Source organism: Methylobacterium sp. 37f, from assembly GCF_023093475.1.
In the GTDB taxonomy this organism is placed as follows: Bacteria; Pseudomonadota; Alphaproteobacteria; order Rhizobiales; family Beijerinckiaceae; genus Methylobacterium.
On the sequence record NZ_JAGHKN010000036.1, the window covers coordinates 1 to 53,898 of the forward strand.

General features: G+C 66.0%; 56 protein-coding genes and 1 pseudogene. 31 read left to right on the top strand and 26 right to left on the bottom strand.

The features are described from left to right. From J7U37_RS19660 to J7U37_RS19680, 5 genes are all read left to right on the top strand, one after another. Window positions 1-2,249: Ig-like domain-containing protein (locus tag J7U37_RS19660; RefSeq protein ID WP_247636795.1), on the top strand; the 2,249-nt coding region annotated here is incomplete at its 5' end. 201 nt (window positions 2,250-2,450) lie between these two features. Further along, window positions 2,451-2,837 (top strand): hypothetical protein, encoded by a 387-nt coding sequence (locus J7U37_RS19665; RefSeq protein WP_247636796.1) that lies wholly within the window; start codon window positions 2,451-2,453, stop codon window positions 2,835-2,837. A gap of 62 nt (window positions 2,838-2,899) precedes the next feature. Beyond that, the gene (locus tag J7U37_RS19670) at window positions 2,900-3,436 is read left to right on the top strand and encodes a TadE/TadG family type IV pilus assembly protein (protein WP_282104016.1); all 537 of its coding nucleotides are present in this window, start codon (window positions 2,900-2,902) and stop codon (window positions 3,434-3,436) included. Then, on the top strand, window positions 3,436-3,966 hold the full coding sequence (locus J7U37_RS19675; RefSeq protein WP_247636798.1) for a TadE/TadG family type IV pilus assembly protein: 531 nt from the start codon (window positions 3,436-3,438) through the stop codon (window positions 3,964-3,966). The genes J7U37_RS19670 and J7U37_RS19675 overlap by 1 nt, the downstream gene beginning before the upstream one ends. Window positions 3,967-3,976: 10 nt before the next feature. Continuing rightward, complete coding sequence (locus J7U37_RS19680) at window positions 3,977-4,981, top strand: pilus assembly protein TadG-related protein (protein WP_282104018.1); 1,005 nt, start codon at window positions 3,977-3,979, stop codon at window positions 4,979-4,981. 117 nt (window positions 4,982-5,098) lie between these two features. Here the strand turns inward: J7U37_RS19680 and J7U37_RS19685 are convergent, their stop codons facing one another. Continuing rightward, complete coding sequence (locus J7U37_RS19685; protein WP_247636799.1) at window positions 5,099-5,707, bottom strand: PAS domain-containing protein; 609 nt, start codon at window positions 5,705-5,707, stop codon at window positions 5,099-5,101. Window positions 5,708-5,883: 176 nt separating this feature from the next. Between J7U37_RS19685 and J7U37_RS19690 the strand changes: the two genes are divergently transcribed. Then, on the top strand, window positions 5,884-6,234 hold the full coding sequence (locus tag J7U37_RS19690) for a hypothetical protein (protein ID WP_247636800.1): 351 nt from the start codon (window positions 5,884-5,886) through the stop codon (window positions 6,232-6,234). A 55-nt stretch (window positions 6,235-6,289) separates the two neighbouring features. Here the strand turns inward: J7U37_RS19690 and J7U37_RS19695 are convergent, their stop codons facing one another. Both J7U37_RS19695 and J7U37_RS19700 read right to left on the bottom strand, forming a co-directional pair. Beyond that, window positions 6,290-6,493 carry a hypothetical protein gene (locus J7U37_RS19695; protein ID WP_247636801.1) on the bottom strand — a complete coding sequence of 68 codons (204 nt, stop codon included), beginning with the start codon at window positions 6,491-6,493 and terminating at the stop codon, window positions 6,290-6,292. A gap of 186 nt (window positions 6,494-6,679) precedes the next feature. Continuing rightward, window positions 6,680-7,021, bottom strand: coding sequence for a hypothetical protein (locus tag J7U37_RS19700; protein WP_247636802.1), 342 nt, complete (start codon window positions 7,019-7,021; stop codon window positions 6,680-6,682). 190 nt (window positions 7,022-7,211) lie between these two features. Between J7U37_RS19700 and J7U37_RS19705 the strand changes: the two genes are divergently transcribed. After that, the gene (locus J7U37_RS19705) at window positions 7,212-7,790 is read left to right on the top strand and encodes a PAS domain-containing protein (protein WP_247636803.1); all 579 of its coding nucleotides are present in this window, start codon (window positions 7,212-7,214) and stop codon (window positions 7,788-7,790) included. 236 nt (window positions 7,791-8,026) lie between these two features. Here J7U37_RS19705 and J7U37_RS19710 read toward each other — a convergent pair whose 3' ends face one another. After that, window positions 8,027-8,620 carry a PAS domain-containing protein gene (locus tag J7U37_RS19710; protein WP_247636804.1) on the bottom strand — a complete coding sequence of 198 codons (594 nt, stop codon included), beginning with the start codon at window positions 8,618-8,620 and terminating at the stop codon, window positions 8,027-8,029. A gap of 194 nt (window positions 8,621-8,814) precedes the next feature. Between J7U37_RS19710 and J7U37_RS19715 the strand changes: the two genes are divergently transcribed. From J7U37_RS19715 to J7U37_RS19745, 7 genes are all read left to right on the top strand, one after another. Then, window positions 8,815-9,153 (top strand): hypothetical protein, encoded by a 339-nt coding sequence (locus tag J7U37_RS19715; RefSeq protein WP_247636805.1) that lies wholly within the window; start codon window positions 8,815-8,817, stop codon window positions 9,151-9,153. Between the two features lie 348 nt (window positions 9,154-9,501). Further along, window positions 9,502-10,104 carry a TetR/AcrR family transcriptional regulator gene (locus J7U37_RS19720; protein WP_247636806.1) on the top strand — a complete coding sequence of 201 codons (603 nt, stop codon included), beginning with the start codon at window positions 9,502-9,504 and terminating at the stop codon, window positions 10,102-10,104. Window positions 10,105-10,388: 284 nt separating this feature from the next. Next, window positions 10,389-11,072, top strand: coding sequence for a type 1 glutamine amidotransferase domain-containing protein (locus J7U37_RS19725; protein ID WP_247636807.1), 684 nt, complete (start codon window positions 10,389-10,391; stop codon window positions 11,070-11,072). Between the two features lie 576 nt (window positions 11,073-11,648). Continuing rightward, window positions 11,649-13,748, top strand: a complete 2,100-nt coding sequence (locus J7U37_RS19730; RefSeq protein ID WP_247636808.1) for a glycosyltransferase — start codon at window positions 11,649-11,651, stop codon at window positions 13,746-13,748. A 77-nt stretch (window positions 13,749-13,825) separates the two neighbouring features. Then, window positions 13,826-14,872 (top strand): glycosyltransferase, encoded by a 1,047-nt coding sequence (locus tag J7U37_RS19735; RefSeq protein WP_244478409.1) that lies wholly within the window; start codon window positions 13,826-13,828, stop codon window positions 14,870-14,872. Between the two features lie 190 nt (window positions 14,873-15,062). Then, window positions 15,063-16,670, top strand: coding sequence for a GumC family protein (locus J7U37_RS19740; protein WP_247636809.1), 1,608 nt, complete (start codon window positions 15,063-15,065; stop codon window positions 16,668-16,670). A gap of 136 nt (window positions 16,671-16,806) precedes the next feature. Then, a complete protein-coding gene (locus tag J7U37_RS19745; RefSeq protein WP_247636810.1) occupies window positions 16,807-17,655 on the top strand; it encodes a WecB/TagA/CpsF family glycosyltransferase in 849 nt (282 codons plus the stop codon). A gap of 24 nt (window positions 17,656-17,679) precedes the next feature. On the opposite strand, the gene J7U37_RS19750 is transcribed toward J7U37_RS19745, so the two are convergent. The 4 genes from J7U37_RS19750 to J7U37_RS19765 all read right to left on the bottom strand — a co-directional run bounded on the left by J7U37_RS19750 (window position 17,680) and on the right by J7U37_RS19765 (window position 21,222). Then, window positions 17,680-18,264, bottom strand: a complete 585-nt coding sequence (locus J7U37_RS19750; RefSeq protein WP_247636811.1) for an NUDIX hydrolase — start codon at window positions 18,262-18,264, stop codon at window positions 17,680-17,682. Window positions 18,265-18,336: 72 nt separating this feature from the next. Continuing rightward, entirely contained in the window at window positions 18,337-18,600 is a 264-nt protein-coding gene (locus J7U37_RS19755; protein WP_247636835.1) for a sulfurtransferase TusA family protein, read from the bottom strand. Window positions 18,601-18,977: 377 nt separating this feature from the next. Then, on the bottom strand, window positions 18,978-20,345 hold the full coding sequence (locus J7U37_RS19760) for a glutamate--cysteine ligase (protein WP_247636812.1): 1,368 nt from the start codon (window positions 20,343-20,345) through the stop codon (window positions 18,978-18,980). Window positions 20,346-20,469: 124 nt separating this feature from the next. Next, entirely contained in the window at window positions 20,470-21,222 is a 753-nt protein-coding gene (locus J7U37_RS19765) for a 16S rRNA (uracil(1498)-N(3))-methyltransferase (RefSeq protein ID WP_247636813.1), read from the bottom strand. 285 nt (window positions 21,223-21,507) lie between these two features. Here J7U37_RS19765 and J7U37_RS19770 point away from each other — a divergent pair, with 285 nt between their 5' ends. Further along, window positions 21,508-21,969, top strand: coding sequence for a hypothetical protein (locus J7U37_RS19770; protein WP_056185037.1), 462 nt, complete (start codon window positions 21,508-21,510; stop codon window positions 21,967-21,969). A gap of 63 nt (window positions 21,970-22,032) precedes the next feature. Further along, window positions 22,033-22,989, top strand: coding sequence for a 4-hydroxybenzoate octaprenyltransferase (gene ubiA / locus J7U37_RS19775; RefSeq protein WP_247636814.1), 957 nt, complete (start codon window positions 22,033-22,035; stop codon window positions 22,987-22,989). Window positions 22,990-23,013: 24 nt separating this feature from the next. Here ubiA and J7U37_RS19780 read toward each other — a convergent pair whose 3' ends face one another. Then, window positions 23,014-23,493 carry a DUF6101 family protein gene (locus tag J7U37_RS19780; protein WP_247636836.1) on the bottom strand — a complete coding sequence of 160 codons (480 nt, stop codon included), beginning with the start codon at window positions 23,491-23,493 and terminating at the stop codon, window positions 23,014-23,016. 329 nt (window positions 23,494-23,822) lie between these two features. Between J7U37_RS19780 and J7U37_RS19785 the strand changes: the two genes are divergently transcribed. Continuing rightward, complete coding sequence (locus J7U37_RS19785) at window positions 23,823-24,650, top strand: 3'(2'),5'-bisphosphate nucleotidase CysQ (RefSeq protein ID WP_247636815.1); 828 nt, start codon at window positions 23,823-23,825, stop codon at window positions 24,648-24,650. A gap of 137 nt (window positions 24,651-24,787) precedes the next feature. On the opposite strand, the gene J7U37_RS19790 is transcribed toward J7U37_RS19785, so the two are convergent. Both J7U37_RS19790 and J7U37_RS19795 read right to left on the bottom strand, forming a co-directional pair. Then, window positions 24,788-25,018, bottom strand: a complete 231-nt coding sequence (locus J7U37_RS19790; protein WP_082504390.1) for an AsnC family transcriptional regulator — start codon at window positions 25,016-25,018, stop codon at window positions 24,788-24,790. Window positions 25,019-25,239: 221 nt separating this feature from the next. Then, window positions 25,240-25,449, bottom strand: coding sequence for a cold-shock protein (locus tag J7U37_RS19795; RefSeq protein WP_055956856.1), 210 nt, complete (start codon window positions 25,447-25,449; stop codon window positions 25,240-25,242). 289 nt (window positions 25,450-25,738) lie between these two features. On the opposite strand from J7U37_RS19795, the gene J7U37_RS19800 reads away from it, so the two are divergent. Then, window positions 25,739-26,128 carry a hypothetical protein gene (locus J7U37_RS19800; protein ID WP_056488313.1) on the top strand — a complete coding sequence of 130 codons (390 nt, stop codon included), beginning with the start codon at window positions 25,739-25,741 and terminating at the stop codon, window positions 26,126-26,128. A 6-nt stretch (window positions 26,129-26,134) separates the two neighbouring features. On the opposite strand, the gene J7U37_RS19805 is transcribed toward J7U37_RS19800, so the two are convergent. Beyond that, window positions 26,135-26,353 carry a hypothetical protein gene (locus J7U37_RS19805; RefSeq protein ID WP_082504441.1) on the bottom strand — a complete coding sequence of 73 codons (219 nt, stop codon included), beginning with the start codon at window positions 26,351-26,353 and terminating at the stop codon, window positions 26,135-26,137. Window positions 26,354-26,499: 146 nt separating this feature from the next. Here J7U37_RS19805 and J7U37_RS19810 point away from each other — a divergent pair. Continuing rightward, window positions 26,500-27,078: pseudogene (locus tag J7U37_RS19810) on the top strand (DJ-1/PfpI family protein). Window positions 27,079-27,802: 724 nt separating this feature from the next. Here the strand turns inward: J7U37_RS19810 and J7U37_RS19815 are convergent. The 5 genes from J7U37_RS19815 to J7U37_RS19835 all read right to left on the bottom strand — a co-directional run bounded on the left by J7U37_RS19815 (window position 27,803) and on the right by J7U37_RS19835 (window position 33,325). Further along, on the bottom strand, window positions 27,803-28,654 hold the full coding sequence (locus tag J7U37_RS19815) for an NAD(P)-dependent oxidoreductase (protein WP_247636816.1): 852 nt from the start codon (window positions 28,652-28,654) through the stop codon (window positions 27,803-27,805). Window positions 28,655-28,756: 102 nt separating this feature from the next. Further along, entirely contained in the window at window positions 28,757-29,959 is a 1,203-nt protein-coding gene (locus tag J7U37_RS19820; RefSeq protein WP_247636817.1) for a pyridoxal phosphate-dependent aminotransferase, read from the bottom strand. A gap of 228 nt (window positions 29,960-30,187) precedes the next feature. Next, the gene (gene cysN / locus J7U37_RS19825) at window positions 30,188-31,588 is read right to left on the bottom strand and encodes a sulfate adenylyltransferase subunit CysN (protein ID WP_247636818.1); all 1,401 of its coding nucleotides are present in this window, start codon (window positions 31,586-31,588) and stop codon (window positions 30,188-30,190) included. A gap of 1 nt (window position 31,589) precedes the next feature. Further along, window positions 31,590-32,531, bottom strand: a complete 942-nt coding sequence (gene cysD / locus J7U37_RS19830; RefSeq protein WP_247636819.1) for a sulfate adenylyltransferase subunit CysD — start codon at window positions 32,529-32,531, stop codon at window positions 31,590-31,592. Continuing rightward, on the bottom strand, window positions 32,528-33,325 hold the full coding sequence (locus tag J7U37_RS19835) for a phosphoadenylyl-sulfate reductase (RefSeq protein ID WP_247636820.1): 798 nt from the start codon (window positions 33,323-33,325) through the stop codon (window positions 32,528-32,530). The genes cysD and J7U37_RS19835 overlap by 4 nt, the downstream gene beginning before the upstream one ends. A gap of 225 nt (window positions 33,326-33,550) precedes the next feature. Between J7U37_RS19835 and J7U37_RS19840 the strand changes: the two genes are divergently transcribed. The 5 genes from J7U37_RS19840 to J7U37_RS19860 all read left to right on the top strand — a co-directional run bounded on the left by J7U37_RS19840 (window position 33,551) and on the right by J7U37_RS19860 (window position 39,136). Next, window positions 33,551-34,057: an Lrp/AsnC family transcriptional regulator gene (locus J7U37_RS19840; RefSeq protein WP_056185002.1), complete on the top strand. Its 507-nt coding sequence runs from the start codon at window positions 33,551-33,553 to the stop codon at window positions 34,055-34,057. A 109-nt stretch (window positions 34,058-34,166) separates the two neighbouring features. Next, the gene (locus J7U37_RS19845) at window positions 34,167-35,942 is read left to right on the top strand and encodes a flavodoxin domain-containing protein (RefSeq protein ID WP_247636837.1); all 1,776 of its coding nucleotides are present in this window, start codon (window positions 34,167-34,169) and stop codon (window positions 35,940-35,942) included. A gap of 179 nt (window positions 35,943-36,121) precedes the next feature. Further along, a complete protein-coding gene (locus tag J7U37_RS19850) occupies window positions 36,122-37,918 on the top strand; it encodes an NADPH-dependent assimilatory sulfite reductase hemoprotein subunit (protein ID WP_247636821.1) in 1,797 nt (598 codons plus the stop codon). A gap of 215 nt (window positions 37,919-38,133) precedes the next feature. Then, complete coding sequence (locus tag J7U37_RS19855) at window positions 38,134-38,331, top strand: hypothetical protein (protein WP_056184995.1); 198 nt, start codon at window positions 38,134-38,136, stop codon at window positions 38,329-38,331. Between the two features lie 181 nt (window positions 38,332-38,512). Beyond that, on the top strand, window positions 38,513-39,136 hold the full coding sequence (locus J7U37_RS19860; protein WP_247636822.1) for a TetR/AcrR family transcriptional regulator: 624 nt from the start codon (window positions 38,513-38,515) through the stop codon (window positions 39,134-39,136). A gap of 51 nt (window positions 39,137-39,187) precedes the next feature. Here J7U37_RS19860 and J7U37_RS19865 read toward each other — a convergent pair whose 3' ends face one another. Genes J7U37_RS19865 through J7U37_RS19875 form a run of 3 tightly spaced genes read right to left on the bottom strand, consistent with a single transcriptional unit; the run spans window position 39,188 to window position 41,322 of the window. Then, entirely contained in the window at window positions 39,188-40,495 is a 1,308-nt protein-coding gene (locus J7U37_RS19865) for an arsenic transporter (protein ID WP_247636823.1), read from the bottom strand. A 34-nt stretch (window positions 40,496-40,529) separates the two neighbouring features. Beyond that, window positions 40,530-40,967, bottom strand: a complete 438-nt coding sequence (gene arsC / locus J7U37_RS19870) for an arsenate reductase (glutaredoxin) (RefSeq protein ID WP_247636824.1) — start codon at window positions 40,965-40,967, stop codon at window positions 40,530-40,532. Continuing rightward, a complete protein-coding gene (locus tag J7U37_RS19875; RefSeq protein WP_247636825.1) occupies window positions 40,960-41,322 on the bottom strand; it encodes a metalloregulator ArsR/SmtB family transcription factor in 363 nt (120 codons plus the stop codon). The genes arsC and J7U37_RS19875 overlap by 8 nt, the downstream gene beginning before the upstream one ends. 47 nt (window positions 41,323-41,369) lie before the next feature. Here J7U37_RS19875 and arsH point away from each other — a divergent pair, with 47 nt between their 5' ends. From arsH to J7U37_RS19890, 3 genes are all read left to right on the top strand, one after another. Continuing rightward, window positions 41,370-42,116, top strand: a complete 747-nt coding sequence (gene arsH, locus J7U37_RS19880; RefSeq protein WP_247636826.1) for an arsenical resistance protein ArsH — start codon at window positions 41,370-41,372, stop codon at window positions 42,114-42,116. A 141-nt stretch (window positions 42,117-42,257) separates the two neighbouring features. After that, window positions 42,258-43,319, top strand: coding sequence for a zinc ribbon domain-containing protein (locus J7U37_RS19885; RefSeq protein WP_056488341.1), 1,062 nt, complete (start codon window positions 42,258-42,260; stop codon window positions 43,317-43,319). Between the two features lie 219 nt (window positions 43,320-43,538). Next, window positions 43,539-44,591: a helix-turn-helix domain-containing protein gene (locus J7U37_RS19890; protein ID WP_247636827.1), complete on the top strand. Its 1,053-nt coding sequence runs from the start codon at window positions 43,539-43,541 to the stop codon at window positions 44,589-44,591. Window positions 44,592-44,603: 12 nt separating this feature from the next. Here J7U37_RS19890 and pyrF read toward each other — a convergent pair whose 3' ends face one another. The 4 genes from pyrF to J7U37_RS19910 all read right to left on the bottom strand — a co-directional run bounded on the left by pyrF (window position 44,604) and on the right by J7U37_RS19910 (window position 48,817). Further along, window positions 44,604-45,299, bottom strand: a complete 696-nt coding sequence (pyrF, locus tag J7U37_RS19895) for an orotidine-5'-phosphate decarboxylase (RefSeq protein ID WP_247636828.1) — start codon at window positions 45,297-45,299, stop codon at window positions 44,604-44,606. A 48-nt stretch (window positions 45,300-45,347) separates the two neighbouring features. Beyond that, window positions 45,348-46,022, bottom strand: coding sequence for a uracil-DNA glycosylase family protein (locus J7U37_RS19900; protein WP_247636829.1), 675 nt, complete (start codon window positions 46,020-46,022; stop codon window positions 45,348-45,350). A gap of 66 nt (window positions 46,023-46,088) precedes the next feature. Further along, the gene (locus J7U37_RS19905; RefSeq protein WP_247636830.1) at window positions 46,089-48,296 is read right to left on the bottom strand and encodes a xanthine dehydrogenase family protein molybdopterin-binding subunit; all 2,208 of its coding nucleotides are present in this window, start codon (window positions 48,294-48,296) and stop codon (window positions 46,089-46,091) included. A 65-nt stretch (window positions 48,297-48,361) separates the two neighbouring features. Then, window positions 48,362-48,817, bottom strand: coding sequence for a (2Fe-2S)-binding protein (locus J7U37_RS19910; protein WP_056184965.1), 456 nt, complete (start codon window positions 48,815-48,817; stop codon window positions 48,362-48,364). 292 nt (window positions 48,818-49,109) lie between these two features. Between J7U37_RS19910 and J7U37_RS19915 the strand changes: the two genes are divergently transcribed. Next, window positions 49,110-50,645, top strand: a complete 1,536-nt coding sequence (locus tag J7U37_RS19915; RefSeq protein WP_056488426.1) for a HAMP domain-containing sensor histidine kinase — start codon at window positions 49,110-49,112, stop codon at window positions 50,643-50,645. Between the two features lie 56 nt (window positions 50,646-50,701). Here J7U37_RS19915 and cobT read toward each other — a convergent pair whose 3' ends face one another. After that, window positions 50,702-51,727, bottom strand: a complete 1,026-nt coding sequence (cobT, locus tag J7U37_RS19920; RefSeq protein WP_247636831.1) for a nicotinate-nucleotide--dimethylbenzimidazole phosphoribosyltransferase — start codon at window positions 51,725-51,727, stop codon at window positions 50,702-50,704. A gap of 102 nt (window positions 51,728-51,829) precedes the next feature. Here cobT and cobS point away from each other — a divergent pair, with 102 nt between their 5' ends. From cobS to J7U37_RS19935, 3 genes are read left to right on the top strand one after another with little or no spacing between them, the layout of a single operon-like run. Further along, a complete protein-coding gene (cobS, locus tag J7U37_RS19925) occupies window positions 51,830-52,648 on the top strand; it encodes an adenosylcobinamide-GDP ribazoletransferase (RefSeq protein ID WP_056184960.1) in 819 nt (272 codons plus the stop codon). A 49-nt stretch (window positions 52,649-52,697) separates the two neighbouring features. Further along, the gene (locus J7U37_RS19930) at window positions 52,698-52,913 is read left to right on the top strand and encodes a DUF1289 domain-containing protein (protein ID WP_247636832.1); all 216 of its coding nucleotides are present in this window, start codon (window positions 52,698-52,700) and stop codon (window positions 52,911-52,913) included. Continuing rightward, window positions 52,910-53,599, top strand: a complete 690-nt coding sequence (locus J7U37_RS19935; protein WP_247636833.1) for a TIGR02281 family clan AA aspartic protease — start codon at window positions 52,910-52,912, stop codon at window positions 53,597-53,599. Before J7U37_RS19930 ends, J7U37_RS19935 begins: the two co-directional genes overlap by 4 nt. 73 nt (window positions 53,600-53,672) lie before the next feature. Here the strand turns inward: J7U37_RS19935 and J7U37_RS19940 are convergent. Then, a partial coding sequence (locus J7U37_RS19940) for an autotransporter outer membrane beta-barrel domain-containing protein (RefSeq protein ID WP_247636834.1) occupies window positions 53,673-53,898 on the bottom strand: 226 nt, incomplete at its 5' end.

Below are 53,898 nucleotides of genomic sequence, written 5' to 3' on the forward strand. Positions count from 1 at the left end.
GCTCGACCGTGGCCGCTGCCGATGGCAGCTTCAGCCTGACGCCGGCCGCTCTGCCCGAGGGCACGGCCAGCCTCACGGCGGTCGCCGTGGATGCGGCGGGCAACGCCTCGCCCGCCTCCGCAGCGACACCCCTGGTCATCGACCTCACGCCGCCGGGCGCACCGGTGTTCGACGCCCTGGCGCCGACCACCGACACCACCCCGACCATCACGGGTACGGCCGAGGCCGGCACCACCGTCATCATCTCCGACAACGGCACCGTGCTCGGCACTGCGCTGGTCGGGACCGACGGACGCTTCACCTTCACGCCGACCACCCCGCTGGCGGACGGCAACAACGTCCTGACGGGCAATGCCGCCGATGCGGCCGGCAATGTGGGGGCGGGCTCCACCCCGGTCACCCTCGTGGTCACCGCCACGCCGGGCAACGGGGACACCACGCCTCCCATCGCCCCGGTGCTGGATGCCCTGGCGCCCACCAACGACACCACCCCGACCATCACCGGTACGGCCGAGCCGGGGGCGACCGTCATCGTCTCGAACGGCACGACCCAGATCGGCTCGACCGTGGCCGCTGCCGATGGCAGCTTCAGCCTGACGCCGGCCGCTCTGCCCGAAGGCACGGCCAGCCTCACGGCGGTCGCCGTGGATGCGGCGGGCAACGCCTCGCCCGCCTCCGCAGCGACGCCCCTGGTCATCGACCTCACGCCGCCGGGCGCACCGGTGCTGGACGCCTTGACGCCCACCACCGACACCACCCCGACCATCACGGGTACGGCCGAGGCCGGCGCCACCATCACCATCTCGTCTGACGGCACCGTGCTCGGCACGGCGCTGGTCGGGACAGACGGACGCTTCACCTTCACGCCGACCACCCCGCTGGCGGATGGGAACACCGTGTTGACGGCCGACATCATCGATGCGGCTGGCAACGTGGGGCCGAGTACGAGCCGCATCGCTATGACGATCGATGCGACCAGCCCCGGAAATGTCGCCCCGCAGGCGGTGTCGGAGGCAATCTCGACGGTGACGCACGCACCAGCGGTGACCGGCAACGTCCTCGCCAACGACACTGACCCCAATGCTGGCGATGTCCTGCACGTGACGTCAGTGCGCTTTGCAAACGGCGTGACCGCTGAGGTTCCGACGACGGGTACTGCCACGGTCGTGTCCGACCATGGAACTCTCCAGATCTCCGCAGACGGTCACTACAGCTATCAAGCCATCGGAGCCAACAACGTCGGGAACGGCGCGCAAACCAGAACTGAGATCTTCACCTACACGGTCTCGGACGAGCAAGGTCTGTCGAACTCGGCGTCCCTCAGCGTCTCTCTTCAAGGGGTCGCTCCAGCTGCCGCGGCAACGTTTGGCTTCGCCTTCGTCGATGCTCACGTCACCTTGGCTGGCGAGTCTCTCGTCCTGACGGACCCGGAGGGCGTGCATCACGACATCAGTGGTATCGGAACGCTGCACTTCACGGATGGTACGATCCAGGAGAACGACGGCCACTCACTCGTGGATGATGTCTGGTACCTGTCGAACAACCTGGATGTGTGGAGGGCCCACGTCGATGCCGACACCCATTACGAGACGTTTGGCTGGCGCGAGGGACGTGATCCGAACGCCTACTTCCATACGCGCGAGTATTTGGCTGAAAATCCCGACGTGGCGGCAGCCGGCGTCAATCCCCTGGAGCATTACTTCAACTACGGCGAACGGGAAGGCCGGAGTCCGGGTTCGGATTTCGCACCTGAGACGTATCTGTCTCTGAATCCGGACGTGAAGGCGGCGGGTGCCAATGCCCTGGAGCATTACCTTCAGCATGGCCAGCGGGAAGGTCGTAGCGTGTACGAAGGTGAAAGTTCTCCGACTCTTGTGGGAGACTTCGATGTTGAGTTCTACCTGGGACACAATCCCGACGTCGCTGCCGCCGCACGGTCAGCGACGGGCGTTCAGCCGGGGGACTACGCCTTCCAGCACTACCTCGACTTCGGTGCCAAGGAAGGGCGAGCCCCCAACGAGCTGTTCGATCCGGCCGCCTACCTGGCCGCGAACCCCGACGTCGCCGCGAATGGGGCCAATCCCTTGATCCACTACCAGGAGTATGGATGGCACGAGGGCCGCGATCCGGGACCCGGCTTTCACACGAACGCCTACCTCGAAGCCAACCCGGATGTCGCCGCCGCCGGCTGGGATCCCCTGCAACACTTCCTTGAGTTCGGCATGAAGGAAGGCCGCCTCCCGGTCTGAGTTCCCGCAAGAATGGAGCCCGCGAGAATCGTCGCGGGCTCCCCCGGTCATGCTTTGACCGGACGGGATGAACCCAGCGTTCCGTGACGTCACAAGAACACCGCCCGGGGGCCAAGCCTCATCAGGGCAGCCGTACAGCCTGGCGAGCCCCGCTTCACCGGGTTTGAGAGCCGAACAGCAGCAGATCGAGGTCTTGCCCTCATGATCCCCGCCAACGATTTGATCTCCGTGCCGGATGTGGTGCAGTTCCGGCGAACCATCCAGAGAAGCGTAGAGCAGCTGATGGATGCGCAGGACTACATCACTGGACAGGTCGCGGCCTTGAAGGCCATCGAACGTCAGGTGCGAACTCTGGCGTTACGGGAGAGCAGCCGTCTCCTCGAAGCGGAGAGCCAGACGGACGATCTCGACCGTTTGAGTGATATGCAGACGGCCACCAACGCGAATTTCCGCCAGATGCAGGACTCCTATGCGGGCTTGCGCGCGCAGATCCTGACGCTGCTGGGGCAGCACGAGCAGCTCTACAGCTCTACGTTTGCCCCGACGCCGCCCGATCCGGCTCCGGCGCGATTCGCCCATTCCGACTGAACATCGGCCCGCGGATCCCGGTCGGTCGCCGCGACGGGGCTTGTCGAGCTGGGAGAGCGCAGATGGATCGCCCATGCGACGCCCCGTCCCGTCGAACACGCTCCGGATCACATCGGTGGTGCCGGCTATGGGCTGACTTCATCCGCGACACGCGCGCGGCGACAGCCGTCGAGGTCGCGATGATCACGCCGTGCTTCCTGGCGATGGTTCTCGCCTGGATCGAGGTTGGTCTGTGCCTGCTGATGCTCAGTACCCTCGACAACGCGGCGCGTGATGCGAGCCGGCTGCTCCGGATCGGGTCGGTGAACGAGGCGACCTTCAAGGCCGCGATCTGCGCGAAGGCGTCACCCGTTATTCCTTGCGACAAGATCGTCTATTACGTTCAGTCGGGTACGAGCTTTGCTAGCCTCTCGCCCGCGACATCGACCAGCGCGGGGGGATTGAGCAAGACCGGCTTCAATGCCGGCAGCTCCGGATCCGACGTTATTCTCCAGATCGGCTATAGCAAGGCGCCGCTATCCGGGATGTTGAAGGGCGCAGGCTTCGACACGGATGTTCTGCTGTTGACGACCTTGTCGTTTCAGAACGAGCCCTACTGATGCGCGCCTTGGCAAGGCGGTACCGGTCCGACGAAGCCGGCGTCGGCGCCGTCGAGTTCGCCCTGATCGCTCCGTTCATCCTGGTCGCGATGCTCGGGAGTTTCCAGGTCTTCGCACTGGCGCGGGCACGGATGCTCGCCGTTGCTGCCACGCGCAACCTGGCGGATCTCGTTTCGCAGCAGGCGAGCGTCACGGCCTCGGACGTCGCGGATTACTGCAAGGGTGCCAAGCTCTCGCTGCTGCCCCTCGATACCGCGGGCTTTGCGGCATCGGTTGCGAGCGTGAGTTACCTCAACACGGTTCGGAAGGTCGACTGGACGAACACCAGCTGCGGCATCGTCTCGGCGATCGCCAATGCCGCGAGCGATGCCGCGCCCGTCACGACCAGTTCCGGAGACAGCGCGATCGTTGTCAAGGCGAGCTTTCGTTACGCATCACCCCTGACCTTTCCCCTTGCGTTGAACGTGACCTTCTCGGTTTCCGCCCTGGCGCGCCCGCGTTCCGGCACGGCGGTGACATACGGCAGTTGAGAGCATGCGGATGCCGGTCGCTTCCTCGCCACGCGACACGCCTTGCTGTTTCCTGACGGATTGCAGGGGCACGTTTGCGGTCTGGTTCGGGGTCATGCTCGTTCCCGTTCTGCTGATTGCGGGCGGCGGGCTCGACATGATGCGGGCGGTCCAGCTCCGATCCGAGCTTCAGGCGGCGGCCGACAGCGCCGCCTTGGCGGGCGCGTCCGTCTACGTATCGGCCACGACAAGTTCGACCGCTCAGGCGACCGCGACGCGTTTCATGGCCAACGCCATCGCGCGGATGCCCTCCGCAGCGAATGTGACCTTCACCGCAACGCCGAGCGCAGCGAGCGCGGCCGTCTACAGCGTGGCCGTGGCGGCTGAAGCGCGGGTCCCGAATTCCATCCTCTCGATGGTGTCGAGCGAGACTGCCGTCACGGTCCTGTCGGAGGCCCGCAGTGCCGGCTACAAGCTGGCGTTCTCACTGTCGAGCTTCGCCAGCAATTCCGCCGACGCGAACAGTATCTACTGGTACGTCGTGCCAGCCAACAACGGAATTCCAAGCAACAGCGATCTGAACTTACTATTTTCCAACACGGCAGGGAGCAGTTCCAAGGATATTTCCGCCGTCATTGGAACCGGCCAGAAGATCGGGTTCGCTCTGAAGAACGTGACCGGTGGGATCTCGAGCTATGGCCGCAATGGCTATGGCGCCGCTCCGGGGAGCAGCCACATCTTCTATTCGCACCTCGTTCCCCCGTCATCCGCCGCCTATGCGCTGCAGCTGTTCAACTGCAGTCTTCAGACGACGACGCAGGGCGGGTTACTGAGTAACGGCTTCTGCTCGTTGGGCGCCCCAAGCAATGCAACGGTCAACTGCAATCAGACGCCGGGCCGGAAAATCACCTACAAATGGAATGATATGGGCGGGTTGGTCGACGACAAGGACTACAACGATGCCGTGTTCAACGTAACCTGTCCCAGCACCCCATCGGGCGTGGGCGCCACGAACACCGTGGTCTTGACCCGGTGACGTTTGAGGGTCGGCGGAGGACGGCTTACCGTCCCGACATCCTTTTGAAAAAAGGCGACGCATATCAAACGCCGCGGAGGCGCGCGCTGGTCGGGAGATAGCGGCTCGATCCGACGATCAGTTCATGCGCGCGCGGCGCTGATCACGTTCCAGTTTCGAGAGGCGTCGCCCAAGCTCCAGCAGAAGCATGTTGGTCATGTTCTCCAGGAGAGGATCGGCGAGCTTCTGGACGGCCTGACGGGCGGCGAGGCAATGCTCGGCCGCCTCCTCCAACGGATGCTCTGAGAGATCCGGTAACCCGGCGGAACAAGCGGCTTCATCGGCGTGATTTTCAGTCACGTCGATCAGGAAGCCGGAGCCGCGGCGGGGCTGGCCCGTTTCATCCAACTCGATGCGACCGCGTGCCAAAACCCAGCGTAGGGCGCCGTCGGCTGAATGAATGCGATACTCATGCACGTAGGAGCGCCCCGACAGTGCGCTTCTGGCGATGATCTCGGCCGTTTTCACTCGATCTTCAGGATGAACGGCTTTCAGGAACAGACTCAGCGGAGCTCCACCGCGCGCCACCGAAGGGTCGACACTCGAAAGCAGAGCAACGGTCGCATCGGCAAACAACCGGTCATTGGGGATATCCCATTCCCAGCGCCCGATCATATCCGACGCATCCATGGCGTCTTGTAGCGCGATCTGTGGGGTTTCAGCCGCGCATGTATCCCGCCGCGCCATCAGATGATCCTGGCCTCGTGAATCTCCGACATAACTTGGCACCGAAACTGAAAAACAAAATATTAACATATGAAATCAGGTTCACACCTCGTACTGGTCTTTTTGCACCATCGCGTTCGAGCGTCCGGTCAGCTAAATCGACGATGCCAAATTTTGTATGCAACTGGGGATGAGCGATGGACCGCAAGCTCGATGCCAGCGAGGGAGCAAGGTCTTTCTCACCCGAGTCAGACGTCGACGGACCAGTCCAAGTCATGTCCGATCTGAGGCAGGACCTTCAGAATCGCATTGCGCGGCAGCTCGGAATATCCGCCGCCGAGCTGCGGGACCCAGGCGAAACCCCGAACGCCGTGCACAGCGCGTCCAACCCGTTTCAGTCGACCGACACCGCCTTGAGCCGCGAGTGCCTGGAACTGCTCGACGCGTACATCCGCATCACAGATGTTGAGCAACGCCGTCGATGCCTTCAAGCCGTTCGCGACGTGGCATCTGCCGCGGCAGACGAGGGCCCGGTGGAAGAAGCATGATGGCGCGACAGCAACCGCTTAAAAGCACGTCGCCACATTGATCTCACGCTGGCGATCACGCCTCCAGCCGTTCCGCCGACGCCTCGTCAAAACGGTCCATCATTTTGCAGCGCTCGTCTTTCTGAGCGAGTTCCTGTGCAATCTGCCACAGCAAGGCGCGTGTCATGGCGCGCATCGCCGGGGTGCCTGTCTCGGCGACCGCTTCATGAGCTTTGAGGCATGCGTCCGCCATGGCCTCGAAACGTTCGTCGTATTCCATCGAGGATCAAGCCTGCTTCAGCGTGATAACAAAAGACAGAGAACGAAGTTGCACGCTGCCATTCTGTTGCAAGGAAGGGCGTTTCATTGATGTGTCTTAATATGAACGCGATGTAAAATTTTATAATCGATCACTAATTTCAATCGCGTGTTTCAAAGGCTTACTTCCGATACCGAATGCTCGACCTCAGAGCTTCCCGTTCTTGTTCCTTTCAACCGCGTCCCGAACCATCCTCAGGAGGCGCTGGCGCTCTTCCGGGTCTTCGACACGCGCGAAAACCGCGACGAGATCGGAACAGTCTCGGCTCAACGACGTCTCGGCCGGTGGCCCGCCAGGACCGGCGTCTGGAACCTGATTGTCGGAAGCCCCTCGATCGAAAAGGTCCGATACGGACAGACCGAGCGCATCTGCAATGCGGGATTGAAGAGTCGAGCCATACGAGGGTGAAGCCTCCGCCTCCTGATCCGGCAAGCGCGTGATGTTTTTTGTAAACGCATCGGCTTCAGCCGGGCTCAGCTTACGGCCCATGGCGCTTCTCCACCACAACCCAAAACCGCATCTCGAACGCTTTCATGGAGGATACCATACAGCTTTTTATGTCGCATCGAGATTTTGATGAGGATAGCTTTCGCTAGTTTTTTTCTTATTATGCTGCAACATCACATTGTATCCGACCACGGAGATGCGAGTGGGGCGATTTCAAACGCGTGAGACCCTGGTGTCGCAAATCATGCTGCAACAGGCGCTTGACGCATCCGATATTATCGGACGCTGGGAATATGACGTTCCGAATGATCGCGTCTATGCCGACGCCCTCGTAGCACTTGTCTTCAACATCAACCCCGCTGAGACCGCAGCGGGCACCTCTCTCGGTACGTTCCTCGCCGGCGTTCATCCGGAGGACCGCGAGCGGTTTATTCGCGAGATCAAACTGAGCACCGAAACGGGCCTTTGCTGCGCGTTCGAGTACCGAGTTTGCTCGGCCGACGGTGTGGTACGCTGGATTCTGGATCGTGGACGCATCGCATTGGACGAGGCAGGACGGCCTCAGCGTGGTAGCGGTGTGCTGATCGACATCACACAATCTCGCCTCGGTGATCATGCGAGAGGTACTGATGCGAGTTGTCAGGCTCAGCACCCCTTGGAACGCGCGGCAGAGCATTGCCTTGCGGCCCGTGAAGCGATTCATGAGTATCCCGAGCCCCTCCTACACCGGATGAGCGATATGCTGCTGCTGGAGGTTGGGCGTGCGCTCTCCAAACTCACGGACGAACGACGTCGCGGTGCAATGAATTAGCCCGGAGGTCCTTGAGCCGGTTGCAGCGGGGCGCGATCCTTCGAGCACCGAATCGAGGTCCCTCGCTGGCCGGTCGGTTGTCCCGTCTGCAAACAAGACTTCCGCCCGCCGGAGCAGTTCGCAAAGCGGATGTGGCAGGACCGACCTCGGACGCGCCGGCGCCCTGTTCTCGTGCGTCGCAACCCATTCCGCACAGGTTTTCGATCGCTTTCGGCGCTGGTAGCGCCAGCGGTCGATCAGTTCATGCGCGCACGGCGCTGATCGCCCTCGAGCTTCGCCAGTTGGCTGCCGACTTCCAGCAGGAGTGCGTCGCTCAGCAGGTGGAGAACCGACCGGGGCAATTCATTGATGGCCTTGTGGGCAGCCAAGCAGTGCTCGGCTGCGCGTTCCAGAGGGTGATCGGAATGCAGGACCGCAGCCGAGGCGTGATCTGCCTGGTCAAACCACTTCTGTGTCACGTCGATCAGGATCCCGCTGCCTCGCAGTGGAGCGCCGGTTTGGCTGAGCGCGAATCGACCGCGTGCAAGGACCCAGCGCAGATTTCCGTCGGCCGAACAAACCCGGTATTCCGCCAGATATGAGCGCCCAGCCTTGGCGCATCGTTCGATCAGGCGATGTGTCGGATCGCGATCTTCAGAATGCATTCCGCTCATGAACCGAGCGAGGGGAGTCCCGACTTTTGCCAAAGCGGGGTCGACGCCGAACAGCAGGGCAACGGTCGGATCTGAAAAGGCACGGTCATTGGGAATATCCCAATCGCAACGGCCGATCACGTCCGTGGCGTCGATCGCATCCTGCAGTCCGATCTGCGAAACCTTCGCGCCACCCAACTGACCTCGTCCCACTCTCGCCTCCAACCCGCGTCAATTCCTCCGTTCACGGAATCATGAGGCATTTTTACGGCTGGTTAACACAGGATAAAGTGTTCCCCACTCACTCGACACGATACCGCCACGCGTTTGCATACACTTTGGCCTGTGGCATGTAGGCCTCAAGCTCATGGGCAGACGATTGGGGACAGGACGTGGACCGTAAGCTGAACCTCGTCGACGCCACTTCGTCCGCCTCTTCTGGTGCAAGTTCGGAAGGCCAACTTCTTCCATCGAACCGCAAACGGCTGCTTCAGGAGCAGATTGCAGAGAAGCTCGGCATCTCGCCAGACGCGTTCAGCACAGTACCACGTTCGGTTTCTGGCGGGCTGGGAGCGGGTATGCCGGTCGAAGGCTACGACGTCGCCCTCAGCCGTGAATGCCTCGAACTGCTCGACGCCTACTGCCGAATCGCCGATCCCGAGCAGCGCCGTCGATGCCTTCAGATCGTCCGTGATGCGGGCGTCAGCTCGACCGGTCGCCTCGCACCCTAACGCGCGGTTGGTCGAGGCCGCAGCGCGACGTCGTAAGGGATGCCCTCGGCTCCGGATGCCGCTCGGGAACGAAGCGTGGATCAGGCGCTGCGCACGATGAGGCAACCGCACGATGAGGTAACCGATGGTCATTCCGACCTCGAGCCCGAGCCGGCAATCGCCCGCCCTGTTCAGACATCGAAACGGGTCTTGCCGATACGATGTGGTCGAAGCAGGCCCCCGCGATGAAACGTTCCGCGATGATCTCCGAACGCCGCAGGATTGTCGGGCATACGCTCCGGTGATGTCCCCGACAAAAAGACCCAATCGCCACTAGACGACCGGTCTAATTCGGACTATCTCACGGTCATGGGACGCGTCACCGCACAGACCGACACCCGTCGGGGGATCCTCGACACCGCCTATGGCCTCGTCGGCGCGAAGGGCTTCTCCGGAGTCGGGCTCAACGAGATCCTGACCTCGGCCGGCGTGCCGAAGGGGTCGTTCTACCACTACTTCGGCTCCAAGGAGGCTTTCGGCGAAGCCCTCCTGGCGGACTACTTCGAAACCTATCTTGCCGACCTCGACATCACACTGGCGGAGCCGGGGCTGAACCATGCCGAGCGCCTGATGAACTATTGGCGGAAATGGCAGGCGACACAGGGGAGCATCGACGACCGGCGCAAGTGCCTCGCGGTGAAGCTTGCGGCAGAAGTCTCGGACCTGTCCGAGCCGATGCGCCTCGCCCTGAAGGACGGCACGGCCTCGATCATCGCACGGCTGTCGCAATCCATCGCGGCAGGCGTGGCGGAAGGCTCGCTCACGGTCGAGAGCGAACCGCATACGACCGCCGAGGATCTGTACCACGTCTGGCTCGGTGCGAGCCTGATGGCCAAGATCGTTCGGACCGACGCACCGTTCGGGGCTGCCATGGGGACGACCCGACGCATCCTCGGCCTTGCCTCGCCCTGAGCCATCGCGTTGCAACGAGATCGAGGACACCCCCATTCCCAGGCCCAGGAAAAAGACGACCGGTCTACTGAACTCCGCAGGACCTGGTTCGAGGAGGTGGGCGGCGCGAACCGAGAATCCTGCCCCCGACAAATGGCGCTGACGCGAGATCCAGACGCGGGACGCATCGCAAACGCACGATACGCCGCTCAGCCCTCCCGAACCCGGCGAAGTCCGTCGACCCGGCGACCGACCCGGTATCGAAAACCTTCTTCTCACCCAAGCGAAAGACCCGGAGAACGACGATGAAGATCCTGATGGTCCTGACCTCACACGACCGCCTCGGCGACACGGGTCGGAAGACCGGCTTCTGGCTGGAGGAACTCGCGGCCCCCTATTACGTGTTCAAGGATGCGGGGGCGGAGATCGTCCTGGTGTCGCCCGAGGGCGGCCGCCCGCCGCTCGATCCGAAGAGCGCCGAGCCGAGCTTCCAGACCGACACGACGCGGCGATTCGAAGCCGACGCGGCGGCCATGGCGGTGCTGGCCGAGACGGGCCGGCTCGATGCCGTCGGCCACGAGGGCTTCGACGCCGTCTTCTATCCCGGCGGTCACGGGCCCCTCTGGGACCTCGCCGAGGACCCCGCCTCGATCGGGCTGATCGAGACGACGCTCGGGGCCGGCAAACCCGTGGCCCTGGTCTGTCACGCACCCGGCGTCCTGCGCCACGCCAAGGGTCCCGACGGGAAGCCCCTCGTCGAAGGCCGGACCGTCACCGGCTTCACGAACACCGAGGAGGAGGCCGTCGGCCTCACCCAGGTGGTTCCGTTCCTGGTCGAAGACGAGCTCAAGCGGAACGGAGGCCTCTACGCCAAGGGGGCCGATTGGAGCCCCTTCGTCGTGACGGACGGCCTGCTCATCACCGGCCAGAACCCGGCCTCCTCCGGCCCCGCCGCCGAGCGTCTCGTCGCCCACCTCGCACATCGCTGAGGACGCGGGCGCCCTCGTCGGCGCCCGCACCCGCCCGTCCGCCCAACCCAGGATCGTCGCCCGGCCGAGCCCGGGCGAAGACCCTGCATCGGCGACCTCGCGGAACCCGAAGCCTTGGCACCGACCTCGGCACCGCGGTGCGGGGTCCGGACACCGTGTCCCGGGCAACGACGATCGGCATGGACATCGTAAGGGCGAAAGGGTGACCCGTTCGCGCCGCAGGATTTCCACGCCGATATCTTGCCACTCAAACCTGTCGACAATCCGATTCGGCGACGCTGGGCCGACAGCCGAACCAACGGACCGATTCGACCCTGCCATCGCAGCCGTCCCCCGCGCCGGGTCCGTCAATTCCTGTTGCGGGTCGATGAGGGTTTTTGCGTCAGACTGCGGCACGCAGCCGGATGGTATTGTGTATGGCGAGGTGCGTGTCACCGCCGACGCGGCCCTTTCTCCCGCGACCGCGACGCGACCCTGGTGTATACCGAGGCGCGCTCACGGAAGATTCAGGGTTCCCGCACATCCTCGGTTTGGCCCGCAAAGATGCCGTGGGACCGGATGGATGATCGACGCAGCGTGACCGGACGGCCTGACAACGCGGTCGCGAAGACCGACCTGGACGCCGCTGCCGCTCGCTTCGGGCCGGCCGCTCACGGGGTTGCGGACTGGCCGTTCCGGACGTCGCAGCCTGCCGATCGTGTTCCCCTGCCGGACGGCCGCCCGTGGCCGCGCCTTCGCATCATCACCCTCGGCCAAGCTGCCGGCCCCGCTTGGCTCGCCACCCAAGCCTCTGTCAACGCTCAGGATTATCCGGACTGGTGCCACGACGTGGTCTCGCCGGACGAGGCGGCGGCGCGGCTGCCGGGCCTCGTATCCGAGGCCTCTGCCGAAGCCCTGCTGCTGCTCCGTCCCGGTGACCTGCTGGCGCCGGGCGCCCTGCTCGCCCTGGGCCTGCACTTCGCCCTGACCGGCGCCGACGTGGTCGCCGGTCTGCGGATCGTCTTCGACGAAGCCCCCCTCGGGCTCGATGCCCTCGCGGCGGCACCCGGCCCCCTCACCGACCCCAATCCTCCGGAAGGCCCCCTGGCGCCCTTCCGCGGCGGCGAGGTCCTGCTCTCCCGAACTCTGGTCCACCGCGCCGGCGGCCTCGAACCGGCCGCCCCCGACCCCGTCGTGGCGCTCTGGCCCCATCTGGTCCGCCACGGCGCCCGCTTCGACCGCATCGGCCGCCCGGTCCTGTTGCAATGCGAACCGGACCATGTTCCGCCACCGATGGCGCCTGGCCTCTCCGTGGCGATCCTGACCGACCAGGGCTATAGCGGCGGAGCCGGCATCGCCCACAGGCGCCTCGCCGACGCGCTCGCCCTCGCAGGTCACCGTGTCAGCGACCACCAACTGACGGCGGAATCGCCTCCCGCTGCCGCGGAATGGGTCGAGGCCTTCCCCAACACGGAGCGCCGGCTGCTCACGGGCGGCTACGATCTGATCCTGGCCGGCAACCTCCACGGCGCGACCCGGCGCACCACGATCCTGCGCCGCCTGGGACAGCGAATCCCGGTCGCTCTCGTGCTCCACGACCTGTTTCCGCTCTCAGGGCGATGCGCCTCGCCCTCCGGCTGCCCCATCCTTCCGGAGGGTTGCGATGCTCGCTGTCCCTCCCCCACCGCCTATCCGCAACTGGCGCGGAGCCGGATCGCCGGGGTCTATGCCGAGAAACACGCGATCCTCGCCGAAGCCTCAGCGCCCCTCCTCCTCGCCGCCTCGGACTGGACCGAGGCGGCCGCCCGTGACCTCGCCCCGGAGACCACACCGATCGCACGGATCGATCTCGCCTTCCCGACCGGCGTTTTCCGGCCGCAGGATCGCCAAAATCTCCGCCGCCAGCTCAGGCTGCCGCTCGAGAACGTGCTGGTGATGTTCGCAGCCGCCATCGCCGATGCGCCCGGCAAGGGAACCTCCGAACTCGCCGCGCTCCTGCGACGGATCGCACGGCCGGGGCTCAGCTTCGTCGCCGTCGGCCGCCTCGACGACCCGGCATCTCTCGACATTCCGAACCTCATCGTGGCCGGCCCGATCAGCGAAGAGACGGTGCTGGCGCGCTGGTACGGGGCGTGCGACCTCTACATCACCGCGAGCCGGCAGGAGACCTTCGGGCAGACGGCCGTCGAAGCCGGTCTCTGTGGCACTCCGACAGTCAGCTACGATGCGACCGGCCTCGCGACGGCCGTGATCGACCGCATATCCGGACGTCTGGCTCCGGTGGCACCCATCGCCTTGGAAGCCGCGCTCCGCGATCTGATCGCCGATGTACCGGCGCGCCGGCAACTCGGGTTCCTCGGACGCATCGCCCTGGAAAGCCGAAACAGCCACGCCGCGGCAGCTATGCGATTGAACGACATCCTTGTCGCGCGTCATATCCTGCCGCCTTCGGCTGGCGCAGCGCGTCTTCCGTTTACCCTTCAAACGCTATCGCAGTTCGCAATGGCCGAGACCCCTGCGATGGGGCGGGTGGGGACGATCCCGGCGCTCTCATCCCCACTCGTTCGGTTCGTGCGACGCATGAAACAGGCTGTGCTGGGACGCGAGATGCCGCTCTGGCTACGCTGGGTCCTCTATATCGCGGCGATTCTGCGCATGGCCCTCGACCATCGCGGATCCAGGCCGGCGTCACGATGACTCCGCCGTTGGACGCACCGCCAATGGACGATCCAGCATGCCGGATTTACGTGGATCACACGCATCTCCGTGGGCACGTGACCGGCATCGAGCGCGTCGCCATCGACCTGTTCCGTCCAGAGACGCTGCAGCCACATCCCGTCACATTGATCCGCTCCACCGGCCTGGCCGGGATGATCGCCGCCCAGCAACTCGGATTTCCGATCCGGATGCTTCGCGACCGCTCCGCGCTGTTCATCTTCCCAGGTTTCCCGCCAAGCCCCTTCGTCGCGCTGCACCGGCAGCGCTGCATCACCTATGTCCACGACACCTTCCTGCTCACCCGACCCGAGGATCTAAGCTGGAAAAGCCGGCTCTACATGGCACCGAGCTTCGCGTTCGCCCTGCGGTTCGGACGCACCTTCCTGGTCAATTCACGGACCACGGGCGAAGCGGTACGAGCGGTCTGCTCGCGCCGAGCCCTGGTCGCCCTCCTGAGACCTCCCGTTCACGACGTCTTCGGGTTGAGCGACCTGTTCGCGCGGCCACCCTATGAAGCCGGCTCCCCGATTAGGATTCTTGCGATCGGCACGATCGAACCGCGCAAGGATTACCCCGCGGCCATCGCCATCACGGCGGCGCTGAATGCATCCGGCATACCAGCCGAACTCCACGTGGTCGGCCGGGTCGGGTGGGGGGACCATGCCTTCCTGGGAGCGCGACCGCCATTCCTCACGTTACATGGATACTGCGACGACGCCGAGGTCCGGCGCGTGGCGGCTCAATGCCACCTGCTTCTCTCGACCTCAAAAGCAGAGGGGCTCGGACTGCCATTGCTCGAAGTACAGCACGGTGGCCTGCCGATCGCCGCACCCTCGGGACCCGTCTTCTCCGAGGTGTTGGGACGTTCCGGCCTTCTGATCGACACAACTCAACCCGAAAAAGCTGCCTCGGCGATTCTGAGCTGGATCAGCTCCAAAGACTTTGCTGCCGTCCCATCGATATCGCGTGCGAACGTCGCGAGCTGGAACGGCCTTGCCGCCCAGGACGCGGTTCACTTCTCAGCCTTCCTCAAACAGGGAGCCACCGCCTATCAGAATGCCAGAGACGCGCTCATTCAGCACGGCAGAAAGGGTCTGACATGAGGCAACACTTTGTACACAGGCACTAGGCTTAAGTTATACCGCGGCCATAAGCGACAACACGCCGTAGGATTTTTCTTCATCAAGCTTGGTCCGCTAAAATCAACCATCTTTGGGAAACGATGATTCAGAATGGTTCGGGTGTTCCGTCGATAGTAGGGCTCCTTGTGGCATGCGATCTGCGGAACCTCGGGTGTTCGTCGTTTCTCGCGTCGCGATCGTCTCATTCCGGAACGGCACCGATCGGAAATGGGACGAATGCAGTTTGAACGGCAGGTCGGACTTTGCGCTTCAGGAGCGGCCAAGTCGGGAGACGGAACAGATGTTCGACTTCGGAAGCCAGGTTCGCGGGGAGCCGGTGATCGTCGAGACAACACCAAAGAGCAGCTTCGATGGCCGTCTGGCGCTGCGGCGCCTCTGGCGCGGGAAAATCTTGATCCTGCTGAGCGGACTCATGACGGTGATCATCGCCGTGGCCTTGCTGAATACGATGACACCAACCTATACAGCCGTCACACAAATCCTGGTCGATCCGGCCGACCTGCCGGTTATTGCGAACGACCTCAGCAATCGCCAGCCGCAAGCCGACAGCGGCGTGTCGATTGCCGAGAGCCAGACTCGCGTCATTCAATCGGACAATGTGTTACGCCGGGTCATCGAGAACCTTGATCTGACGCAGGACGAGGAATTCGTTTCGCCTGCCTCGACCAACCCTCTGATGATCCGGGTGAAAGCGATCCTCGGCATGGAAACGCCGCCGGCGAGCCGAGCCCCTGTTAATCTCGCGCTGGACAACCTGCGCCTCAAGCTGGGCGTTCGCCGCGCCGAGAGGACTTTCGTGATCGATGTCTACGTGCAGACCCGGGATCCGGAAAAATCTGCGCGGATCGCCAACGGGATTGCGGATGCTTATTTCGCCGAGGAAGCTTCGGCTCGCACCGATGTTGCGCGCAGAGCTTCGGAAGCACTGACGAGCCGTTTAACGGCTTTGCGCCAAGCGGTCGAGGAGGCAGAGCGCAAGGTTCTGCAATATCGCGAGACGAACAAGCTCGTAACATCGAGCGGACGGTTACTGAGTGATCAGCAGCTCAGCGATCTCAACCAGCAGCTTGTAGCCGCAACTCTCAGGTTGGCAGACGCCAAGTCTCGGCTGGATCAGGCCCGGCGAATGCGGACGGGGGAAGCTGGCACAGCCCTTCCGGAAATGCTGCAGTCGACAGAGATGCAGAACCTAAGGCAGCAATACGCCACCCTTTCGCGGAGTACGGCCGAACTCGCAGCGCGGCTGGGCGATCGCCATCCGGCCATGGCTGATCAGTACGCGCAACAGCGTGATCTTCAGCGACTGATCCAACGTGAGAAGGAGCGGATCATCGATACGTCACAGAAGGAGCATGATCGCGCCGCCGCCAACGAAGGCGCGGTTCGACGGAGTCTCGAGAGGGCCAAGGTGGAAACCGCCGGGAACGATCGGGCCAACGTGGGTTTGCGCGAGCTTGAGCGCGAACTGGATGCCCGCCGGTCGATTTACGAAGCCTTCCTGCGCCGCTCGCGCGAGACCAGTGAGCAAGAGCGCCTCAACAGTTCGAATGTACGGGTTATTTCGTCGGCGACGCCTCCACGCAGCCGCACTTGGCCTCCTTCGCCGAAGGTGGTCCTGCCGTTTGCCCTGCTGGTCGGACTTGCTGTTGGCTCAGGTCTGGCTCTGCTGTTCGGGGCACGGCGCGACCGGCGTTTGGCTTGGCCGGTTACGCAAAAATCGATGTCAGGTGCGCGCAGCTTCCGCGCCGTTGATGCGTGAGAACGTCCGTGAGTGTGCTCGTCCGCGCCACCAAGCCATGGGGAGGTTGGCGCGTTGGATCGCACCATGAGGTAGTGAACGGAGTTGTTCTACGCGGGGTGGATCAAACCGACCATTTAGATGGGCAGGGCATCTTTTGACCAACAGCGACGGCAGGAGAAATCAGGGGAGTTGCTCAGGCGACGACAGGCGTGTTCGCCTGTTCGACATCACGTTCACGCCCGGATCGGCCGTCGAAATCCTCTCTGTCGCCCGCGACCAATCTCTCACGGGGCCGCGCTTGATCGTGACGGCAAACCTCGATCACATCGTTACGCATTCCGAAAACGCAGCATTCAGGAAAGCCTATGATCGGGCCGTTGCAAGAACGCTCGACGGAATGCCGCTGGTCTGGCTAGCACGGCTCTCCGGTGCGACAACGGCTCGAAGGGTCACTGGACATGACCTCGTGGAGGCAGCCTTCGCCGAGCCATGGCCGGCCGGCCAACGGATCTTCCTTATCTGTGCATCGGACAGCGTCGGCACGCGCCTGACGGAGCGTCTTCTTGCGAAGGGCCTTCCGCGCCACGCCATCGCCGTCACGGTCCCTCCTTACGGATTCGAGGCCGACGAAGCCTACGGGACACAACTCGCGGCGGCAGTGCGCGCGCATGGTACGACGCTGCTGGTGTTCGGGGTTGGCGCTCCCCGATCCGAAATCTGGGTCGATCGCCAAGGTGAAGCCCTCGGCGGCCCAGTGGTGCTCGCCGTAGGAGAAGCTTTAAACGTCGCGGCCGGTTTGGTCCCTCGCGCACCCGTGATTCTTCAACGTGCCGGCCTCGAGTGGCTTTTCCGCTTCCTGAACGCACCACACCGTCTGTTCCGTCGATATTTCGTCCGATCCTGGCGCCTGGTGGGATTGGTGCTTCGGAGGTTTTTCGTCAGACACAACCCTCAAAGAGCCACGACAGCTTCCACACCAAGCGGTGCACGCGATACACCCTGATCCAGGTTCAGACACCGGGAATTTTCAGGAAACGACCTTGTCGGAGATAAACAGATCCGGATGACGTAGTCGGAGGGAGAGGATCAACGTCATGGTCTTAAGATCGGTGATCTCACCTCGGTCGGTCATGGCGGCAAGCTCGTTCAGTGCCAATTCTCGGACAGTGATGTCCTCGTGCTCCCCGGCGAGTCCGCCTCCTGGGCCAACACGATCGACAGCGTCGTAAGCCCCCAGAAACAGATCGATCTGCTCGGTCGATATTCCTGGCATGCTCCAGGCGCAGGTAACGAATTCCAGCTTTCCGAGACGTACGCCGGTCTCCTCGAAGGCTTCGCGTCGCGCGCCATCGTCCGCTTCGGCCTCATCGAGGAGGCCGGCAGGGACCTCAAGAACGGATGTCGCGCCGGCAGCGTAGAAGGCAGGGGCACGAAATTGCTCGACCAGCAGTGCGACGCGGCGAAGTGGGTCATAGGGGAGGACCGCGGCGGCGCGTCCATGATCCTCGATCTCGCGCGCGAGGCGGGTACCATCGCCCATCGTTACCTCTGCGACGAGGAACCGGCTCCAGCCGTCGTGCACAATCCGGGTGCCGCGGATATTCGGCGCCATTCTGCTCTCCCCGTTCAGATCACCGCGGTCAGGGCGATCGGATGTTTCGGGGCCTAGCAGGAGCTTGGCGCATCATTGAGGCAAGCCCAGCGTGATTTCCGTCGCGCTTCTGCGGATTGTGAATGACACATGGGTGGCCGTCGCATCCTGGCTCAAGAGGATGTCGCCCTCTTGGCGGACCAGATGCGGGATATCGATCGCCGACATCGGATCAGTACAGGTTACAACGAGAATGGTGCCTGGCGAGAGCCTCCGCAGCGCCTTTCGGGTGCGAAGCGTGGGCAGGGGGCATTTCAGGCCGCTGAGATCAAGGCACAGGGTTGAATCATCCGCCATCCGCATCCCCGAACCCGCTCATATGCCGAATTCCGAGCGGATCGCTTAAGCATAGCAAAACCCCGGCAAACAGGAACGACTACCCACCGGAACCTCGGAGTTAGGCTGAGGTTCTGACGTGTCCGGATCTTAAAATCAGTGACCGTAAGCCGGGTATCCATAGTCATAAGCGTAGCACGGTCCGCTGTGGCCGTACGCCCCATATCCAGCGCCGACATAGCCACGGTCATAATACGTGCGGCCTCCAAAGGTGAAAAATCGCTCAAGTGAACGGAGGGTTCGGCGATTCATCCCCCTCAGGATCAGTGAAGCGAGCCGGTGCGTGTTCCCTCCTACATTCCGGCGGAGATGGGGCCCACGATCCGGTCCCGAGACAGTCAGAAGATGCACTGGGTGAAAGCTGGCTCAACCGAACGCTGCCAAGGCCCCTCGTAATCCGCAAGGCGATCCTCAGCGAGCGACCGTCCAGCAGCGACGATTGCTTCGAGTGGCTGCAGAAAGTGGGATTCGTCCCGCCCGTGACCATCCTTTCGAGCACGGGCGACAAGCCCGGCTCGAGCGATCGTCAGCGCTTCGGCAGCGACAGCCCCAAGAGGGCGACCGACGATGCGGGCGGCGAGCCCGAGACGCGGCACCGTCGCGCGCAGGCATTCTCGATCGCTGGCGGACCAGTCCTTGACGATATCCCAGGCAGCTGCCAGCGCCGCTTCATCGTAGAGCAACCCGACCCAGAAAGCGGCCTGTGCGGCAATCATCGCGGGTCCACCGACATCGGCACCCCGCATTTCGATGAAGCGCTTGAGGCGGACCTCCGGAAAGGCGGTCGAGGCATGGTTGGCCCAGTCCGACACCGTTGCGCGCTCACCCGGCAGGGTAGCCAGACGGCCAGCCATCAGGTCGCGGAACGAGGCGCCGGACACGTCGTGGTAGGTCTCACCACGCTTGACGAAATACATCGGCATGTCGAGGAGCCAATCGACGTAGGATTCGTATCCGAACCCTGCCTCGAAAGCGCGCGGCAGCATGCCGGTCCGATCGCCATCGGTATCGCGCCAGATCTCCGACCGCCGCGAAAGATATCCGTTCGGACGTCCATCGGTGAACGGGGAATTGGCGAAGAGCGCCGTCGCCACGGGTTGAAGAGCCAGCGCCACGCGCATCTTGGCCACCATATCGGCCTCGGAGGCGAAATCGAGATTCACCTGTACGGTGGCGGTCCGCAGCATCATGTCGAGACCGAGGCTGCCGACCTTCGGCATATACGACGCCATGATCTTGTAGCGGCTCTTCGGCATCACAGGGGTTTCCTCCCGTGTCCACTTGGGACTCATCCCGAGATCGAGGAATCCGATGCCGAGGCCGTCGGCCACCCGGGAAGTGGCATCCAAATGCGCCTGCAGTTCGGCGGCAGTCGCATGGACATCCGGGAGCGGGGCACCAGACAATTCGAACTGTCCGCCCGGCTCCAGGGAGATCGCTCCCCCCTCCGCACCCGCAAGGCCGATCAGATGCCCAGCATCCTCGATCGCCTCCCAGCCGGTTTCCTGCGCGACCCCCTGCAACAGCGCATGAATGCCGTTTGGCCCTTCGTAGGGAACCGGACGATTACCGTCGCGATAGAAGGGGACCTTCTCGTGCTCCGTGCCGATGGCGAAGCGATCCCGCGGCTTCTCGCCCTCGGCAAACCAAGCGATGAGTTCGTCACGCGTGGTCAGGGGCGTCGTATCGGACGTATCGCGCGCCATGCGCAGCCTCTTCAGAAGGTCGTTCAAGGGAGAGGCGCGCCGGACCGCAGCAGCGTGGCCTCTATCTGGTCAACTCGCCTCATAGGCCAGGGGACCCCGGCGAACAACGCGCGACCAGACTGCCTCAGCGTGCGTCACCGAGGACCGACTGGACGAGCGAGAGCACCGCCACAGCTGCTGTGTCGGCCCTCAGAATGCGAGGACCGAGCGATAATGCCACCGTATTCGGACGCTCCAGGATAAGGGCGCGCTCCTCGGGTGCGAAGCCGCCCTCCGGGCCGACCAATACTGCGAGGGGCGGCGGCGCGGCAGGATTGGCCACCTGACGCAGCGCGAGAATTGGATCTGACACCGAGGCGTCCTCGTCGCAGAACACCAACAGACGCAAAGGGTTGAGGTCGGCAAGCGCAGCAGGAAGCTTGGCGACGTCCTGGATGACAGGGATCTCGAGGATGCCGCATTGTTCGGCGGCTTCGATCGTGTTGGAGCGCAAGCGATCGATATTGAGCCGCTCGTTTTGGGTGTAGCGAGTCAGAACCGGCCTGAGCGTTCCAACTCCCATCTCGACCGCTTTCTGGGCCATGTAGTCGAGACGTGCCGTCTTCAGGGGGGCAAAAAGGTAGTGCAGGTCTGCACGCTCCGGCTGTTGGCGTGTGCGCTCTCGCACGATCAGGTCAGCGCTCTTGCGGCCGGTCGGCGCGATCTCGGCACTCCACTCGCCGTCCCGCCCATTGAACAACAGCACCGGATCCGTCGGTCCTCGCCGCAGGACATTCAGGAGATAGTTGGCCTGCGCCCGGTCCAACGGGAGCGTGGCCCCGGGCAAGAGTTGGGCTTCGACATAGAGACGCGGTGCGGTGAAGTCATAAGCGGCCATGACCGGTGTGGTCGCGTGGGGTGTTTCAGCTGTCAACGGCTCAGGCTCAACCGGGCCGCCCTGATGCTGATCCGCAACACGCCGAAACATTGCGCCGCGAATCCACATTCGATCCGGGTGTAGCGTTTGCAGCTTGAAAGACGCCACATTCCTATGCCGAAACAATGTGAAGAACGGAGTGCGCTCAGAAGCAGGCGCGTCCCAACGCGAAACAGGCCATTCCGCAGCCGGCGACTGGGCTGAGCCAGCCGGATCCACGCGTGGTGGGAGAAGGGATTTCGAATCATGTCGTTCAAAACCATCGCCGCCGCTGCTGTCGCCGGTGCGGTCCTGTTCAGCGGGCAGGCTTTCGCACAGGCTGCCGAATGCGGCGAAATCCAGCAGACGCTTCAGGCCCGAAAGGACCTCATCGGCAAGGCGAACGCCGCTTCGAACTCGAAGAAGAAGATGACGCCCGCCGAAGCCTGCACGCTCTTCGGGAAGCTCCAGGCCAACGGCGTCGCCGGGTTGAAGTGGATCACCGCCAACAAGGAGTGGTGCTCGATCCCGGACTCCTTCGCCGAGGGCTTCAAGGCCGATCATACCAAGGTGTCCGGCATCCGGACGCAGGTCTGCGGCGTCGCCGCCAAGGCCGCTAAGATGGAGGCTCAGGCCCGGGCACAAGCCCAGAACGGTGGTGGCGGCGGCGGTTTGCTCGGCGGTCCGGGGCTGACCGGAAGCTTGAAGATGCCGCAGGGCGCCCTCTGACCCGGTGCCATCGCATTCGTTGACAGGCCTGGTCGCGTCGACTTGCAGGCACCGAGCGGGCCGATGACCGATGCGGGCTCCCACGGGGCGGACCACCGCGTCGCCGACGCCGTAGCCGGCCATTGGGTCGACCGGGTGGCGCCGCAGCGGGCACGCCCTTACCTCCGGCTTGCCCGGATCGATCGGCCGATTGGCTGGTGGCTGCTGTTGCTACCGTGCTTGTGGTCGTCCGCGCTCGCAGCCATCGCGAGCGGGGCAGCCGCTCCCAGCCCTCTCCACCTGGTGCTGTTCTTCATCGGGTCGGTAGCCATGCGCGGCGCCGGTTCGACCTACAATGACATCGCCGACCGCGATCTTGATGCGCAGGTGGAGCGGACTCGCTCCCGTCCGCTTCCTTCGGGCCAGATCCGGGCGCGCCACGCCGCGCTGTTCCTCGTGGTCCAGTCCTTGGTCGGCCTTGCCGTCCTGCTGCAATTCAATGCTGTGGCAATCGCCGTCGGAATCGCTTCCCTGATACCCGTCGCCATCTATCCGTTCATGAAACGGATCATGCCGGTGCCGCAGGCGGTTCTCGGTCTCGCCTTCGCCTGGGGCGCACTGATGGGGTGGGTGGCGGTGTTCGGGCAGCTCAATGCGCCTGCCCTGCTGCTCTACGCCGGCACCATCGCCTGGGTGATCGGCTACGATACGATCTACGCGGTCCAGGATATCGAGGACGACGAGATCGCCGGAATCCGCTCGTCGGCACGCTTCTTCGGCCGTCGGATGCGGGGGGCGATCGGGCTTTGCTATGGAGCCAGCGTCGGCTTCATCGCAGCAGCTGCACTCCTGGTTGGTGCTGGTGCCGTTGGTCTCCTCGGCGTCATCCTGTTCGCTGCTCATCTCGGTTCGCAGGTGCTGCGCCTCGACACGCGCGACGGACGCGGGGCGCTCATGCTGTTCCGATCAAATCGACAGGCGGGTCTGATCCTGTTTCTTGGTCTCGCGGCAGATGCTGCTTTGAAGCAGATTGTCGGCTGACGCCGATTCAATCTGAGAGGTTGATCAGCAGCGGGCGCCGGAGATGATTTCGCTCTCACCGCGATGGATCAGGGGGCGGACCGGAAGAGCACCGGTCTTGCGCCTGACGAGGAAGCGCGGGCGGCGACCGTTTAGCAGACCGTGACGGCGACGAGTGCGGGTCCGACCGAGAGCAACCGGACCGATCTGGTTCGACACACTCGCCAGTTCGCCATCCTCTTTGACGATCATACGCGGCAATCCGGACTTGGCTGCGAAGTCCCGCCAGTGCGCCACCACCTCATTCTCACAGAAGGGCCCGAGCCGGGTCACCACTCCGCCGGCAGCGTCGACGAGCAAGAGGTCAAAACGATCCTCGCCGCAGGCATCCGAATCATCCTCAGCGAAGGCTAGAGCGATACCGGCCGGGCGACGCGCTCCGCTGTGCGTGATCACCGGCAGATCGGATGCAGCGAATGCGGCAAAAAGCTCGTCAAAGGAGCCCGCCGGGGACATCCCATTCATGTTCGCGAAAGTCTTCATGGCTCGTACACCCTGTTGGTCCCGGTAACCTCTGTGGGCCACCCGTCTATGACAAGCAGAATTGCGTCTAACCTCCTCAGACCGCCTTAAGAGTGAGCGTTAAGCGAGTATGGACAAGGGTGAAGCAGCCAGAATGCTCAACGTTTCCTTGCCGGGTTCGGCGACATTCGTGCGTATCGAGATCTGCGGAGCTCCGCTTGTGACAATCCGCTCAGCACCTTAGAACAGGCGAGGCGCTTCCCGGCACATGCGAATGACGAGCGAACGGGCCTCGGCGCCAAGCCCAATTCCCATTACCTATCCGGAGACGCATGTCCCACCCGATCGCCTCAGACGCCGTGCATGCCCTCCTCCCCGCCTTGCGCGCTACGATCCGGGAGGCGGCAGCCCTCGCCCTGCCGTTCTACAAAGCCGGGGGACAGACGGGCGCACGTGTCTGGTCCAAATCCGGCGGCTCCCCGGTTACGGAGGCCGACGTGGCCGTTGACACGTTCCTGAAGGTACGGCTCAGCGCGATGCTACCCCGGGCGGCGTGGCTTTCAGAGGAAACCAGCGACAATCCCGTCCGGCTTGAAGCCGATCTTGTCTGGATCGTCGACCCGATCGACGGAACGCGAGCATTCATGTCGGGACACCCGGACTGGTCCATCGCCGTGGCCCTGCTGTCGGGCGGGCAGCCGGTCCTCGGTTTCGTGCATGCCCCCGTAACGGACACCTTCTACGAGGCGGCCGCGGGGTTGGGGGCGACGCGGAACGGCCAGACCATCGCAGCCTCAGACCATGCCGCTGTCGAGGGTGCCCGGGTGACCGGCCCGAAACCGATGATGGATCGGCTGGCACGCGGCGCCGGCTCGGCAGGGACCCGAGCCGACCTCGTCGCTGTGGAACGCGTTCCGTCCCTGGCTCTGAGGGTCGTTCGGGTCGCTGAAGGTTCCATCGATGTCGGCTTGGTTTCTCCCAATGCCCGAGATTGGGATCTCGCCGGGGCCGACCTGATCCTCCGCGAAGCAGGGGGAACCGTCTGCGATCTCAAGGGGCATCCCACGACCTACAATCGTCCGGACCCCGTCCATGGCGAGCTCGTCGCGGTGTCGCGCGGCCTTCGAGATGGCGTCGTGGCAGCCATGGGTCAGCTCTGATCCGATCCCGACACCCCCTCTCGGATGCCAAACAGCAAAGCCCGACACCATGGTGCCGGGCTCGACGTCACTTCGTTTGACTTTCCAGGACTGAAGCGCCGATCACGCCTCCAAACGGAACTTGGTGGCTACTTTCATCAGTGATGCTCGCGCAACGCGATAGCTTCAGGCGCCATACCAAAGCGCTCAGCAAGATGCCAACGCAATTCGCGTGCCGAATGGTAGTTGTAAGATGTATCGATAAGGTGGCTGAGATCAATGGTCTTAGCTTCATGTGCCATCGACTGCTTCAGACGATCCACCTTGAAGGTCGCCGCATCAGTAACGGGCGAACGGGCGCCGCGGCGCCGGGTGTATTCAAACAACATATTTTTCTTGTGTGCTTTCAAAAACGTGCAGGTTTTGCTTGCCGTATCTCGGACGTTTCAGCCCAAAACGAGCTTGGTACGTCGTTGGTGCTAAAGTTTTACCGAAGTCTGATCCGATTCACGCCACAAATCCTGTGGGGAACCGTCATGACCATCGGCAGCGGAAGCCTCGTCAGAGGCCCTGGAGGGTGACGCCAGCCCAAGGGCTGGCGCCGGGAGCGTCAGGCCGCCTGGAGGTTACCAGCCGAGTCCTTGCCGCTGCGCTTGTCGGTCTGAATCTCGTAGGAGATCTTCTGACCTTCGATCAGATTGCGCATGCCAGCGCGCTCGACTGCGGAGATGTGAACGAACACATCCTTGCCGCCGTCGTCAGGCTGAATGAAGCCGTAGCCCTTGGTCTCGTTGAACCACTTTACAGTACCGGTATTCACGAAATAGATCCTCGTATCGTTCGTCGATCAACAGCCTGCGTCTACTCGACGCAAGCAGCGGATCCTCTTCGGTAGGCCTGACGGAATCAGCAGGACGTGAGACGCTTGACGGTACAAGATCTCAGCTCACCGATACCCGCTACAACTCATGTAGTCCGATCATGCGGCCGCAACAAGGCATTCGATCCGACCTAAGAGCACGCTGGCGGGGCGGGCGGGGGCGCAGCCCCTGTGTTAATTGCCCCCCCGACCGCATATAAAAGTTCCCGAGCAGGCAGTTAGGCGATTCATGGCGGGCATCTCAGTTTCCCTCGAAGGGGCGAACATTCAGCTTTCATTCCAGAAGGACGATCAAGCGACAGCGGTCGTTATGGACGCGCGTGCCGCGCGCGCGCTCGTCCGCGCAGTGGGCCAACTTTTGACCGCCATCGACGAGCCTGATGACGGAGATCTTCCGGATGACCTGAGCGACGAAGACATCGCAATGCTCGATGTCACATCGTCAGCCATCGAAGTCGGGACTGACGAACAGGGCCAAGCTGTCGTAGCGTTGCAAGCGGGTGCCCTACCCCCCTTTCAGCTGCGCCTGACGGACGAAGAGGCCCGTCACGTTGCGACGAGCCTCTCCGAAATTCTCAGCGCACCGCGCGATGTGCGCGCTTCACACGGGGATCACTGACGAGGATCACATCCTGACGCCGGGGTCGGTCGGGCCGCCCGGCAGATAATCCGGCTCGGAGCCCGGGCCGGCCGGCTCGCCAATCCCGGGATCGTTAACCGGATACGGCGTTCGAGGACCGGTCGGTCCGATGTCGGGTTCTTCGTCAGGCGTAGGCGGGGTGGGCAGATCACCGGGAATCCCACCCGGCAAAGGCTCGGGAATCGGCAGGCCGGGATTGGCCATTTCATGGTTGGCCATGCGAAGCCTCCTGTTTTTGTCTGCGAGATGCCTGAACCAACACGGTCGAGCAGGGCGGGGTTCCGCCGGAAACCCGCATCCGATCGGACCCGTTCAGTTCCACATTCTCACCCAGGTCCGGAGAGTTCTGAATGGTTGATATCAGGCAGGCTAATGTCTTGATCATCGCAACCGCCGGCTTTGAAGAGACACAGCTGACGGTTCCGCAAAGCAAGCTGAATCAAGCCGGCGCGATTGTTCACATTGCTGCCCCAAAGTCTCGGAGTGGATCGGAATCTATTCGTGGACGGGACAAGGCGGACCGGAGAAAGAACGTCGGCTACGATCAGAACATCGAAACTATAAACCAGAACGGCTACGATGCGCTGATACTTCCTGGCGGACAGATCAACCGAGACAAGTTGCGCCTTAAGCCAAGCGCTTTGGATGTCGTTTGAAGCTTTGTGGAGTCCGGCAGGGACGTGGCCGCCATCTGTCACGCGCCCTGGCTTCTCATCGAGGTCGGGGCGGCGAAGGGTCGTCGGATGACCTCATTCGCGTCGATCAGCACGGACGTCGTCAACGCCGGCGCGGAGCGGCAAGATCCGCCGGTGGTTGCCGATCAAGGCATCGTCACGAGCCGTAACCCGGGCGAGCTCGATGCTTTCAGTGCCAAGATCATCGAGGAGATCGAACAATGGAATCACGGCGTTCGACGGCTTGCCGCCTAGGGGCCTCCCATATCAGCAGCCCGTGAGCGGTCAGAGATCGCGCGCGGTCTGTTGGCGGGATCAGTGCTTGATGACCGTTTTCTGAATCTTTCCCTGATCTGGGACGGCGCCGGCGAAGAGCTCAGACAGCCGACGCTGATCAAGAGTCCTGGCGAAGTCGGGAGCTGCCTCAACGCGGGCCGTCCCTTCCGAGGAGCGCGATGTGATCGACCCGGTGGTGAGGGGATCAGCGGCATCCGCCGGAACTCGGACAGAAGAGGCAGGCTCGCGCTGCAGGCGCAAGGTCCAGTGGGCGGCGGTGGAGAGCGCAGCGACCGCGAGGATCGCCTTGATGCCACCCGTCAGGAGGCGTCTCATGTGGTCAGGCCCGAAACTACGCGTTGGCATCCGGCCGGTTCCCCGACCGACTCCTACACTCGCCGAAGAGCGTTAACGACCACCATCCTGGCGAACAGGCTGCGCGTTTCAATTCGGTGCGCTTTATCGATGTGGGCCTTGCGCCACGGCAGCGGTTCCTGTTCCCCGCGTCCGTGACACGCCTGTCGCTACCCGGCCCACAAGGCCTCACAGGAACGCCGCAGAGAACTGGTCCGCATCGCCCCGTCACGACAGACCCCGCCGCCATGCCAAGCCCGAGAGGGTTCGCGAAACCGTCGGGCGCCTCAGCAGCAGGGATCGCCGATGTAGGTGGCGGGAGCGAGGGCGGCAACCGGGAACAGCCGCGTCATTCCGGCTGCGACGATCCGCACGCCGTCGCGAAGGCCTGCAAGGTCGCGCGCTCATTGTCGGACGAGGGGTCCGACAACCGGGCGTAAAGGCCTGCGGCACCTGAGAAAACCTGACGGCCATCTGAATCGTCGCCGAGGAACGCGCCGATTTCGTGCATCTCGGCGACCCAGCGTCGGGCCTTCGGGATCATATCGGGGAGATTGCGGGCGAAGCGAGCGAAGAGCTCCGGCTCGTTCTCGGCGAGTTCGGCCCGCAGGGCGTCGCCGGCCCCGGCACGATCGGCAGCGAGCACCATGATGGACGCGAGGGCGGTGAGCCCCTTGTTGATGCCCGCAAGGGACATTTTCAGGGCCGAAGCGGCGCCGATCCCACCCTCAACGACGCGGAGGTCGACACCGAGGTCGCGTAGAGGTCGCGCGGTTTCCGGAGCATCACCGGACACATGGACGCGCGGACCGCGTGTGCCGGGCTTCGGCGGCAGGCCGATGATCGCGGCATCGAGGAAGGTCGCACCGGTCGGCCGGATCAGGTCGGCGATCCGCCGGACCGTCACAACGTTGACCGCGTTGCAATCGACATAGACCGGCTTGCGCGTCGCGGTGGCCAGGATCGGGGCGAGCTGTTCGGCCAGCGGCTCGGCCTCGGCGGGGGGTACGATCGAGAGCAGGAGGTCCGCACCCATCAGGCCGACGAGGTCGGTCCCGATCATGCCGGCGGCGCGCGCCCGCGATTGGGTGGCGGAACTCCGTCCGTCGAGGACCGTCAGCACCGTGGCGCCGTTCTCGGTGAGACGGGCCGCGAGGGCGCTGCCCATGGCGCCTGCGGCGAGGATGGCGATGGTCGGCATGGGGCGGGCTTCCTCCGAAACGGGAACGACCACGCCGCGGCTCAGGGCCGCGGCGTGGTCGTCATTCAGGATGCAAGGCGTACGCCTGTCCAGCCGATGCCGTCAGGTGAGCGAGCCGCAGAAGCGCTGGATGCGGGTGCAGGCTTCCTCGAGCGCCGCGTTCGAGGTGGCGTAGGAGATGCGCAGGTTGGGGCCGAGGCCGAAGGCGGAGCCATGGACGGCGGCGACGCCCTCGGCCTGAAGCAGCTCGACCACGAAATCCTCGTCGGTCGCGATGGTCTTGCCGGACGGAGTTTTGCGCCCGATGGTCTCGGCGCAGGACGGATAGACGTAGAACGCGCCCTCGGGCGTCGGGCACTTCAGGCCCTTGGTCTGGTTCAGCATCGACACCACGAGGTCGCGGCGGGTGTGGAAGGCCTTGCGGAACTCGCCGAGATGCGCCTGCGTGCCCTCCAGGGCCGCCACCGCCGCCCACTGGGAGATGGACGAGGCGCCCGAGGTCTGCTGACCCTGCACGAAATCCATCGCCTTGATCAGGTGCTCCGGCCCGGCGGCGTAGCCGATGCGCCAGCCCGTCATGGCGTAGGCCTTGGAGACGCCGTTCATGGTCAGCGTGCGGTCGTAAAGGCCGGGCTCGATCTGCGCTGGGGTGACGAATTGGAAATCGCCGTAGGTCAGGTGCTCGTACATGTCGTCGGTGAGCACCCACACCTGGGGGTGACGCATCAGCACGTCGGTGATCTTCTTCAGCTCGTCGCGGGCATAGGCCGCCCCGGACGGGTTCGACGGCGAGTTGAGGATGATCCACTTGGTCTTCGGGGTGATCACCCGCTCCAGCTCCTCCGGCTGAAGCTTGAAATCATGCGCCATGTCGGTCTCGGCGAAGACCGGCGTCCCGCCGCAGAGCACCACCATCTCGGGGTAGGACACCCAGTAGGGACGCGGGATGACGACCTCGTCACCGGGGTTCAGGGTCGCGAGCAGCGCGTTGTAGATGACGTGCTTGCCGCCGGTGCCGACGATGGTCTGCGACGGCTTGTAGTCGAGCCCGTTCTCGCGCTTGAACTTCTTGGCGATGGCCTCGCGCAGCGGCACGATGCCGGAGACCGGGGGATACTTGGTCTCGCCGCGCCGGATCGCCTCGACGGCCGCATCCTTGATGTGCTGGGGCGTATCGAAATCAGGCTCTCCGACCGAGAGGCTAATTACGTCCATCCCCTGCGCTTTCAGCTCACGGGCCTTCTGCGTCATCGCGATGGTCGCGGACGGCTTCACGCGGGACAAGGCGTCGGCCAGAAAGCCCATGGGTGGTCACTCCCGTACATTTTACGAAGGTCGGATCGAGCGGCGCGGACCCTAGTCGCGCCGCCGCGCACGGGCAAGGGAGACCTGCCGTTGCTGCGGCGTTCCCTCCTGCAACCCAGCGAAGGCTTAAGACGAACCAAAAAACCGCCGCGACTCCGGGAGAGCCGCGGCGGTGAGGCCGTCGATGGGGGGCTGCTGCCCGGCGCCGGCGGGCCGGGTCCGGGCTCGTCAGATCCCGCCGAAGACCCAGCGCAGCTTCGACAGGAAGCGGCCGCCAGAGCGCTTCTCGCGGATTTCCGCCGGCTCGTCCTTCACCGGGGTCGCGGTCGCATCGGCCTGGATCAGCCCGAGAGCGGCGGTATCGGTGGTCTCGCGATCGATCAGGATGAAACCGCCGGTGTCGCGGTTGGCCGTGTAGGCATCCACCGCCACCGCCCGGTCGAGGGTCAGGGTCACGTCGGCGATGTCGTTGGCGGTCAGGCGCGCGGCCGGCTCCGCCTTGCCCGTCTCGGGGTCGATGCGGGTGCGGATCGTGGTGACGACGGCGTTCACCGTCACGGTGCCGATCTTCGCCAGCAGCGTGGCGCCGGGCAGCAACTCGGTCTCGGCGGCCCAGAACAGGCGGGCGTCGAGGCTGTCGGTGACGCGCATCGGCGCATCGGCCGTGACGATCACCGATCCGCGCGAGGCGTCGATCTCGTCGGCGAGCACCAGGGTGACGGACTGGCCCTCCACCGCATGCGGCAGGTCGCCGTCGGCGGTGACGATGCGGGCGATGGTCGAGGTCCGGCCCGAGGGCTCCACGATCACGGCGTCGCCGGGCGCCACGCGCCCGCTGGCGATCAGGCCGGCGAACCCGCGGAAATCCGAGTTCGGGCGGTTCACCCACTGCACCGCCATACGGAAGGGCGCGGCCTGCTCCTCGATGCGCACCGGCACCTCTTCGAGGTATTGCAGCAGCGGTGTGCCTGTGTACCAGGGCGCGGCGGCACCCGGCAGCACGACGTTGTCGCCGTTCTTGGCCGAGAGCGGGATCGCCCGGATCTCGGTGAAGCCGAGCGGCGCCGCAAAGTCCTGGAACGCCGCCAGAAGCTCCTCGAAGCGGGTCTCGGACCAGCCGACGAGGTCCATCTTGTTCACCGCGAGCGCGACCCGCCGGATGCCCAGCAGCGACACCAGCAGCGCATGGCGCCGGGTCTGCCGGGTCAGACCCTGGCGGGCATCCACCAGGATCACGGCCACATCCGCCGTCGAGGCGCCGGTCGCCATGTTGCGGGTGTACTGTTCGTGGCCGGGGGTGTCAGCCACGATGAAGGAGCGCTTGTCGGTGGAGAAGAAGCGGTAGGCGACATCGATGGTGATGCCCTGCTCGCGCTCGGCCTGGAGGCCGTCGACCAAGAGGGCCAGATCGATTTCGGCGCCCTGGGTGCCGTGCTTGCGCGAATCGCGCTGCAGCGCCGTCACCTGGTCGTCGAAGATCTGCTTGGTATCGTGCAGGAGGCGGCCGATCAGCGTCGACTTGCCGTCATCGACGGAGCCGCAGGTGATGAAGCGCAGGACTTCCTTGTTCTGGTGCGCGGTCAGGAAGTCGTCGTAGCCGAAAGCCTGGGGTGCCTGATGGATCGTCATCTTAGAAATAGCCCTCCTGCTTCTTGCGCTCCATGGCGCCGGCTCCGTCCTTGTCGATCACGCGGCCCTGGCGCTCCGAGGTGCGGGCGGCCAGGGTCTCGCCGATGATCTCCGGCAGCGTCGCGGCGTCGCTCTCGACGGCCCCGGTCAGCGGGTAATCGCCGAGGGTGCGGAAACGGACCGACAGCTCCTTCGGCGTCTCGCCGGGCTCGAGCGGCAGGCGCTCGTCATCGACCATGATGAGCTGGCCGTCGCGCTCTACCACCGGTCGGGGCTTGGCAAAGTACAGCGGCACGATCGGGATCTGCTCCTGCTCGATGTAGAGCCAGACGTCGAGTTCGGTCCAATTGGAGAGCGGGAACACCCGCAGCGACTCGCCGCGCTTCTTCTTCATATTGTAGAGGTGCCAGGGTTCGGCGCGCTGGCGCTTGGGGTCCCAGCGATGCTGGGCCGTGCGCAGGCTGACGATGCGCTCCTTGGCGCGGGACGCCTCCTCGTCGCGACGCGCCCCGCCGAAGGCCGCATCGAACTTGTGCTTGTCGAGGGCCTGACGCAGCGCCTGTGTCTTCATCACGTCGGTATGGACTTCCGAACCGTGGCTGACCGGGCCGATGCCGCGGGCCAAGCCATCCTGGTTGGTGTGGACGAGGAGATCCAGGCCGAGTTCCTGGGCGCGCCGATCACGAAACGCGATCATCTCCTTGAACTTCCACGTGGTGTCGATGTGCATCAGGGGGAACGGCAGGCGGCCCGGAGCGAAAGCCTTCAGCGCCAGATGCAGCAGCACCGACGAATCCTTGCCGATGGAATAGAGCATCACCGGGTTCTCGGTCTCGGCGACCGTCTCCCGCATGATGTGGATGCTCTCGGCCTCCAGGCGCTGCAGGTGCGTCAGCCGCGCGGACCGGCTCGCCGCCTGGGTGGTGAGGGGTGCGGCGCTCATCGGGCCATCTCCAGAGGTTTGGTGTGAAGGGTGGTTTCGAAGGCGGCCGCCTCCTGACCGGGTGCGACGTTTTCTTCGGGCGCGTGGACATGCAGGCCGCACTCCTTCTTGGAGGCCTGCTCCCACCACCAGCGGCCGGCGCGCTCGTCCTCTCCGACCCGGATCGCGCGGGTGCAAGGGGCGCAGCCGATCGACGGGAAGCCGCGATCATGCAGCACATTGTAGGGCACGTAGTTTTCCGAGACGAAGCGCTCGACGTCGGCACGGGTCCAATCGGCGAGCGGATTGATCTTGATCAGGCCCCGCCCTTCATCCGCCTCGGCCAGGGGCGTCTCGGCCCGGTTCGCCGACTGTCCGGCGCGAAGGCCGGTGAGCCAGCCGGCGGCTCCCGCCAGCGCTCGACCCAGGGGCTCGACCTTGCGGAAGCCGCAGCAGGCCTGCCGCGCGGCGACCGAATGGCGGAACCCGTTGATACCGGACTGGGCCACGAAGCGCTCCTCGGCCTCGCGCTCGGGCGCATAGGCGCGGATGCGGATGCCGTAGGCCGATTCGGTCTCGGTCCATGTGTCGTAGGTCTCAGGGTAGAGCCGTCCGGTGTCGAGGGTGACGATCTCGGTCCGGCCCTTGTGCATCGCCACCGCGTGGGTGAGCGCCTGATCCTCGATCCCGAGGCTCGTGGTGAAGACCAAACGGCCCGGTACCGTCGACTCGATGAGTGCGATCCGGCCCTTGAGGTCGAGTCCCGCCAGGGCGGAGGCGAGGTCGCGCGCCGTGTTTTCCAGTTGAGAGGTCATCAGAGACTTTGCGATGCTGGCTTGTCTGAAGTGTGAAATGTTCGCTATAACGAACGCTGTCAAGGCATGGCGGCTATCTCCAGGGGGCAAACCCCACCGGCGATGCTCCTTGCGGCAACGGGCTCGGACGTATTCTGTTGCCCAACGAAGAAACTTCCTTCTCCATCGGACAGCGTTGCGTGCCGTCCCGCACGCCAACGCCGCTCACGAACCCGCGAGGCCAGCTTGGATTCGATCGATCTGAAGATCCTGGCGCTGCTCCAGCACGACGCCACCCTGTCCATCGCCACCATCGGCGAAAAGGTCGGCCTGTCGCAGACGCCGTGCTGGAAGCGCATCCAGCGCCTCGAGGCGGATGGCGTCATCGATCGGCGCGTGGCCGTACTCGATCCGGTGAAGCTCGGCCTCGGGCTGACGGTGTTCGTCTCCATCGAGACGGCGGATCACTCGCGCGAATGGCTCGAACGCTTCGCCGAGACCGTCTCGGCGATGCCCGAGGTGCTGGAATTCTACCGCATGGCAGGGGACGTGGATTACATGCTCCGCGTCGTCGTCGCCGATATGCGCGCCTACGATACGTTCTATAAGCATCTCATCGCGACTCTGCCGCTCAAGAACGTGACCTCCCGCTTCGCGATGGAGAAGGTCAAATCCACCACCGCGCTGCCCCTCCCGGCCCCGCCTGCCAACGGTCGCTTCACCCCGACCCTGTCGGTGGTGGCCGGAGAATAGAATTCTCTTTTGCCCTGCTCGCGCAGGCAGCTCCTTCTACCGTGACGTCGTTCTGTAAAACGGACAACCCCGTTGACAGCCGGCCTCTCAGGACGACATGGCTTTCCTTATGGCACGACACGCGATCCTTCCCCGCACGGCTCCCTTCGGCGACACCGAACGCGCGAGCCTCGACGCCGTCCTCGGCGCCGCCACCCCGATACAGCGCGCCTGGCTGGCTGGCTTTCTGGCCGGCCTCGACGCCGGCGGAGCGCCGCAGGCCGCTGCCGTCCCGGCCGCGCCGCCGAAGGCAGCCGAGCCCCTGACCATCCTGTTCGCCAGTGAATCCGGAAATTCCGAGACGCTCGCCAACGACATGGCCAAGCTCGCCCGCAAGAACGGCTTCAAGCCGAAGGTGGTCGATTTCGCCGATCTCGAGATCGCCAGCCTCGCCAAGGAGAAGCGCATCGTCGCCATCGCGGCGACCTGGGGCGAGGGCGAGCCGCCGGCCCGCGCGACGCGCGCCTACAACGAGCTGATGGGCGACGGCGCCCCGCGGCTGGACGGCGTCTCGTTCGGCGTGCTCTCGCTGGGCGACACCTCCTATGCCGAGTTCTGCGCCATCGGAAAGGCGCTCGACGCCCGGTTCGAAGCCCTGGGCGGCATCCGCGCCCACGAGCGCGCCGACCTCGACCTCGACTTCGAGACCCCCGCAGCGGCCTGGATCAAGGACACCCTGAAGGCGCTCACCCCCCCGCCGAGCGCCGACAACGTGGTAGCCGTCGATTTCGCCGCGCGGGTCGCGGGCGACGAGGACGACGACGTCGAGCCGAGCCGCGAGCCCAAGGTGGTCGAGGTCGTCGACCATGTGAACCTGAACTCCTCGCGCTCCGACAAGGAGACCATCCACCTCGCCCTCGAATTCGAGGACGGAGCCCCCGCCTACGAGCCGGGTGATTCGCTGGAGATCTATCCGGAGAACGACCCGGCCCTGGTCGACGAGATCCTCGCCGCCACCGGCCTGTCCGGCGACGCGGCGCTGCGCCAGGCCCTGCTGGCGGAGCGGGACATCACCACCCTGTCGGCGACGACCGTGGAGCGCTTCGTCAAGGCCACCGGCCATGCCGAGGCGCAGAAGCTCATCGATAGCGGCGAGGCCAAGGCCTGGATCGAGGGGCGCCACCTCATCGATCTCATCCAGAGCTTCCCGGCCACGCTCACGGCCGAGCACCTCGGCACCATCACCCGGCCGCTGCCGCCGCGGGCCTATTCCATCGCCTCATCACGGAAGGAGGTGGGCGACGAGGTCCACCTCGTGATCGCGGCGGTGCGCTACGAGACCCACGGCCGGGCGCGCTCGGGTGTGGCCTCGACCCATGTGGCCGACCGCATCCGCAACGGCGCCAAGCTGCGGGTGAAGCTGAAGCCGAACCGGCACTTCCGCCTGCCGCAGGACCCCGCCACCGACATCATCATGGTGGGCCCGGGCACCGGCGTCGCCCCGTTCCGCGCCTTCGTGCAGGAGCGCCGGGCCGTCGCGGCCCCGGGCCGTTCCTGGCTGTTCTTCGGCGACCGCCACTTCACCCACGACTTCCTGTACCAGCTCGAATGGCAGGAGGCCCTGGAGGACACGTCGCTGACCCAGATCGACGTGGCCTTCTCGCGCGACCAGCCGGAGAAGATCTACGTGCAGGACCGCATCGCCCAGCACGCGAAGGAGGTCGTCGCCTGGCTCGACGGCGGCGCCAGCTTCTACGTCTGCGGCGACGCCACCCGGATGGCCAAGGACGTGCGCAACGCCGTGTTGAAGGCCTTTCAGGACGTGAAGGCGCTCAGCCCCGCCGACGCGGAAGCGGCGGTGGCCGCCCTGGAGAAGGCGCACCGCTACCAGCAGGACGTTTACTAGGACACGAGCATGACCCTCCCCCTCCGCGGGGAGGGTGCCTGCGGAGCAGGCGGGAGAGGGGCAACCTCTCCGGATAGGGCGCTCCCCTCACCCGACCCGCTTCGCGGGCCACCCTCTCCCGCAGAGGAGAGAGGGAAGAGCCCGCACCGCTCAACATCGAAAAGACCGGAAAGCCCGCCATGGCCGACAAGACCACCACCCGCACCTACGAGACCCCGCCCACCGACCGCCCGATCTCGGACGCGGAAGCGGCGCGCGCGGCCGGTCTGGCCGCCAACGAACACATCAAGATCGCCAGCGGCTACCTGCGCGGGACCCTCGCTGACGGCCTGCTAAAGCACGCCACCGGCGCCATCTCGGAGGATGACGGGCAGCTCGTGAAGTTCCACGGGATGTACCTGCAGGACGACCGCGACATCCGGGCCGAGCGCACCAAGAAGAAGCTCGAGAAGGCCTACAGCTTCATGATCCGCCTGCGCATCGCCGGCGGCGTCGTCACCCCGAAGCAGTGGCTGGCCTTGGACGAGATCGCCACGACCTACGCGGGCGGGGCGCTGCGCGCGACCACGCGCCAGACCTTCCAGTATCACGGCGTCATCAAGTCGAACCTGAAGCGCACGATGGCGGCCATCGACGCGACGCTCCTCGACACCATCGCGGCCTGCGGCGACGTCAACCGCAACGTCATGGCGGCAACCAACCCGTCCCAGACCGGCGCCCACAAGGCCGCCTACCAGCTCGCCAAGGACATCTCCGACTCGCTCCTGCCCAAGACCAGCGCTTGGCGCGAGATCTGGCTCGATGGCGAGCGCGTGGTCGGCGGCGAGGAGGTGGCCGAGGTCGAGCCGGTCTACGGCAAGACCTACCTGCCGCGGAAGTTCAAGACCGTGGTGGCGGTGCCCCCGTCCAACGAGGTGGACATCTTCGCCCACGATCTCGGCTTCATCGCCATCCTGGACGAGACGGGCAAAGTCACCGGCTGGAACGTCACGGTGGGCGGCGGCATGGGCATGACCCATGGCGAGACCGACACCTTCCCGCGCACCGCCGACGTGATGTGCTTCGTCGAACCCGCGGACGCCCTGAAGGTCGCCGAGGCCGTGATGACGGTGCAGCGCGACTGGGGCAACCGCAAGGTCCGCAAGAACGCCCGCCTGAAATACACCATCGAGCGTTACGGCCTCGCAGCCTTCCGGGCCGAGGTCGAGACGCGCGTCGGCAAGCCGCTCGCCGATCCGAAGCCTTTCGCTTTCACCGGCAACGGCGACCGCTACGGCTGGACCGAGGGCGACGACGGGCGCCATCACCTGACGCTCTACGTCGCCTCGGGCCGGATCAAGGATTACGACAACGGTCCGCAGTTGCTCACCGGCCTGCGCCGGATCGCCGAGATCCATCAGGGCGATTTCCGCCTCACCGGCAACCAGAACGTCATCATCGCCAACGTGCCGGCCGAGAAGCGCGCTGAGATCGAGGCGTTGGTGGACCAGTACGGCATGCTGAAGGGCGCGAGCGCGCTGCGCCGCAACTCGATGGCCTGCGTCGCCCTGCCGACCTGCGGCCTGGCGCTGGCTGAGAGCGAGCGTTACCTGCCGGACCTGATGACCGAGCTGGAGACCAGCCTGGCGTCGCACGGGCTCCAGGACGACGAGATCACCATCCGGATGACCGGCTGCCCCAACGGCTGCGCCCGGCCGTTCATCGCCGAGATCGGGCTCGTCGGCCGCGGCCCCGAGCGCTACCACCTCTATCTCGGGGCGGCCTTTGACGGTTCGCGCCTGGGCAAGCTCTTCGCGGAAGACGTCACCGCCTCGGAGATCAAGACGATCCTGGACCCGCTCTTCGCGGCTTATGCCCGGCACAAGCAGGCTGGCGAGCGCTTCGGCGACTACCTCATCCGCGACGGTTACGTGACCCGGACGATCAACGGACCCGACTTCCACGACCACACCGGCGCCCTCAAGAGCGCGGCCTGACCCGGCCTCATCGGTCCGGAGGGTCGAGGCCCTCCGGATGGCTCTCTGCTCCCAGAGAGGGAGGGCCCGCAAGCAGGAAATCGTTGCGATGCAGCATCGGGCCAACGTGCTGCGGCATCCCGCAAGACTAAAGATTCGCCGCGAACTTCGTTAACCCACCGCGCAACCGTTCCGGCCCATCCCCGTTGTCCGTCAAGACAGCCCGGGAGGCCCCAATGGCCAAGCATGAAATTTTGAGCTTCTTCGAACATCGTCGCGATGGCGCCTGGATCTGCGTCAAGCCCTTCACGCTGACGACGAAGGAGAGCCGCGTCGACATTCAGCAGGGTATGCGCTTCGATTACGGCAAGCGCGTCGGCGGCGTCGATCTGGCCGAATACTTGGAGCAATTGGGTTCCCAGTTCGGCTCCTAAGCATCGAAACCTCCGCCACGGCCCGTCGCATCCTCGTACGCATGGGCCGGGCGTCGCCTGGGCCTGACTCGCCTCAGGGTTCCCGTCGCTGTACCCGGCGCCATCCATTCGGGACCGTCACGACGCGTCGGGAGATTTGTGATTTTTTGACGTTGCGGTCGCAACGGCCTAGTTTACCCGGATGATGCGTTCCGCGGTCATCGACCGTACGATCCCCGAAGAGGCTGCCCCCACCACCCGTTGCCGGATCCTGGCGACGGCCGAAGAGGCGTTCCGCGTCGTCGGCTATCAGAAGACCACCGTCGCCGACATCGCCAAGACGCTGCGAATGAGCCCAGCCAACGTGTACCGCTTCTTCGACTCGAAGAAGGCGATCCACGAAGCCGTCATCAAGCGGCTGATGGACGACACCGAGCTCAGAGTCACCGAGGTCGTGGAGACGCCCGGCCTGAGTGCCGTGGATCGCATCGCCCGCACGATCACGGTCATGCATTCCGCTTGCGTCGAGCGCTGCGAGGCCAACCCCCGCCTGCACGAGATGGTCGAAGCGGCGATCACCGAGAGCTGGAACGTGTGCCGGGCGCATGTCGATCAGATCGGCTCGCTGTTCGAACGCCTGGTCCGCGAGGGCGCCGAAGCGGGTGAGTTCGTGGTGGCCGATCCCGCCCTCGCCGCGGCCTGTATCCACACGGCGATCATCCGTTACTGTCATCCCGCACTCGTCAGCCACTACCCGGATGCCGGGGCCCCGCCCTTGGCGGCCATGATCGAGTTCCTGATCGGAAGCCTGCGGCCTCGCACCTGAGGGTCGTTCGTCCGGACATCCCGGGGTCGAAACGGGTTGCGCCGGTCCACCTTACGGGACGATCGGCTGCGTCCCGAGCAGCGGCAGCCAGGCTGCGAGCGCCAGAAGCGTAACCGCCAGTACGGGCGGGGTGATGACGAGCCCGACCCGCATGTACTGCCCCCACGTGATGGTCTGGCCTTTCGACGCCAGGACGTGCAGCCAGAGCAGGGTCGCCAGACTGCCGATGGGCGTAAGTTTCGGCCCGAGATCGCAGCCGATCAGGTTGGCGTAGATCATCAGCTCACCGGTCAGCGGTGTCAGGTCCGGGGCCTGCTGGATCGACAGCGCGCCGACCAGAACGCTCGGCATGTTGTTCATCACCGAGGACAGGATCGCGGCGGCAAACCCGGTGCCGAGCGTCGCGACCCAGGGGCCATGCCCGGCCAGCCACACGAGGCCCTTGGCCAGCGCGTCGGTCAGGCCGGCATTCCGCAGGCCATAGACCACGAGGTACATGCCGAGGCTGAACAGCACGATCTGCCAGGGCGCACCGGTGAGCACCTTGCGAATGGGAATGACCCGGCTGCGCAGCGCCAGACCGAGCAGCACCGCAGCGCCTGCACAGGTGACGACGGAGACCGGTACGCCGAGCGGTGCGGTGATGAAATAGGCGAGCAGGAGCAGGCCAAGCAGCGGAAAGGCGGCCTTGAACACGACCGGATCATGGATCGCGTCCCGAGGCGGTTCCAGTTCATCGACCGGGTACGTCGCTGGCAGGTCGCGTCGGTAATAGGCCCACAGCACCACCAAGGTGGCGGCCAGCGACACCAGGTTCACCGGGACCATCACGGCAGCGTAGCGGCCGAAGGTCACGTCGAAGAAGTTCGCCGAGACGATGTTGACGAGGTTCGAGATCACCAGCGGCAGGCTGGTGCTGTCCGCCACGAACCCGCAGGCGACGATGAAGGCCAGCGCCGCCGCCGGCTTGAAGTTCAGCCGGAGCAGGATGGCCAGCACGATCGGCGTCAGGAGCAGGGCCGCGCCATCGTTGGCGAACACCGCCGCGATGGCGGCACCGAGCAGAATGACCAGCGGGAACAGCAGCCGGCCCCGGCCGCCGCCCCAGCGGGCGATGTGCAGCGCCGCCCAGTGGAAGAAGCCGGCCTCGTCCAGCAGCAGCGAGATGATGATGAGTGCCACGAAGGTGAACGTGGCATCCCAGACGATCTGCCAGACCACCGGAATATCACCCGGCTGGATCACCCCCGTGGCGAGGGCGACCGCGGCACCGATCAGGGCGCTCCATCCGATCCCGAAGCCCCTGGGCTGCCAGATGACGAACACGAGGGTGACGAGGAAAATCGCAAGCGCGAGCATCGGCGAGGTTTCTTGTTGTGGTTGCAGGTGAGGCTCAGGCCGTCGCGATGCGCCGGCCGTGCTCGTCCACCACCCGCTCACCGTCTTCCTTGACGAATTCGCCCTGCTGGACCGGCAGGAGATGCAGCACGGCCTCGGACGGTCGGCACAGGGCGACGCCGCGCGGCGTGATCACCAGCGGGCGGTTGAGCAGGATCGGATGCGCCTCGACGGCATCCAGCAACTGCGCATCGGTCAGCGCCAAGTCGCCCAGGTTCAATTCCGCGTAGGGCGTGCCCGTCTCGCGCAGGACATCACGGACCGACAGGCCGGCACGGGAGAGCAGTTGCACCAGGAGCGCCCGTGCGGGCGGCGTCTTCAGGTACTCGATCACGTGCGGTTCGATGCCGGCGTTGCGGATCATCGCCAGGGTATTGCGGGACGTGCCGCAATCCGGGTTGTGGTAGATCACGACATCGAACGGGTCAGGCATCGTCGGCCTCTCCAGGTTGGCAGGGACAGGCGGCCAGCGCTCCGGTGATCTGGCCGCAGACTTCGGGGCGACCCTGGCAGCAGTCGCGCATGAGGAATTCGATCAGCCCCGAGAGGCCCGGATAGGCAGCGCTGTAGAGGATCGATCGCCCGTCCCGCCTGGCCTGGATCAGGCCGGCATGGAGAAGCTCCTTCACGTGGAAGGACAGGTTGGTGCCCGAAACTCCGACCGCCCCGGCAAGCGCCCCCGCCGACAGACCGGCCGGACCCGCGATGACCAACGCCCGCACGATGCGCAGGCGATGTTCCTGACCCAGAGCCGCGAAGGCCGCGAGGGCTTGCCGTTCGTCGATCATTCACACAATATCTCAACGATCATTGAAATGTAGAGGAGAGTCGTACCGTGGACAAGCCCGAACAGCCGTTCGCCGATGGTTTGCCGAACGTGAGCCCTGCGCATTTCGCGGTGCCGGTCCCGGCCGATCTTGCGGTGGCTCGGCCGTTCGCGCACGCCCCTCGGTTCCTGATCCTCTACGGCTCGCTGCGTCCGCGCTCGTTCAGCCGGTTCCTGGCCTACGAGGCGGCCCGGCTTCTGGAAGCGATGGGCGGTGAGGTGCGCCTCTACCATGCGCACGGGCTCCCCCTTCCCGACGATGACACCGCCGATCACCCGAAGGTGCAGGAACTGCGGCAGCTCTCGATCTGGTCCGAAGGCCACGTTTGGGTGACGCCCGAGCGGCACGGCAGCATGACCGGCGTCATGAAGAGCCAGATCGACTGGCTTCCCTTGAGCGAGGGCAGCGTGCGACCGACGCAGGGGCGCACCCTCGCGGTGATGCAGGTCTCAGGGGGGTCGCAATCGTTCAACGCGGTCAACAACCTGCGAATCCTCGGGCGCTGGATGCGGATGATCACCATCCCCAACCAGTCGTCGGTGCCGATGGCCTACACGGCGTTCGACGACGACGGCCGCATGAAGCCGGGGCCGCTCTACGAGCGGGTGGTCGATGTGTGCGAAGAGTTGATGAAGTTCACGCTCCTGACCCGAGAGCGCGCCGATTACTTGGTGGACCGCTACAGCGAGCGGAAGGACCGGGAGCCGGAGCGCCTGAGGGCAGTGGCGGCGGATGTCGGCTTCGGGAAGCGCTAGGGCCACGCCCCGGTAAACCCGATCGGTTGCACGGGCAGGCCCGGGCTCGAACCGGATGGTCCCGGACCTCGACCTTGGATTAAGAGACCGGCGGCCGAGCCGCGCGGGACGCGGGCGCCTCGCGCCGAACAAGGGACTGACATGGCATCCGGTCGCAGGCTTTCCGAACGCTGGTTCACGCTGTTCCTTTGGCTGGTCGCGCTCCTCTTCGCCTGGTTCCTGATCGGCCTCGGCTCCCTGGTGGTCGGCAACATGCCCCAGGTCGAGCATCGCTACACCCTGCAGCAGTTCCTCGACACCGAGGACGCGCGGCCGGCAGACGAGGCCCTGAAACAGATCCGCCGCGAGCAGGCCGACACCCTGCGCCAGGACGAACAGGACCAGCTCGCGCTGGAAGCCGCCCGCTCCGCCTCTCTCTCCGCACAGGAGACCTTCACCAACTGGCTCAAGACCCGCGATGCGACCCAGCGCGTCGACCAGGATCCCGGCCTCGTCGCCCGCACGCAGCAGCTCGATGCCCTGAAGGCGGCGGAGCGCGCCATTGAGGAGCGCCTGGAAGCCCGGGCCAGCGCGCGACTGACCCTGTCCGACCGGGAGGAAGCCCAGGAGAAGGTCGTCGGCGACCTGCGCGATGCGGCTCAGGCCCGGCTCGATGCCGCCGAGCGCGAGCAGGAGCTGCGTGTGTTCGGCTACCGGCTCGCCGTGACGCTGCCCCTGCTGATCCTCGCCGGATGGCTGCTGCTGAAGCGCCGGCGCACCCGCAACTGGCCCTTCGTCTGGGGCTTCGCGCTCGCGGCGATCTTCGGGTTCTTCGTCGAACTGGTGCCCTACCTCCCGAGCTATGGCGGCTATGTGCAGTACGGGGTCGGGGTGGTGCTCACCCTCGTGGCGGGCCGCGCCGCGATCACCGCGCTCCACGCCTACAACGAGCGCCAGAAGGCCGCCGAGCTGCGGCCGAATGCCGAGCGCCGGACCGAGATCGCCACCGATCAGGCTCTGCTGCGCCTCGCCAAGAAGGCCTGCCCCGGATGCGAACGGCCGATCGACCTCGCCAACCCAGAGGCGAATTTCTGCCCGCATTGCGGGATCGGCGTGTTCGAGCGCTGCCCCGCCTGCAGCCATCGCAAAAGCACTTTCGAGCGCTTCTGCTCGGCCTGCGGGACGCCAGCGGCCGAACCCGCCGGCGCGCCGGTCGGCGCCTGACGAGCGCACTTGCGGACGCGGCGCCCTCGGCGACAGTTGGGGACGGCCGGCGGAGGACGTCAAACAGGCTCTGAGCGCCACCTTCCCAAGCCTCGACCGGAAGGCAATTTCGACAACTCCCGGATACGGCGCTAAGCAGTCTTGAATGAGCCGTTGATTCTGGTCCAGGTCATTGATTTTGCAACATGCTATGTTGCCCACTCCCGCCGTGACCCCCGCATGAGTTCGCTTGGCGACCTAAACAGCGCGACCGCGATACCGACCTTCAGGATCGATGGTTACGCCCTTGGGGCGGATGTGGCGCTGAAGCAGTTCCAGGTCGCCGTCGAAGACGTGTTTTCGGTTGAGCGGACAGGCGAAGACGACCCCGTCGTCGTGGATCTGCTGAGCTGGCACCTCGGAAAAATGATGCTCGGCGTGTTTCGTGGCCCGCCCCTGATCTTCAGGCGATCGGCGGCGCTCGTGGCGACCAGTGGACTCGACCACATTCTCATTCAACTTTATCTCGAGGGCGGTTTCGTTGGCGCTACGCGCACGCGTTCGATCCGGGTCGCGGCGGGAGACATCTGCGTCTTCGATCTGAGCGACACGCTTGAGACCCGCAGTAGCTGTTTCGCCAACGTCAGCCTCCTGTTTCCACGCGACGAGTTTCGGCCCTTCCTGCAGGATTTCGGTCGATTGCATGGGGTCGTTCTCGCCGCCGGCGATCCGCTGACGGACCTCCTCGGGGAATACCTCCTGTCTCTGACAAGACGCGCCGCGCTGTTGAGCGTGCGCCAGGCCATGCTCGCGGCGGGGGCGACCGTCGCGCTGGCGGGTGCGGTTCTGGCGGGCCAGCCGGCGGACCATGATCGTCGAGTCGTTTGTGGTCAGCCCTCGGATTTACGCCGGATAGGCCACTACGTGGATGCCCATATCGCCGATCCCGACTTGAACGCGGCCCAGATCGCCAGCCACCTGGGCATCTCCCGCTCAGCTTTGTACCGGGCCTGCGAGTCTGCGGGCGGCGTAGCCAATCTGATTCGGCGCCGGAGGCTGACGGGCGCGGCGTTACAATTGGCGGATCCGATCAAACGCGAGCGGATCAGCGAGGTCGCCTGTCAGTGGGGCTTCGCCAGCGCCGCGGCCTTCGCGCGTGCGTTCCGAGAGGCGTTCGGCATTTCCCCGCGAAATGCGCGCGAGCGCGGAAACGCGCTGGTCGCAGCCCATACGGACGGCTTGGTTGACGCTCAGGGTTTCGCCAACTGGATGCGGTTGTTGCGCACGACCTGACAGCTTTCGGGTCTAGCGCATCTCGGCGACGATAGCCTCCGCCACCGCGCGCGGGTCCGCCGCCTGGGTGATGGGGCGGCCGACCACCACGTGGTCGATGCCGATGCGGCGCGCCTCTCCGGGCGTCATCACGCGCTTCTGGTCGCCGGCCTCGGCCCCCGCCGGCCGGATGCCCGGGGTGACGATGGCGCGGTCCGGCCCGATTCGCGTCCGCACCGCCGGCGCCTCGGCGGCGCTGCAGACGATGCCGTCGATGCCGATCTCGGCCGCCTGCGCGGCGCGGCGGGCGACGAGGTCGGCCACCGGCAGGGCATAGCCCGCCTCCGCCGCATCGGCATCGTCGTAGGAGGTCAGGACCGTGACGGCGAGAATCCGGGGGCCGCTCGCGCCCCGGCCCCGGATCGCCGCCCGCATGGTCTGCGGATAGGCGTGAACGGTAAGGAAGGTGGCGCCGAGGTCGGTGAGGGCGCGCACCCCCTCCTCCACGGTGTTGCCGATGTCGTGGAGCTTCAGGTCGAGGAACACCTTGCGGCCGCTGGCGGCGAGGCGCGGCACCAGGGCGAGACCGCCCGCATAGGCGAGCCGGTAGCCGATCTTGTAGAAGGTCGCCGCATCGCCGATCCGGTCGACGAGGCGCTCGGCCTCGTCCACGCTTGCCACGTCGAGGGCGACGATCAGGCGGTCGCGCGAGTCCAGCAGGGCGGTCATGGGTCTCTCCGGTTTCGCAGCGAGCGATCCCGCGCGCTGGCCCTCGTGTCAACGGGGCGCCATCGCGCGCGCCACTTCCGCCTTCAGGACGGGCAGCAGCTCCGTTTCGAACCACGGATTGGCCTTGAGCCAGCCGCTGTTGCGCCAGGACGGATGGGGCAGCGGCAGCACCCGCGGCGTACCCGGGCTTCCCAGAACCTCGCGCCAGCGCCGGACGGTGTCGGTGAGGCCGGCCTTCGATCGGCCGAGATGCCAGGCTTGCGCGTATTGGCCGATCACCAGGATCAGTTCGAGCTTCGGCAGCCCGGCGAACAGCTCTGTCCGCCAGCGTTCCGCGCATTCGCGTCGCGGCGGCTTGTCCCCGCCCTTGGCGTCGTAGCCCGGAAAGCATGCGCCCATGGGCACGATGGCGAGGCGGCGCGCATCGTAGAACGCCGCCTCGTCGAGGCCGAGCCAATCGCGCAGGCGGGTGCCCGACGGGTCCATGAACGGGATGCCGCTCTGGTCCGCGCGGTTGCCCGGCGCCTGACTCGCGACGCAGAGCCGGGCCGAGGCGAGCCCCTGCACGATGGGACGCGGCTCCTGCGGCAGGGGAGCGCCGTAGAGGGGAGCGTCACGGCAGATCCGGCAGGCCCGCAGGCGCGCCACCGTGACGTCGAAGGCGGTTTCGGCGGGGGCGATCTCGGGGGCGGCGATCTCGGCGCAATCGGTTTCGGGAAGCATGATGCCCACCGAGATAGGCGGCCCCTCCCCCGACGGCGAGGGGCCGTGTCGTCGCTCCGGCTCGGCTCAGGCGCCCTTGAGGCCGCTGAGGTCGAGGGGCAGCGAGCGTAGGCGCTGGCCGGTGGCGGCGAAGATCGCGTTCGAGATCGCCGGGGCGATCACCGGTACGCCGGGCTCGCCGATGCCGGTGGGCGCGGCTGTCGAGGGCACGATATGGACCTCGACCACCGGCATCTCGCTCATGCGGGTCGGCTCGTAGGCGTCGTAGTTCTTCTCCTGCACCACGCCGTCCTTGAGCGTGATCCTGTTGCGCAGGACCGACGACAGGGCGAAGCCGACCGCGCCCTCGACCTGAGCGCGGATCACGTCCGGGTTGACCGCGACGCCCACATCGACCGCCGCCACGATGCGGTTGACCTTCACCTTGGCATCCTCGGCCGTGACATCGGCCACCATGGCGACGTAGGAGCCGAAGGATTCGTGCGCCGCGACGCCGAGGCCGCGGTTCTTGTCGGTCGTCTTCTTCGGGTCCCAGCCGGCCTTCTCGGCTGCCAGCTTCAGGGTGGCGGAAAGGCGCGGGGCGCCACCCAGCAACCCGAGGCGGTAAGCCACCGGATCGGCGCCGGCCGCGTGAGCGAGCTCGTCGATGAACACCTCCATCGCCTGGGCAGTGTGGGTGTGACCGACCGAGCGCCACCACAGCACCGGCACGCCCTCGCGGGCGTTGTGGACCTCGAAGCGGTAGGCCGGCAGCGCATAGGGCGTATCGGAGGCGCCCTCGACGGTGGTCGCGTCGATGCCGTCCTTGACGATCATGGTCTCGAAGGCGGTGCCGATCATGATCGACTTGCCGATGGTCCGGTGCTCCCAGCCGGTGATCCCGCCCTTGGCGTCGAGGCCGGCGCGCAGGCGATGAACCACCATCGGCCGGTAGAAGCCGCCGGCCATGTCGTCCTCGCGGGTCCAGACCAGATGGACCGGCGCCTTGCCGCCCGTCGCCCGGACGATCGAAGCCGTCTCGGCGAAGTAGTCGGCGCTCGGCGTCGCGCGCCGGCCGAACGAACCGCCGGCCCACTGGGTGTGCAGCCGAACCTTGTCGGTGGTCACTCCGAGATTGGCCGCCACCACGGCCTGCTCGATGGTCTGGAGCTGGCAACCGGCGAAAACGTCGTAGGTGCCGTCCGAGGCTTTCTCGATGGTGGCGTTGAGGGGCTCGAGCGCCGCATGGGCGAGATACGGGAAGGTGAACTCGGCCTCCAGCACCTTGGCCGAGCCCGCGATGGCGCCGGCGGCATCGCCCTTCTGCGAGGCGACGAGGCCCGGCGTGTCGAGGCGCTTGCGATGATCGGCCAGGATCGCGTCAGAGGAGCGGGTCTCGGCGGCGCTGTCGTCCCAGGTGAGCTTGAGGGCGTCGCGGCCCTTCATCGCCGACCAGGTATCCTTGGCGAGCACGGCGACGCCGGTCGGGATCGTCACCACGTCGACCACGCCCGCGACCGCGCGGGCGGCCGTGTCGTCGACGGTCTTCACGGTGCCGCCGAAGCGCGGCGAATGGGCGACCACCGCGGTGAGCTGGCCGGGGCGGCGGATATCGAGGGAGTAGATCGCGGTGCCGTCGGTCTTGGCCGTCGAATCGAGGCGCGCCACCTTCTTGCCGATGAGGGTGAACTGGCTCGCCTCCTTCAGGCGGGGCTCCTTCGGCACCGGCTGGGCGGCGGCGGCTTCCGCCAGTTCGCCGAAGCGGGCCTGCCGGTTCGACGCGGCGTGGCGCACGGTGCCGGACGCGACCGTGATCTCCGAGGGCGGGACCTTCCAGCGCTCGGCCGCCGCGGACACCAGCATGGCCCGGGCGGCCGCACCCGCCTTGCGGAGCTGGACCCAGGAATTGGCGATGGCGGTGGAGCCGCCGGTGCCCTGGACCGGGCCGAAGGCGAAGTTGTTGTAGAGCGTGGCATCGGCCGGCGCGAAGGTGGTGCGGATGGTGGCCCAATCCGCGTCGAGCTCGTCCGCCAGGATGGTGGCGAGGCCGGTGGTGTTGCCCTGGCCCATGTCGAGGTGCTTGATCACCACCGTCACGGTGTCGTCGGCGGCGATGCGCACGAAGGCGTTGGGTTGGGCCGGCAGGCCCGACAGGTCGGGACCCGCGGCGGCCTTGGCGAACTTCGCCGGATCGAGGGTGAAGCCGATGACGAGGGCACCGGCGGCCACGGCGCCCCCGCCGAGGAATGCGCGGCGGGAGGGCACGGGCGGCGTGGCCTGACGGACCTTCAGCATGGGGGGCTCCAGTTCAGACGCGGGATCGAGAGAGAATCGGACGGATCGAAGGCTTGAACCCCCGCTCAGGCGAGGGTGCGGGCCGCTTCGTGAATGGCCGCGCGGATGCGCTGGTAGGTGCCGCAGCGGCAGACGTTGCCGTCCATGGCGCCGTCGATGTCGGCATCTGTCGGCTTCGCGTTTTCGGACAGGAGGCCGATCGCCGACATGATCTGGCCGGACTGGCAATAGCCGCACTGGACCACGTCGAGGCCGCGCCAGGCGGTGCGTACCGCCTCAGCGACCTTGCCGGAGACACCCTCGATCGTGGTGATCTTGGCCTCTCCGATATCGCCGATCCGGGTCTGGCAGGCGCGAACCGGCTGTCCGTCGAGATGGACCGTACAGGCACCGCACTGCGCGATGCCGCAACCGTACTTCGTGCCGGTCTGATTCAGATGATCGCGCAAAGCCCAGAGGAGCGGCATGTCGGGATCGGCATCAACCTGATGGGCGACCCCGTTGACGGTGAGTTTCAGCATCCCGACCTCCCGATGCACAGTTTGGAATGAGGCTAATCCTTGCCGCGGCGTAACCATGTGCGCCAGCACACGATCGCGAAGTCGATCCTGTGCGGCTCGATCCTGGATCAAGGTCGTGAGGGGCCGCCGACGTCCCTCCGAACAACAGTGGACGGCCGGGAAATTCCGACAATTCGGCCGGTTCCGGCAGGCCCTTCTTAACACATGCCCAGCAGTCTCGGACGTCGCGTATCCCGGCCTCTCGGCGGTCCCGACATCGACCGCGACGCCTCCCCGAATCCTCAAGACGGTGATGACCGACCTGACTGCGGAAATGATTCAGCGTGGCCGCGGGCCCTCCGCACAGGAGGTGGCCCGTCGTCGCGAAGTCGCGCGCGACATGCGCTCGGCCCGGGAGAAGCTCACCTCGACGAGTGGGTTGGAACGCGCCTTCGATTACGAACTGATCCGGGTCTATGCGCAGTACCGTTCGGGAGCGGTGATCCCGTTGGCGCTGCTGGGCCTCCTGGTCGCCGGCGTCGCGTCGATCTGGGTGCAGCCGATCGTGGCGGGAGCCTGGGGCCTGTGCCTTCTGGCGACGGTGGCGCTCTCCAAGCTGCTGACGCGCCGCTTTCTGGCGCAGGACCCGGCCACGGTCTCCGTGCGGCGCTGGCGCCGGGCGTTCATGACGGCGGAATTCCTGCAGAGCACCGCCTGGGCGATGATGGTCCTGGTCGGCGCCCTGGGCGCGCGCACCTTCGTGCTGTTCGGCCTCGTCATCGTGGCCGCCAAAGCGACCATGCTGGCCGCGACCCTGCCGGCCGCCGCCTGTGCGGCGCTGGTGCCGCTCTGCATCGCCGCGCTGTCGCTCCTGGCGGTGTCGCAGGACATGAACACCATGCTGCTGGTGACCATGGTGGTCGTCGCGCAGCTGTTCTTCCTGGGGCTCGGACGCCGCGTCTACGCCTCGACGGTCGAGGCTCTGCAATCGCACGCCGAAAAAGACTCGATTTTCGGCGAGCTGGAACAGGCCAAGGCCAATTCCGACGAGGCCCGGCGCCGCGCAGAGGAGGCCAATCTGGCCAAATCACGCTTCCTCGCCACCATGAGCCACGAGCTGCGCACGCCGCTCAACGCCATCCTGGGCTTCTCGGAGGTGATGAAGAACGAGGTGTTCGGCGCCCATGTGGCGGCCTCGTACAAGGAATACGCCTCCGACATTCACGACAGCGGGCTGCACCTCCTCAACCTCATCAACGAGATCCTCGACCTCTCGCGCATCGAGGCCGGACGCTACGAACTCAACGAGGAAGCGGTCCAGCTCGGCCATGCGGTCGAGGAGTGCCGCCACATGATGGGCCTGCGCGCGCGCGGCAAGCACCAGATGATCCAGGAGTTCATCGATGATAGCCTGCCCCGGCTCTGGGCCGACGAGCGGGCGTTGCGCCAAATCGTGCTGAACCTCCTGTCGAACGCGGTAAAATTCACGCCCCCAGGCGGCGAGATCACCATCAAGGTCGGCTGGACCTCGTCGGGCGGCCAGTATGTCAGCGTCAAGGACAGCGGGCCGGGCATCCCCGAGGACGAGATCGGCACCGTGATGTCGTCGTTCGGACGCGGATCGCTGGCGATCAAGACGGCCGAACAGGGCTCGGGCCTCGGTCTGCCCATCGTGAAGGGCCTGATCGACCTGCACGGCGGCAACTTTCAGCTCAAGTCGAAGCCGCGCGAGGGCACCGAGGTCATCGTGATCTTCCCGGCGAGCCGGGTGATGGAGACCCTGCCGGCCCTGGAAGTGCCCGGAGAATCCCCGGCGGCTCCCGCCGAGAAGCGGGCCCGTGCCGCCTGAAGGCGGTGCCGCCTGAAGCCGGCGCCGTTCAGAGCCGGCGCCGCCCTGGAAGCGGCTCAGCCAGCGCTACGCTCCGACACCCCGGCCTGGGCGAACGTCGCCATGTCGCGGTGGCAGGCGAGCGCGCCCTTGAGGAGACCGAGGGCAAGGGCCGCGCCAGAGGCCTCGCCGAGGCGCATGCCGAGCGCCAGCAGCGGCACGAGGCCGAGGCGCTCGAGCACGTCCGCATGGGCGCCCTCGGCCGAGACGTGGCCTGCGAGGCAATGGTCGAGCAGCGACGGGTCGAGGGCGTGCAGGATGGCGGCGGCGGCGGTCGCCACGTAGCCGTCGAGGATGACCGGCACCCGCTGCAGGCGCGCGGCCAGGATCGCCCCCGCGATGGCGGCGATCTCGCGGCCTCCGAGGCGGGCCAGGATCTCCAGCGGATCGTCGAGATGGCCGGCATGATGGGCGAGTGCGGCCTCCACCGCCGCGACCTTGCGGGCGAGCCCGGCCGCGTCGACGCCGGTACCGCGCCCGACCCAATGCGCCGCGTCGCCGCCATAGAGGGCCGCGTAGATCGCCGCCGCCACGGTGGTGTTGCCGATGCCCATCTCGCCGAGCGCGAGGCAATCGGTGCCGGCGGCCACCGCCTCCATGCCGAACGCCATGGTGGCGACGCAGGCTTTCTCGTCGAAGGCGGCCTGCATGGTGATGTCCCCGGTGGGCATGTCGATGGCGAGGTCGAACACCTTGAAGCCGAGGCCGTAGGCGGCGCAGATCTGGTTGATCGCCGCACCGCCGGCGGCGAAATTGTCGAGCATCTGGCGGTTCACCGCGTCCGGAAAGGCCGAGACGCCCCGGGCGGTAACGCCGTGGCTGCCGGCGAAGACGCAGACCAGCGGGCGATCGAGGGTCGGCTGGCCCTTGGCCTGCCAAGCAGCCAGCCAGGATACGAGGTGCTCCAGGCGTCCGAGGGCGCCGGCCGGCTTCGTCAGGGTGGCGTCGCGCTCGGCCACCATCGCCACCGCGTCCCGGTCCGGCCCCGGCAGGGTCTCGACGAGGCGGCGGATATCGCTGAACGGGGTGGTGGCGTCGGTCATGAGGCAATTCCGGTGGCCGGCCCCGGCGCCAGGATGGCGGGCCGCCCGTTGCGGCAGCTATAACGGGCGCGACGCGGGTGGTGAAGGCAAGGCAGGATCGCGATGAACGAGGAGGCCGAACCCGCTTTTCCGGGGGCCCGCCTGGCCTACGACCTCGCCGGGTGCCTGCGCTTCTATTCCCGCCTGCCGGTGCCGCGGCTGCCCGGCGAGGGAGACCCGCACGCGGTGCCGGATTTCCGCTCCCTGCCCCGGATGCTGCCGCTCGCCGGCCTGATCCTCGGCCTGCCCGGTGCCGGGGTTCTGCTCGGGGCCTGGGGGCTCGGCCTCGGGCCGTTCCTGGCGGCAAGTCTGGCGGTGACGGCGGGCGTCCTGGTGACGGGCGCGCTGCACGAGGATGGGCTGGCGGATGTCGCCGACGGCTTCGGCGGCGGAGCGAACCCGGCCCGCCGCCTGGAGATCATGCGCGACAGCCGCATCGGCGCCTATGGGGGCGTCGCCCTGATGCTGTCGCTGGCCCTGCGCATCGGCGCATTGGCGACGCTCCTCGATCGGGTCGGGTCTCTGGCCGCTCTCGCCCTGGTGCTGGCCGCCGCCCTGTCGCGCAGCGCCGCCTTGGCGCCCCTGGCGCTCCTGGCGCCGGCCCGGCCGGGGGGCGCCGGCGCCTCCGTCGGCCGTCCGAGCCGGGAAACCCTGGCCACCGCGACGGCCCTCGCGCTCGCGCTCACGCTGGCGGCTCTCGCCCTCGGGCTGCCGCCCTGGGGCGGCGGCCTGATGATCGGCCTCGGCCTCGCCGCCGCCCTGGGCGTCACCGCCCTGGCGCAGCGCCAGATCGGCGGCCAGACCGGGGATGTGGTCGGGGCTGCCCAGCAGGCGGCGGAGATCGCGGCGCTGCTCGGGCTGCTGGCGGCGATCCCCGCCTGACGGCGGCCGGGCTTGATCGCGTCGCCCCGGCCCGTCATGGACAGGGGCGATGACCCAGACCCGTCCCAAACCCTCCAGTCCCTGCACCAAGCTCTGCCTTCTCGATGCCGCGACCGGCCTGTGCGAGGGCTGTGGCCGCACGCGCGACGAGATCGCCCTGTGGGGCTCCCTCTCCGAGATGCAGCGGCGGGCCGTGATGGCCACCCTGGAGGCGCGGCTGGGCGCCGCCTTCCCGGCGCGTGTCCCCTCCCCGGCCGCCTCATGATGGCCCTCGGCCTGATCCTCCTGGGCGGTGCCCTCGCGGTCCTGCTGTTCTCGGACGACACCCAGCGCATCGTCGGCATGGAGCCCGACCAGTTCGCCCAATTGGCCATGAGCGCCGGGCTCCTTGCCGTGGTGGCGGCCGGCTTCTGGCACCAGTTCCGGGGCCGCATGCGCGCCAACCTCACGGCCCTCCTGATCTGGGGCGCCCTCGGCGCGGCACTGGTGGCCGGCTACGCCTATCGCGACGAGGCCCGGGTCATCGGCGACCGGATGCTCGGGGCGGTACGGCCCGGCAGCGCCGTCACGGGCCCGAACGGCACCGTGACGATCACCCGGCGCTCGGACGGCAATTTTCACGTCCGGGCCGAGGTGAACGGTCAGCCTCAGGGATTCCAGTTCGACACCGGGGCGAGTTCCGTCGTCCTCACCGCCGAGAGTGCGGCCGCCCTCGGCCTCCGGCCGGCGGAATCGGAGTTCGGCGTCCGGGTCTCGACAGCCAACGGCGTCACGGTCGCGGCGCCGGCCTTCCTCGACAGCCTCCGGGTCGGCGCCATCGTCGAGCGCCGCGTCCCGGCCCTGATCAGCCGCCCGGGCGCCCTGCGCGAAAATCTCCTGGGCATGAGTTTCCTCGACCGGCTGGCCTCGTTCGAGGTCCGGGGCGACCGGTTGGTGCTGCGCGGCCGCTGACGTTTTCGCGGAACGAGGACGCCGCCCGGCCGAGCGGGCGGCGTCCTGTCTCTCAGACCCTGTGGGTCGCCTGTCAGAACCGGTAGGTGAAGTTGCCCTTGACGGCGTGGTCCTGGGCGCGTTCGCCGACCTGGCCGGTATAGGCCACCCCCAGGGTGGTGGCGCGGCCCAGCCGCACGTCGAGGCCGGCCTGCGCCACCAGGGCGTCGCGGCTGATCGGCGTGCCCGCCGTCAGGAAGCCCGGACCGGCGCCGAAGCTGAGGAGCGCCTTCGGCACCACCTCGCCGTAGGCCCGGCGG

Bases quoted from the DNA above. Each gene is read 5' to 3' on its own strand.
- J7U37_RS19665 (WP_247636796.1), top strand. From the start codon at position 2,451: ATGATCCCCGCCAACGATTTGATCTCCGTGCCGGATGTGGTGCAGTTC.
- J7U37_RS19670 (WP_282104016.1), top strand. From the start codon at position 2,900: ATGGATCGCCCATGCGACGCCCCGTCCCGTCGAACACGCTCCGGATCA.
- J7U37_RS19675 (WP_247636798.1), top strand. From the start codon at position 3,436: ATGCGCGCCTTGGCAAGGCGGTACCGGTCCGACGAAGCCGGCGTCGGC.
- J7U37_RS19680 (WP_282104018.1), top strand. From the start codon at position 3,977: ATGCCGGTCGCTTCCTCGCCACGCGACACGCCTTGCTGTTTCCTGACG.
- J7U37_RS19685 (WP_247636799.1), bottom strand. From the start codon at position 5,707: ATGGCGCGGCGGGATACATGCGCGGCTGAAACCCCACAGATCGCGCTA.
- J7U37_RS19690 (WP_247636800.1), top strand. From the start codon at position 5,884: ATGGACCGCAAGCTCGATGCCAGCGAGGGAGCAAGGTCTTTCTCACCC.
- J7U37_RS19695 (WP_247636801.1), bottom strand. From the start codon at position 6,493: ATGGAATACGACGAACGTTTCGAGGCCATGGCGGACGCATGCCTCAAA.
- J7U37_RS19700 (WP_247636802.1), bottom strand. From the start codon at position 7,021: ATGGGCCGTAAGCTGAGCCCGGCTGAAGCCGATGCGTTTACAAAAAAC.
- J7U37_RS19720 (WP_247636806.1), top strand. From the start codon at position 9,502: ATGGGACGCGTCACCGCACAGACCGACACCCGTCGGGGGATCCTCGAC.
- J7U37_RS19725 (WP_247636807.1), top strand. From the start codon at position 10,389: ATGAAGATCCTGATGGTCCTGACCTCACACGACCGCCTCGGCGACACG.
- J7U37_RS19750 (WP_247636811.1), bottom strand. From the start codon at position 18,264: ATGGCGCCGAATATCCGCGGCACCCGGATTGTGCACGACGGCTGGAGC.
- J7U37_RS19755 (WP_247636835.1), bottom strand. From the start codon at position 18,600: ATGGCGGATGATTCAACCCTGTGCCTTGATCTCAGCGGCCTGAAATGC.
- J7U37_RS19760 (WP_247636812.1), bottom strand. From the start codon at position 20,345: ATGGCGCGCGATACGTCCGATACGACGCCCCTGACCACGCGTGACGAA.
- J7U37_RS19765 (WP_247636813.1), bottom strand. From the start codon at position 21,222: ATGGCCGCTTATGACTTCACCGCACCGCGTCTCTATGTCGAAGCCCAA.
- J7U37_RS19770 (WP_056185037.1), top strand. From the start codon at position 21,508: ATGTCGTTCAAAACCATCGCCGCCGCTGCTGTCGCCGGTGCGGTCCTG.
- ubiA (WP_247636814.1), top strand. From the start codon at position 22,033: ATGACCGATGCGGGCTCCCACGGGGCGGACCACCGCGTCGCCGACGCC.
- J7U37_RS19780 (WP_247636836.1), bottom strand. From the start codon at position 23,493: ATGAATGGGATGTCCCCGGCGGGCTCCTTTGACGAGCTTTTTGCCGCA.
- J7U37_RS19785 (WP_247636815.1), top strand. From the start codon at position 23,823: ATGTCCCACCCGATCGCCTCAGACGCCGTGCATGCCCTCCTCCCCGCC.
- J7U37_RS19790 (WP_082504390.1), bottom strand. From the start codon at position 25,018: ATGTTGTTTGAATACACCCGGCGCCGCGGCGCCCGTTCGCCCGTTACT.
- J7U37_RS19800 (WP_056488313.1), top strand. From the start codon at position 25,739: ATGGCGGGCATCTCAGTTTCCCTCGAAGGGGCGAACATTCAGCTTTCA.
- J7U37_RS19805 (WP_082504441.1), bottom strand. From the start codon at position 26,353: ATGGCCAATCCCGGCCTGCCGATTCCCGAGCCTTTGCCGGGTGGGATT.
- J7U37_RS19815 (WP_247636816.1), bottom strand. From the start codon at position 28,654: ATGCCGACCATCGCCATCCTCGCCGCAGGCGCCATGGGCAGCGCCCTC.
- J7U37_RS19820 (WP_247636817.1), bottom strand. From the start codon at position 29,959: ATGGGCTTTCTGGCCGACGCCTTGTCCCGCGTGAAGCCGTCCGCGACC.
- cysN (WP_247636818.1), bottom strand. From the start codon at position 31,588: ATGACGATCCATCAGGCACCCCAGGCTTTCGGCTACGACGACTTCCTG.
- cysD (WP_247636819.1), bottom strand. From the start codon at position 32,531: ATGAGCGCCGCACCCCTCACCACCCAGGCGGCGAGCCGGTCCGCGCGG.
- J7U37_RS19835 (WP_247636820.1), bottom strand. From the start codon at position 33,325: ATGACCTCTCAACTGGAAAACACGGCGCGCGACCTCGCCTCCGCCCTG.
- J7U37_RS19845 (WP_247636837.1), top strand. From the start codon at position 34,167: ATGGCACGACACGCGATCCTTCCCCGCACGGCTCCCTTCGGCGACACC.
- J7U37_RS19850 (WP_247636821.1), top strand. From the start codon at position 36,122: ATGGCCGACAAGACCACCACCCGCACCTACGAGACCCCGCCCACCGAC.
- J7U37_RS19855 (WP_056184995.1), top strand. From the start codon at position 38,134: ATGGCCAAGCATGAAATTTTGAGCTTCTTCGAACATCGTCGCGATGGC.
- J7U37_RS19860 (WP_247636822.1), top strand. From the start codon at position 38,513: ATGATGCGTTCCGCGGTCATCGACCGTACGATCCCCGAAGAGGCTGCC.
- J7U37_RS19865 (WP_247636823.1), bottom strand. From the start codon at position 40,495: ATGCTCGCGCTTGCGATTTTCCTCGTCACCCTCGTGTTCGTCATCTGG.
- arsC (WP_247636824.1), bottom strand. From the start codon at position 40,967: ATGCCTGACCCGTTCGATGTCGTGATCTACCACAACCCGGATTGCGGC.
- J7U37_RS19875 (WP_247636825.1), bottom strand. From the start codon at position 41,322: ATGATCGACGAACGGCAAGCCCTCGCGGCCTTCGCGGCTCTGGGTCAG.
- J7U37_RS19885 (WP_056488341.1), top strand. From the start codon at position 42,258: ATGGCATCCGGTCGCAGGCTTTCCGAACGCTGGTTCACGCTGTTCCTT.
- J7U37_RS19890 (WP_247636827.1), top strand. From the start codon at position 43,539: ATGAGTTCGCTTGGCGACCTAAACAGCGCGACCGCGATACCGACCTTC.
- pyrF (WP_247636828.1), bottom strand. From the start codon at position 45,299: ATGACCGCCCTGCTGGACTCGCGCGACCGCCTGATCGTCGCCCTCGAC.
- J7U37_RS19900 (WP_247636829.1), bottom strand. From the start codon at position 46,022: ATGCTTCCCGAAACCGATTGCGCCGAGATCGCCGCCCCCGAGATCGCC.
- J7U37_RS19905 (WP_247636830.1), bottom strand. From the start codon at position 48,296: ATGCTGAAGGTCCGTCAGGCCACGCCGCCCGTGCCCTCCCGCCGCGCA.
- J7U37_RS19910 (WP_056184965.1), bottom strand. From the start codon at position 48,817: ATGCTGAAACTCACCGTCAACGGGGTCGCCCATCAGGTTGATGCCGAT.
- J7U37_RS19915 (WP_056488426.1), top strand. From the start codon at position 49,110: ATGACCGACCTGACTGCGGAAATGATTCAGCGTGGCCGCGGGCCCTCC.
- cobT (WP_247636831.1), bottom strand. From the start codon at position 51,727: ATGACCGACGCCACCACCCCGTTCAGCGATATCCGCCGCCTCGTCGAG.
- cobS (WP_056184960.1), top strand. From the start codon at position 51,830: ATGAACGAGGAGGCCGAACCCGCTTTTCCGGGGGCCCGCCTGGCCTAC.
- J7U37_RS19930 (WP_247636832.1), top strand. From the start codon at position 52,698: ATGACCCAGACCCGTCCCAAACCCTCCAGTCCCTGCACCAAGCTCTGC.
- J7U37_RS19935 (WP_247636833.1), top strand. From the start codon at position 52,910: ATGATGGCCCTCGGCCTGATCCTCCTGGGCGGTGCCCTCGCGGTCCTG.